Below are 57,671 nucleotides of genomic sequence, written 5' to 3' on the forward strand. Positions count from 1 at the left end.
GCCGATCACCCTCTCAGGTCGGCTACGCATCGTCGCCTTGGTGAGCCGTTACCCCACCAACTAGCTAATGCGCCGCAGGCCCATCCTTCAGTGACAGATTGCTCCGTCTTTCGTTCGTCGTCCATGCGGACAACGAAAGTATCCGGTATTAGCTACCGTTTCCGGTAGTTATCCCAGGCTAAAGGGCAGGTTGCCTACGTGTTACTCACCCGTCCGCCGCTAAGTCTCAAAGAAGCAAGCTTCTTATCGACTCCGCTCGACTTGCATGTATTAGGCACGCCGCCAGCGTTCGTCCTGAGCCAGGATCAAACTCTCCATAAAAGTGTTTGACTTGCTCATCTCTTGCTGGCGAGAACATTGCTGTTCTCTATATTTTTGAAGAACCGAAGTTCTTCACTCACTCGTTGTTCAGTTTTCAAAGATCAAGCTCTTTCGTTGCCGTTCAGTGTCTCTCGCAGCAACTCTTATATCTTATCACCTTCTCAGCTAGCTGTCAACAACTTTTTTTGAAGTTGTTTTTCGTAATGATTTGACTCATTGTGGAAGCGACAGATGCTTTCAAAAGGCTTGTACAAAAGACTATACCATGGATCGACCGAGCAAGTCAACACCTTTATAACCAATTATTTTATTCCCTTTATAATTCAGGTAGATCAGGTAGATCAGGTAGATCAGGTAGATCAGGTAGATCAGGTAGATCAGGTAGATCAGGTAGATCAGGTAGATCAGGTAGATCAGGTAGATCAGGTAGATCAGGTAGATCAGGTAGATCAAATGATTGTGTTGGACTGTATTAAGGGTGTCAAGCTTATTGTCTCCATTCATATAAAAAGGCGCATTCCGTGGTTTACTTATCGGAATGCGCCTTGAGGTGAGAAACGGAATATCTCATTATAGAGCCAACTGTAAAAGAATCATTTTACCGTTGGAGCTATTTTTCATCTCGTCTATTTATATTATGAAGTATATAGAGCTACTTGTTCATTTTGAATTGTAGGAACAGTTCATTGTAGTGAACCAGCATTTTTTTGCCCAAGTTGTCGTAGACCTCTAGGCGGTCGGTTAGTTCGCTTGGTGGATAGAAGCGTTCGTCACCAGCGATGTCTTCTGGCAGCAGCTTCAAGGCAGCATCATTAGGCGTTGAATAGCCTACGTATTCCGCATTCTGGGCTGCGACTTTTGGATCGAGCATGAAGTTGATGAATTTGTGAGCGGCATCGACATTAGCTGCGGTTTTTGGAATCACCATATTGTCGAACCAGAGGTTTGTCCCTTCTTCCGGCACCACATAATCCAGATCTTCATTTTCGCTCATAATCTCGGACGCATCGCCAGAGAATACAAGACCAGCTGCCGCTTCGTTGTTGGCGAGCAACATTTTGATCTCGTCACCAACAATGGCTTTGACGTTTGGCGTTAGCTTTTTCAGTTTTGCCAGTGCTTGTTGCAGATGCTGCTCATTGGTATCGTTCAGCGAGTAGCCTAGACTATTCAGCGACATGCCTATCACTTCGCGTGCGCCATCGGTCAGCAGCACATTGTTACGCAGCGAGGGGTCCCACAAATCGTTCCAGCTATGGAATTTGAGACTGGTCAGCTTTGGATTGTAGACGATCCCAACCGTTCCCCAGAAATATGGCGCAGAATATTTATTGCCCGGATCGAACGATAGATTCAGAAACGATGGATCGATATTTTTCAGATTCGGCAGTTTGCTGTGATCCAATGGAAGGAGCAGCTTTTCTTCACGCATTTTGGAAATGGCATAATCCGACGGAATGGCTACATCAAATGTAGTACCGCCCTGCTCGATTTTGGTCAACATCGCTTCATTGGAATCAAAAGTCTGATAAATGACAGTAATGCCTGTTTCTTTTTGAAATTGGGTCAGCAGGTCAGGATCGATATAATCGCCCCAATTATAAATGGTCAGCGTATTACCGCCAGCATACCCCTGACTAACATTCAGACGTCCTGCTACATACATGAGCAGCAGTGCCACAGCGACAATAATGATAAATGTACGACTAATGGCTTTCATCTTATCTTGGCACCCCCATTTCGGCAGCTGCTTCATGACGACGGCTGCGTCCCTGTGCACGGCGCGTGATCATATAATAACCAACCACCAGTGCAGTGGTGAATAGGAAGATCAGTGTGGACAGCGCATTGATAGACAGCGCAACCCCCTGTCTCGCACGGGAGTAAATTTCGACTGATAGAGTCGAATATCCATTACCGGTCACAAAGAACGTAACAGCAAAGTCATCCAATGAATACGTGAACGCCATGAAAAAGCCAGCAAAGATGCCGGGCTTAATAAATGGCAAAATAACTTTGGTCAGCACATCGCGGCGGCTAGCACCCAAATCGCGCGCCGCATCTACTAAGGTCGGGCTCATTTCCTGCAAACGCGGCAGAATCATAAGCACCGTAATCGGTATGCTGAAAGCGATATGCGAGATCAGCACCGAGGCAAAGCCTAGCTTGATGCCTACAATCGTAAACAAAATCAAAAAGGATGCACCAATGATCACGTCCGGGCTAACAATGAGCACGTTATTGAGCGACAATACGGTATCTTTTAAACGGCGACGACGAATGCGGTCAATCGCTAGCGCACCAATAATACCGATGATCGTTGCAATTGTAGAGGATAGAAGCGCAATGACCAGCGTATTAATCAGAATAATAATGAGACGGGTATCGTGAAAGACTTCGCTATACCATTCCCACGTAAAGCCTTCAAACTTGTGCATATTACCAGCACTATTAAAGGAATAATACATCAGATACAAAATCGGCGCGTATAAAACAGCAAATACGAGTACGAGATATAGATTGCTCCAGCGGTTTTTATTTCCCATGACGCACCTCCTGTCCGAAGCCGCCACTCAGCAGCATCAGCACAGCCATCGCAATAATCAATACTACGGCAACGGTTGAACCCATTCCCCAGTCCTGTGTGACTAAGAAATGCTGCTCAATCGCTGTACCAAGTGTAATCACTTTATTGCCCGCAATCAGGCGTGTGATCATAAACAGCGACAGCGACGGGATGAATACCGCCATACAGCCGGATTTGACACCAGAGACAGTCAACGGGAAAATCACGCGTTGAAATGTAGTCCAGCCGGATGCGCCCAGATCACGCGCTGCCGAGATGAGCGATGGATTCATTTCCTCCAGCGCATTATAGATTGGCAGAATCATAAACGGCACGAAAATATATACCGATACGAATACGAAGCTAAAGGCGTTAAACAGCAATTGCTGCGGTCCGAAACCGATCGCCCCCAATAGGGCATTGATCGGACCGTACGTACCGAAAATACCGATAAACGCGTACGTTTTTAGCAGCAGGTTGATCCATGTCGGCAAAATAATCAGCAAAATCCACAGCTGACGATGCTTGGTTCGGGTCAGCACATAAGCAGCTGGATACGCAATCAGCAGCGAAAATAGTGTCACGAGAAACGCATACCAGAACGAGCTTAGTGTCATTTGCAAATAAACGGGTGTAAAAAAGGTACGATAATTTTGAAAGGTAAAATGACCGTCCACATCAAAAAAGGAATAATACCCAACTAGCACCACAGGTGCTACGACAAACAGAACGATCCATACATAATAAGGCAACATATAGATCGCGCGCGTATTAGCCTGCATGGACACCGCCTTCTCCGTATCCTTCCAGACGGCGGTCATAATCTTCTTCGCTCTCACCGAAGCGCATGACGTGAATTGCTTCCGGTTCAAAATCCAACCCAATCTGACTGCCCGGCTCTGCTTTGCGTGTAGAATGCACCAGCCATTCATGACCGGAATCGTCATAGCAGCTAATCTCATAGTGAACGCCACGGAATAGCTGCGTATCGACGCGGACCTTGAGCTTGCCTTTGTCCTCGGTAGTCAATTCCAAGTCTTCAGGACGGATGACAACCTCAATCGCTTCATCTGGACGAAGCCCAGCATCGACGCATTGGAATTGTCTGCCGTTGAATTCCACTACATAGTCCTCGATCATGCGACCGGGTACGATATTCGATTCGCCAATAAAGTCAGCTACAAAGCGGTTAATCGGCTCATCATAAATATCGTTTGGCGTGCCGCTCTGCTCGATTTTACCCTTGTTCATGACAAAGATATAATCGGACATTGCTAATGCTTCTTCCTGATCATGGGTGACGAAGATAAAGGTAATGCCTAGACGCTGCTGGATTTCGCGTAGCTCATACTGCATCTCTGTACGCAGCTTCAGGTCAAGCGCAGACAACGGCTCGTCGAGCAGCAGTACTTCCGGCTCGTTAACCAACGCACGTGCAATAGCTACACGCTGACGCTGACCACCGGACATTTCTGAAATGGCACGCTGTCCGTACCCTTCCAGATTGACAAATTTCAGCGCTTCATTCACTTTGGTCTGAATGGCATCCTTTTTCATCTTTTTGACGCGCAGACCAAAAGCCACATTCTCAAATACATTCAAATGCGGGAATAAGGCGTAGTCTTGAAATACGGTATTCACCTGACGTTTGTTGGCAGGCACCTTGTTGATGACCTTCCCATTCAAATAAATCGAACCTCCGCTCGGTTCGGTAAATCCGGCGATCATCCGTAAAATGGTTGTTTTGCCGCAACCGGACGGTCCAAGCAAGGTGTAAAACTTACCGCGTTCGATCTCGAAATCGATATGCTCCAGCACCTGTGTGCCATCTTCGTAACGCTTGCTCACTCCGTCAAAGCGGATCATATTGTTATCGCTCATAACAGCCTCCTTTTGGCATCCGTATACTTGCTGTGGATTATAAATTGTTGTATACCGTGCACCGTTTCCCTTGCTGACTTTAGTATTGCATATCATCAAACCGCTGCGGTTAGCGGGCTTACTTGCTATTGATACATTAACCATCTGTCCATGCCGCAAAAGGTACAACTGCTATTATAACGGTTGAATTCTGTGGAAAACACCCCATTTTTCAACGCTTTTCGTAAAACATCCTCAAACACGCTCCATCTATAATGTGCAAAAGGACCATCATGAAATGTAAAGACGGATGCGTAGCAGATATGCTAATTTGAGCATAGAGAACAGATGGGCAGCAGACGGAGCGAATAAACGATACAATATAATAGAAGATGATAAGAATGAAGATACAGTGAAACAACGACCTACACGAATACAAGCAGCAGTCGATATATGAGAACCTTCTTCTAAATAGATACATGTCGTTTATACCTGTAATTGATACATGTCATAGCTATATGAAAAGTTTCTTCTATAGAAGGTTATGTTTGCATCAGAAGATTATGTTTGTATCAGGAGATTGTTTTGCATTACATCCTATCTGCACACCAAGATATAAAGGAGCATCTTTCTATGGAACATCTCATTCATGCACCGATTCACGATATTCAGATCAGCGGCATTCGCAAAATTGCCACCGCTGCAGCGCGTTATCCAGATGCGTTGGCATTGACGCTGGGACAGCCGGATTTCCCAACACCTGCGCATATTATTACTGCTGCGGAAGAAGCGATGCACCAAGGCAAAACAGTGTATACGCCCAATGCGGGTATTCCTGCACTGCGCCGAGCAGCAGCAGAGTTTGTCAAAGTGAAATATGATCAGCATTATGACATGGATACCGAGGTCATCGTAACGGTCGGAGCGAGTCAAGCGCTGGATGTGGCGCTGCGTACTATTGTATCGCCGGGGGATGAAGTGATTTTGCCGGGACCGATCTATCCCGGGTATGAGCCGTTGATCCGCTTAGCGGGCGGTATCCCGATCTATGTGGATACACGCAGTACAGGCTTCAAATTGACTGCGGAGTTACTCGAACCGCATCTATCGCCACGTACCAAAGCCATCGCTTTAGGTTATCCATCCAATCCGACAGGACGCGTATTGGGCGAGCAGGAATTGAACGGTATTGCTGATCTACTGCGGGAGCGGGATATTTTCGTGATTTCCGATGAAATTTATAGCGAGCTGATCTATGATGAGCCACACCGCTCTATCTCACTGCTGCCGGGAATGCGTGAGAAGACCATTGTGATTAATGGCTTGTCCAAATCGCATTCGATGACGGGTTGGCGGATCGGCTTACTATTTGCTCCAGCTTGGTTGTCGGCGCATATGCTGAAGGTGCATCAATATAATGTATCGTGTGCCAGCTCGATCAGTCAGTTTGCTGCGGTTGAAGCATTGACCAATGGCATAGATGATGCGTTGCCGATGCGTGACGCGTACCGTCAGCGCCGAGATTATGTCTATGATCGACTGGTGCAGATGGGATTAGAGCTGGATAAGCCGGAAGGTGCGTTTTATCTGTTCCCTTCTATTGCGCATCTGAATATACCATCGATGGAATTTGCGATGCGATTGCTGGAAGAACAAAAGGTTGCCGTCGTGCCGGGAGATGCCTTTTCGATCTATGGAGAAGGATATATTCGCTTATCGTATGCGTATGCACTACCAGTGCTAGAAAAAGCGCTGGATCGGTTGGAAGCATTCATCCGTACTTTGCATGTGTAAAAAAAATTTTTTGGAAATAAGAAGCATTGTATTTCCTTCTGGTAGCGATAGTTTGATAAGGCTATGTTGAAACATGCTGAATTTTGATTCTTTTTGTGGCACTTTGCTGTTTGTTATCCGCACACCGGATTCGCTTACAGCAAGGTGCAATTTGTGTTGTGCAAAATCGACTTTCTTTTGTAAACGTTTCCTTTAACTTGAAATTGATAATCGTGAAATCTACAGTAATTAAGCGACTGCGCCGATAATAAAAGAGTGAAGGTTGACCGCGTGAGCATCGGCGATACGAGATAAATATGAAATTTTGCAGGTGCAGCCGTGGGGGAGGCTGTCGGTATAGAATCGGGAAAGTCTTGATTTGAAATAGAAAAGGAAGAAACGAAATCATGAACTTTAGCGCTTTGCCGAAGGAACGCAAAACAAGTATGATCTCCATATGCCACTATCGGGTACTCATGCAACCGGAACGATACGACTCGATGGGGTGATATCATGAATAAATGGACATCTTTTTTTACCAAGCAATCACTGGGACGCAAGCTGATGCTATCGTTCGGTCTGGTGCTGATTGCAGCGCTAACCGTATCAAGTCTGGCGTCATATTATGTTGCCCAGCGCTCGCTTAGCAGTGAGTTAATCTCCAGTACTGCCTTGAATACACAGACACTCAGTGCCGTTGTCGATAACGATATGCAGCAAAATATCGATGCGGTTGACTATTTTGCCAGCCAAATCAAACAGGCTAGCTATACCGATAGTGATCGGTTAATAGAAGAATTACGCATTTATGATCAAACGATGACCAAAGTCGAAGGCTTATATGTCGGCACAGCGACAGGCGCCTTTTATACCTCGTCGGATATTCCAACAGCATCGGATTACGATCCACGTAAACGTCCGTGGTATCAAGAAGCAGAAGCTAGTCCGGGCAAAACGATCGTGACGCCGCCTTATCTATCTTCCTCTACTCAAGCAATGACAGTTACGGTTGCCAAACGCACCGATGATGGTAGCGGTGTGGTCGGTCTGGATATTAATCTAGCATCGCTCATCCAGATCGCCTCCAATATCAAAATTGGTGAAAATGGATATGCCTTTATCGTTGCAGCAGACGGTACGTACATCTCGCACCCAACGATCAAAGCGGGTGAAACAGATGCACTTGCCAAGCAGATCGTAGCGGATAATAAGCAGACCGATACATTCAGCTATAACAGCAAGGGTGAGGATGAGCAACTCAGCTATACGACAAGCGCATTGACTGGCTGGAAACTGGTAGGGAATTTCTATCAATCCGAGATTGATGCCAAAGTACGTCCACTCCTGATCCAAACGCTGATCGTTCTGATCGCCGCGCTCGTCATCGGCAGTATCGTCATCTGGCTGATCACACGCTCGATCAGTCGCAGAATGAGCCGCATTGTGACCGTCGCCAACGCAATCAGTCAGGGCGATCTGACCAAATCGGTACAGGATAAAAGTAAGGATGAGCTGGGTCATCTGTCCGCTGCCTTTAATGACATGAATCAGTCGCTCGGTACGCTGGTCGGTTCAATCCAAGATACGGTTAGCGATGTGGTCTCCTCTTCTGAGCAATTGACAGCAAGCTCAGAGCAAACAAGCAAAGCGACCGAGCAGATTACCAGTGTGATTGAGCAATTTTCCAGTGGTAGCGATCGTCAGAACACGCATATCGGACAAAGTGCAGCGCAGCTCAATCAGGTATCTGGTTGGCTGGGTGAAGTACAGCAACATTCACAATCGCTACTGCAATTGTCGGGTACGTCTAATGAAATGGCAGATACCGGTGATCGACTCGTACGCACAACGGTTGGACAGATGCAGCAAATCGATCAATCCGTGAATGATGCATATCGCGTCATTAATGGATTGTCGCATAAATCGACTCAGATTGGCGATATTCTGAAAACGATCAATAATATCGCGCAGCAAACCAATCTCTTATCCCTGAACGCGGCGATTGAAGCAGCTCGTGCAGGCGAAGCAGGCAAAGGCTTCAGCGTCGTTGCCGGTGAAGTGAAAAAGCTGGCAGAGCAATCGCATCAATCATCCGGTCATATCGAAACATTGTTGCAGGATATTATCCGTGAGATTAACGATTCGCTCGCAACCTTTGAACAGATTCATCATTCGGTAGAAGACGGATTGCAAGGCGTACAGCAATCAGCAGATCAGTTCCAACAGCTGAAAGCTAATGCGCATCAGATCGCAACCAGTCTGCAAGATATGAACAACCTCGTACGCGAGGTGAACAGCAATGCAGGTGAGGTTGCTCGTTCAGTTGGCGAGGTTAGCGAGATTTCTGCACAAAATACCGGGAATATGCACGATATTGCCGCTTCCGCAGAAGAACAATTGGCTTCAATGGAAGAGATCAGCTCGTCGGCACAATCACTGGCGAAGCTGGCGGAGGATTTACAGAAGGAAATCGAGCATTTCAAGCTGCATGAGTAAATTGAATTTGGAATAACGGAAAAACCGGTTCTGCATAATAGATGCAGACCGGTTTTTTTGGTATAGACATGCTTATTTATGAAGAACCATCACAGACAGTAGAGAATACAGATATACAGCGATATATGGCTTCCTTTCATTGTAATCAGAGCGTCATTCGGTTTCTGTTCAAAATGATTATGCTTCTTTTTTTGGTAGGCAGCAGCAATACTACGTAGCGGATACATTCGTTTACTAGTAGCTTGTCAGCAGTACTGTATTATGAAAATAGCTTAATATGAACATGCTATAGCTTTATTTACTTTTGACATCAAGCTATATAAACTGCTGTTGCAGCAAGCACAATTAAGGTTATATAGAAAACGAACGATGTTAAATTTTGGTTATGAGAGGAATGAATAATATGGCAAAGGCATTAGCCACTCATGAATTACTGGAAGTGCACGAACTGCTTATTTTCAAAACATCCTGTGTGACCAAAGCGATGGCTATGCGCGAACTGGTTAAGGATGAGGGACTGCGCAAGATTATCGATGAAGACATTCAAGACTCGACCAAAGCGATTGAAGACTTGAGATCCATTCTGCAAAAACAACAATAAGGAGGTTTCACTTATGGCTGCTAACAATATGACGAAGGAAATGCTTGTAAATGCTACGGCTCCATTGGACGATCTGGCAATCGCTACTGATTTGCTGATGTCTGCCAAAGCTGGTGTGCGCAATTATGCTGTAGCGCTGACCGAGACGGCAACACCGGGAGTGCGCCGTACATTGAAATCCCAGTTGCAAAAAGCAATTGATCTACATGAGCAAATCGCAACGTATATGATCGAAAACGAAATGTACCATGCGTACAATATTCAGGAGCAAGTAGAGCATGATCTGGAAAAAGCCGATATTGCACTGGAACTAGTGAAAAATAAAGGCTGATCGAAAGTAAGTTCATCCGCTGTCATCTACCCTATATGCCGAGTAGGCATAAGCAGAGATCGACATCTGCCGATTGGCATTCTGCTACATGGCATATACAAAAGCCGTATCTCCCTCGTAGGGTGATACGGCTTTTGTTGTGAGCTTATTTACACTTTTATTATTTGGACAATTCCAAAAATCCTTCGCCGAACACATCGCGTACATCGTGAATGGTGATAAAGGCATTCGGATCTGCGTTGCGTACGATCTTTTTCAGGACGGATACTTCCTGTTTGCTGATGACGATATATAGTACTTCTTTGGGCGTTTTGGTGTAATAACCATGCCCGGACAATACGGTAACACCGCGATCCATAACGGTGATGACCTTTTCGGCAATCGCGTCCTGATGTGAGGAGATGATGGTAACTGCCTTTTTCGGATTCAATCCCTCGATGATAAAATCCATCACTTTCGTACCGATATACAGGGCGATGATTGTCAGCATGAGACGCTCCGCACCGATGATGAACAGCGACGAGAATGCAACGATGAGATCGAAAAACAGCAATCCATAGCTAATGTTCCAGTCCAAATACTTATGCGTAATCCGCGCCAAAATCGCTGTACCGGCTGTCGTACCGCCTGCACGGATAATCAATCCCAGTCCCACACCAACCAGAATACCGGCAAATACAGCATTGACGACGATCTCGTTAGAATCAATGCGCCACCCTTCGGTCAGATGCAGGAATAGTGAGTTGAGCGCAACCGCAATAATGGTGTAAATGATGCTTGTTTTATCCAGAAACTTATAACCGATCAGAATGAGGAATGAGTTGATCACCAGATTGACTAGACCGGGCGACCATTGAAATAGATAGTACAAAATAATCGTTACCCCGGTTACGCCGCCTTCTCCGAGATTGTTGGGAATAATGAACAGATTGACTGCCAGCGCAAACAGAAAAGCACCAACGGTAATCAGGATCATATCATAAACACGTTTTTTCATGGGCAAAGCTCCTTCTTATGCTGACGTTCCGTTACGGAAGTCATACTTGTACTCGTACTCGTTATATAGAGCTGCATGGACAGCATCGTGAACAGCTAGCTTTGCTATAAAAGTCATCGTGTTCTCCATTCAACTTTTATGCACTCTATGTATAATCGCTGGAATGTCAGAAATGGTGCTTGCAGGCTTGCTATGTCACCGAAATATGCAGCATTTTTATACAAAATGGTCAAAAACGGGCGAAAATGCACGTATGTCCATCCTTACCCGCCAAATGAGTATTTTAAGCCTCGCCCTCAAGCAAGTCAAAGCTTTTTTACCATCCTTTGACTATTCATTTCACTGCTTGATTAACGCAAAAAAGCAGTTGTTACATGAACATGCAGGGAAGCTTATGAATATCGGATCTGGATCATGTAATAGATACTATTTATATGTAACAGAAAAAGACCAGATCGCAACCTACACGATCTGATCCTGAATATGAATATACGTCGTGAAATAACGCGCAAGTACATCATACACGTACTGGGCGATTCCACGATTATGCCGATTTCCAACGCAAATAATCCGTCACTGTACGTACCGCTATTTCTATTGCATCCTCACTCGGCTCCAGCTTGGCGTGATGCAGTCCATATGGTGTATCCACGCCGAGCCAGAACATAAAGCCGGGAATATCTTTTAGAAAATAACCGAAGTCTTCGCCAGTCATCGCTTCGGTGCACTCAAACAGAGTCACATCGTCGCGTCCATCCAGCCACTGCATGAATTCAGCTGTCAGCTTCTCTTCATTGTACACCTGCATATAATTGGCGCCCCAGTCGATCTCGGCACGACATTCAAATCCTGCTTCAATCCCCTTCACCAATGCCTGAATGCGTGACTTCACCAGTGTCATCGTCTCCGCAGACAATGTACGAATCGTTCCTTCCAGACGAGCACGTTCGGCGATAATGTTCTGCTTGGTGCCGCCCTCGATCTTGCCGATCGTAATGACTGCCGAATCGAGTGGATTCACATTGCGAGCGATCACGCTTTGCAATTGACCGACCAGCTGACAGCCTGCTACCACCATATCGTTCGCCCGATGCGGATATGCTGCATGACCACCCGTACCGATCAGATCAATAAACAACTCCGACGTATTGGCAAACAAAATACCCGGACGCGTCGCAATCGTACCAACCGGATATTCAGGGGCAACATGCAAACCGACCATCTGCTCCGGCATCCAATCCGCCAGTTCTTCGCTCGCTAACATCGGCTGTGCACCGCCTGGTCCTTCCTCGGCTGGCTGGAACAATACGACCAGATCGTCCTTCATCCGCTGCTCCACGAATTGTGTCAGCACACCAAGTCCAATCGTCATATGCAGATCATGCCCGCATGCGTGCATATAGTCGGGATGCTCACTTTTAAAATCATAGCCGGTCTCTTCTACAATCGGTAGACCGTCCATATCCGCGCGATAACCAAAACGCCGAGTCGGCGCGGTTCCATGCACATACACGAGGATGCCCGTTTTCCACGTACGTACTTCGATATGTTCTTGTGGCAAGCTTGCAATATAGTCTAGCAGATAGCGCTGCGTTTTGAATTCCTGAAATCCTGCCTCTGGAATCCGGTGTAGATCGCGGCGAATATCGATGAGTTTGTTGTTGCTCATGCGTGTAACTCCTTTTATATAAGATAAGAAGGCTGCCACAGATTCCTATGACAGCCTTCGTGTATATGGAGATGTACAATTCATTTAAAAAGAATTACAGGGTACGCAGATCTTGCAGAATTTCTGTTTTGGACTTCGTTTTGTCGTCCACTTGTTTGATTACGCGTGCCGGTGTACCTGCGACAACGGAGAATGCTGGTACGTCTTGTGTTACGACTGCACCCGCAGCAACAACTGCGCCTTCACCGATGCGTACGCCTTCCAGTACCACAACGTTAGCGCCAATCAGTACATCGTCTTCCACGACAACTGGTTGTGCACTTGGTGGCTCGATAACGCCAGCCAGTACGGAACCTGCGCCGATATGACACATTTTGCCGACTTGTACGCGACCGCCCAGTACGGCACCCATATCGATCATGGTGCCTTCGCCGATGACAACGCCGATATTGATTACTGCGCCCATCATGATGACTGCATTGTCACCAATCGATACCATTTCACGGATAAATGCGCCTGGCTCGATGCGAGCGTTGATGTTCTTCATATCCAGCAGCGGAATCGCGGAGTTGCGACGGTCGCTCTCGATCACATGATCTTCGATCTGTGCGCTGTTTTCAGACAGAACGCCTTGAATATCTGCCCAGTCACCAAAAATCACACCTGTGTTGCCAGTGATAAATGTTTGTACGCCTTCTGGGAAGGAGATGCCGTCCAGTTGACCTTTCAGGTACACTTTAACCGGAGTTTTCTTTTTGCTCGTTTTGATCAGATTAATAATTTCATGCGTGTTCATCTCAGTAGACATATGTAGATGACAGCTCCTTTTTCTCATAATAATATCACCGCTGCCATATCTGGCGCAGTGCGCTCTATTCAACTGTTATGGCACAAGCCATAGCCAAATGTATGAACATATTCAGTCTCCCAGATGGGAACTACATCATTTATAGCACAGATGCAGGATCGCTCGCAATTGATCCATGATATTTACACCAAATGTTTATACAGATAGTACATAATATCTTCTTAAATGAAGAAAAGAAGATTGGAGAACACGACGTTTAGCTATAATTTTTCATTTTTGCGAAACATTATATGTATACATTGCATCTACTATTCATAGAAAGGGGTGATGTTTTGAAACATATACTTTTAGTAGTACTCATTGTCGTAGCAGGGTGTGGGAATCAAAGTATATCTTCTTCTGCCAATCATAACTCTTCTGAACTGGGGCAAAAACATATCAATACAGAGTCAACAGAAACGAATACATCTAAACAAAGTACAAACGTTTATGTAGACGAATCTCCCTATTCTGGAGATGAACTTGAAGTCATTCAACTATTAAATAAATCCATAACGTATCGAAATGAAAAGAATACCACTGAATTTATAAAATTATTGACTGCCGATTCAAATGTGGGTCAACCAAACTCTCGAAAAGCTAATTCTGTTCAAATAGAAAAGATAGATCACTCTAATGATTCGCAAATTGTAGTCCGAGCTAACGTCACTACAAACGAGAATGGTGTTTCTCCTGAAACATATGTATTCAAGAAATGGAACAGCATATGGAAGATTAACGATATTGATTAAATAAGAAGCTGCGCTTTAGAAGCGCAGCTTCTTATTTCAAACGTAATTAAACCCACTTTAAACTTACTCTGAAGTGCTCCCTCTAACCACGCTACACATAGATCTACTCACTCCGCCATCAAGCAGCAGATCTCTGTCTACATCCAACTGCTGTCAAAGCTATACCTCATCGTGTAGCAGCATATACATCTTGCGTGACCCCATTTGTTTCCTTTCCATACACATCACTTGTTACAGAAGCGTTAGGGTCTTTCCCGTGAATAATAACTTCATTCACACTCACATATCTGCCTGTTGTTTTCACATGGATCTCAAATTCATGATAATACCCTGGCTTAATCGGTATCGTTTGCAAATAAACGATGCCATCGCCGCCTGGATCACGAACCGTTGTCTTCAGCTGACCAATTTGAATATCTCCTGTATTCCAATCCCAACCAGACGTGATCGTATATTCATCTTCTCGTACACCGGATCGGTCCAGAGCCACAGGAGAATACTGGGTTACGATTTGAATACTGTCTATATAGGTGGGATTACGGAAGAAATACAGCGAGAGCGAACCATCGTCATTGGGCGGATAATTAGGGTTGGTATAATACCACGATGTATAAATGTCTCCATCAAACGCATCGTTCGGCGTTAGATTCAAATCACTGTAATACGGCCACACACCTCCGCGTGTTCCTTCGGGCAATGTTTTAGCGATTTTGCTCGACTTGGGTACAACCGACAGTTCTTTGGAATAGTAGATCTTCCCTTGGATATTGGCGGCTATTTTGAAATAGTACTTCTGATCGTTCACCAGATTGTACACGCGCGTTCCTAGATAGCCCCGCCAAGGCGCAATAACTTTGTCCGTGTACACGCCGGGCTTGGTGCCGTAATAGATAACTGTTTGGTTGGCAAAGCCGTCATACTGCCACGTCAAAAATGCCCCCCCACTCAATTGAGAGATCGTAGCATTGTCAAATGTAGGTTCTGTTCCTTGGGTCAGATACAGTTCGTTGATTGATACAAATGCTTTGGTACTGGAATCCATTGAGATCAAGACACCACCATATGTTCCTTCCAGAACGGGGATTCGCTCCAAAATCGTAGCTTTGCCGTCTGCGCGATATTCTATCGTACGCGAAGCACGTCCAATTTCTTCCCATTGGTTACCATTCAGCCCGTAGATCAGATAGCTAACTGTACTGGTTGAAGAAGCAGTCGTAGCAATCTCTATCCCATTCATCTTGATGTTCTGGTTAAACACAACACTGATGACACCGCTGTTACGTCCTGCGTTCCATGCCGTATTCAGATTACCGTCAGCAACCATTTGGGGTGTGCTGCCCGATAACGTGTTATGTGCACTGATCAGGCTGTTGCTTGGTACGGTGATTCTTTCGTAATCCCCCTGCTCTGCCTGCACCGTTCCAACAGGTACATACGACCCCAGCAGACAAACGATAAATACAGCCATACACATGACACGCCAATTCATAAATAATCCCTCCTTTATAATATGAAGATTCAATTCATTATATAGCCGTGGTTGCTAAATATAATACATTTATTTGTAAATATTCCATAATTAATATGTATATATTTCGTTAGATTACGAATACTAATTGCCTCTCTCTATTAAGCAAAGACAACTCGCTTAAAAGAAAATAGGTTTTGTCATTGATCTGTTTTGCTTATCTAATGAATGTCTGAATATAGGAGACACATAACATACTAAAAAGAGAGAATGACAGTTGGCTTTGTACCAGAGTATCAATTATTTTCTCTATCTAATTTTGATACTAATAGTATCAAAATCATGCATTATTTAAATTCAATGTATTAATACTAATGATACTCTACATAAAATGAATAGATTAATATATAGATAAACAGCGAATAACAGAGGGTTTTGGCGTATATAATAGCCTTCTCTTCTGTTAATATTGTAAATTTGATACTTCATTCTAGTATTAATACTATGTATCATAATATTGACACTATATTGATACAGTATTAATACTGTGTTAAAATATCTATAACGAATGTTTTGCATCATCCGACTTCTTCCTGGGGGTTTTATTATGAATCAGAAAAATTCCAACGCCGAGGGTATACGTAATCACGTGCTTGGCTATTTACAAAAAGAAGGTAAAACCGGCTTTGCGGTTGTTCGGAAGTATCTGGAACAGTTGCCGGAAAACTATAGTGAAGGCTCTATCGTAGGAGCGCTGCGTACTATTGCTGATCGTGAACCACGCATTGTAAAGATCAAGGAAGGCACAGCTGCCTATTACGATCTTGCTGAGAATCAGGCAAAGCTCCAACAGACAGCTCCCTCACCTGCCGCTTCAAGCACGGGTGATACAACAGCGCCATCCTCATGGTCGATGCAACACGAGCGTCATGCGCTGCTGGTGCAAGATATTGAGCAGTTGATTCTGGATCTAAACAAGAAGACACAGGAACTGAATATTCTGATGATGGAAGGCAAAATCAAAGAGCGGGACGCTTATCATATGGGGCTAGCGATCAAAGCGAATGAGTTACAAACGCTGGTGCTTCAGAATAAAATTAAGCGACGTTCCTTTCCATAATATTCGCTATATACTCTATAGTCAGTTTAGCCGATGTATCTTTGCGAGATGCGTCGTTCCCTTTGCTATAGATCGAATTACTATTGATCGAAAACGAGATACAAACATCGACAATATCCCTACCATTCTTCTTTATGGTCCACACAAATAAAGAGCGGCAGATCCCATGAATGTTCATGAAATCTGCCGCTCTCTTTGCTGTTTATACTCACGATGTTGTCATGGCTTCATGACATATTACTTATTGTTGCTGTACTTCTTTATTTCACTTCAATGCCCCAACCAAATGGATCTTCCTCGATCCCCTTCTGGATGCCAGTCAATGTCTCATACAGCTTGGCAGACAGTTCGCCTGTTTTGCCTTCGTTAATGATCATTTTCTCTCCCTGCCAGTTCAGTTCGCCCATTGGGGAGATAACAGCTGCGGTACCTGTACCGAATGCTTCTTCCAATGTACCGGCTTTGTGAGCCTCTTCCAGCTCGTCGATAGACAGCAGGCGCTCTTCCACTGGAATGTCCCAGTGCTTGAGCAGCTGGATGATCGAATCGCGGGTGATCCCGTTCAGGATACTACCGTTCAGCGCTGGTGTTACGACAGTGCCGTCGATTTTGAAGAAGACGTTCATGCTGCCGACTTCCTCGATATATTTGCGATGTACGCCGTCCAGCCACAGCACCTGAGAATAGCCCAGCTCGGTTGCGCCTTCTTGTGCTTTCAGACCTGCTGCGTAGTTACCAGCGGTTTTCGCCATGCCTACGCCGCCCGGAACAGCACGTACGTACTTGGATTCCACGTAGATTTTAACCGGGTTGATGCCTTCTGCATAGTAAGCAGCAACCGGGGACAAGATGATCATGAATTTGTATTGCAGCGATGGTGCTACGCCCAATGCCGCTTCTGTTGCGATCACGAATGGACGTACATACAGCGATGTACCTTCTCCTTGCGGAATCCAGTCTTTGTCCGTCAGGATCAGCTGACGTAGCGCTTCGAGCGCCAATTCTGGATCAATCTCTGGAATGCTCAGACGCTCATTGGACAGGTTCAGACGCTCGATATTTTTGTTCGGACGGAACATGAGGATGCGACCGTCTGGTGCCAGATATGCTTTCAGACCTTCAAAGATCGTTTGACCGTAATGAAAGACTTTGGCAGCTGGGTCAAGGCTAATGTTCTGATACGGCACGATACGTGCATCATGCCAGCCTTGTCCGTGATCGTAGTCCAGAATGAACATATGATCTGTAAATTTGGTTCCGAATACCAGTCCTTCTGTGGCTGGCTTTTCTTTTGGTGTAGTTGTTTGCTCTATTTTGATCTCGATACTCATGGCTATGTCTCCTTAACAGGAATTCCTTTGGATTTCATTAAATCATATCACTTTTAGGCGCTTCGGGAAAATAGCTAAAATGTGAGAAGTTCCGCTACCGTTTGTGCATAGAGGACGAGACGCTCATTTCGTAAACGCTTCCTCCTCCACTCTGTTCATGAAAAAGATGCAATTTTACTTTTTTTGGTTTTCTTTTTGTCCAAAATGAAAAATCTTACATTCACGGTAAAATGGCAAATGAACGCACTGGAAAGCCAGATGCACGCGCAGCTTTGGGCACAATATTGAAAATGACTGCCCCTGTCGGTGGAACCTGATCCAGATTGGTCAGCAGCTCCACCTGATATGTATCTTGATCCAGTACGTAGTATTCGGCAAGCAGTGAGCCATTGCGGGTAAAATCGACCGCAGCGTCAGTATCGAATGTCTCATGCCCGACTGCCTTGATACCGCGTTCGCGGAACAGCAGTTGCAACGCTTCTACCGACCAGCCCGGTGCGTGATTATTGCCTTGCGGATCTTTGTTCTCAAATTGCTCCTGACTCGGCCAACGCTTACTCCAATCGGTACGCAGCGCGACAAAGCTGCCCTCGGCAATCGTTCCATGCTCTTGTTCAAATGCCAATACATCGTCCGGGGTAAGAATGTAATCGGGATTACTTGCTACTTCAGCCGACTTATCGATAACGACCAATGGTAGCACCAGCTCCTTCAGCTCCAATTGCTCCAAATAGCGGGCATCTCGTACAAAGTGAATTGGCGCATCCAGATGCGTTCCATATTGACCGGCAAAGCTAAAGCTTTGCGCGAAAAAGCCGTCATTGTGGTCAAACAGCGTTTGAAATTCAGCTGGCGGAAAGGCGGCAAAATGCGGCGATTCTGGACCAAAGGCATGTGTCAGATCGACCCATTTCTTTTGCTTGAGCAGTTGCAGTGCTTGTAAGAGTTCATTGGACATCGTGGTCACCTCTCTGTTGGATTGGATGAATAGCGATGGGACGGAACATCGTAGGAATACGATCAAGCTTTCGGTACTGTGATACAGCTTTGCCTTAGTATAGCGGTGACATTTTGCAGAGGTCAATATGCTATACTTTGGACAAATGGGTATACCAAGAATATTCCAACAAACCGAAAGGAATGGCTGCTATGAATATTCCAGAGCATAATCAGATGAACAATATTAACCGCTTTAACGGATTTGAGGATGTGTATGACCAGAATCGTCCGCATGCGCCGGGGCTAGTCGTCGATTTGCTCAGCAATTATGTACAAAAGCGTCCGCAGCTTGTGGTCGATGTTGGCTGTGGCACGGGTCTGTCTACGTTAGTCTGGGAAGGACGTGCGCGGCAGGTGATCGGGGTAGAGCCGAATGCAGACATGCTGGGCAAGGCACGGCAGAAGCTAGCGCAATTGCCAGAAGGGCGTCATATCTCATTTGAGCACGGGTATTCCAATGAACTGCCGGTAGCAAGTGGTAGCGCCGATATTGTGACCTGCTCGCAATCGTTTCATTGGATGGAACCAGTCAGCACGTTAACAGAAATCCATCGTGTACTGGCAGAGGGCGGAGTCTTTGCTGCTTATGATTGCGACTGGCCGCCAGTGCTGAATTGGCAATTGGAGCGTGAATATGAGCATCTGATCGGCTTGGCAGATCGACTGCTGTATGAGCATGAGGACCCGCAGAAGCTACCTGTAAAACGCGACAAATCCACGCATCTGCAAACCTTGCAAAACAGTGGGCATTTCCGATTCGTACGAGAGATTGTATTTCATCATACCGAGCCTTGTAGTGCAGAGCGCTATATTGGTCTTCTGCTCAGTCAGGGCGGTATTCAGGCAACACTCAAGCTAAGTTCGGCAGCACGTTATCTGGAGCCGGAGATCGCGGTATTTGAGGCGATGGCAAACGATGTGTTTCGTGGCGGCATGATCAATATACTGTTCAGCTACCGAATGCGTCTGGGTATCAAATAATCAATCGTTTCCACTGGTATAAATAAAAAGGCAAATCGGATGCAGATACATTACTGCATGACGATTTGCCTTTTATAGTTCCCGTTTACTTTTTCACCAGATTGATATGATCCAGATCGGTACTAGTATTGAAGATGAATTCGAGTTTGTAATCACCACGATTGTAGGTAACTTTGGTTTGCTTTTGCTTGCCGTTGACGATGGTGGAAGTGGCGCTAGGCGCATACCACTGCTGACGCAGCAGCTTCATCGTAATGCCGCCAATATTCGTCTGACGCTCCACATTGGTGCCATAATAGCGAATCTCGCTCAACACGTCGTTGGTATAACGAAATGAATAGCCCGGCGAACCCATCGTAGCCGTATATGTATCGAATCCAGCTGCGCTTGTACGCGGAATCTCTGCTGAGCCAAAGCGCTTCATGACATCCACGCGTTTGGACTTGCCAATCGTAAACTCTCTGACATCCCCCGGAAATTGACCCTTCAGGGCAGGCTTGTAAAAGCTATTCAGAGTCTGGATCGCCAGATTGCGTTGATATCTAGCATCGCTTGCACTAGCTGCCGCCTGCACCGATTGAATGGGCAGTAGCGAGGATACAGCCCCCCATGCACCAGCTGTTGTAACACCTGTAATCGTAGCGATGATTGCCGCCTTGCGCATATATGGCATCAAATTCGTCATCTTCATTATTATTCCTCCTTATTTCTCCTATGATTCCAAGCGTAAGTCATTCCTCTATTCAGCGGATCATTTGCCGTCGTCGTTATCATGCTGATAATTCCACTTCTTCCTCTTGCATCCATCGAAATGTAGACTCCGAAACGAAATGTCGATCGACCCGTTGCTTATCCTGATAGAGCGGTTACCGCGAGTATCATTATATGATGTGAACGGTCACGAAGAAGTTACCCTCACGTCTCAAATCAGTAACAATGTCGTATTCATTGATAGTCATATCCAGTGTATGAAGCTGCGACATGTATAACTTAGGGTGTTGAAAGATGCGGCGTTATATCTGTTTGAGAGCAAGTGTAGATGTATGCAAAATGTGCTTGCTCGCTGTAATGCAATCGTTATAGTTGCAGTATGATAACGGGTTAAAGCATCCGCAAACAGGGTATTGTACAAACAGATGCTTTTCTGTAAAATCGGTTGCTTCTTTACGTTGGCAACTGCGTGTCGTTTGCCTTGGATTGAGGTCCAACATTTCTGCCATTGCACAATTCCACCTATTCTTTCATCCTATACATCATTTTAATAGACGATCTATATTGCAGCAGACTACCTTTTCAGTGATCGCTCTCTTTTCGATATGTATCTACTCCTGTCTGCATACGATTTGCCTGTTTATCCAAATTGCACATCGAGGTGATTCCATTGAACGATAACAGTCATTCTATTTCCCCGACACCACAATCAAATGTAACACCCATTACTGGGCATCAGACCGATACTGGCAAGCGGCGACCGAAGATTGCGCTGACCGGAGCCAGTGGGTACATCGGGCATAATTTGCTGGAAAAGTTGACCGAGCATTTTGATGTCATTGCTTTATCCCGTAACGGCGATGATCGTGAAAATAGTGAGCATGTCGAATGGCGCTCACTGGACCTATTCTCGCTGTCGATGGCAGAGGAAGCGCTAGAAGGTGCCGATTATGCGGTGTATCTAGTGCATTCCATGATGCCGACTGCCAAGCTGACACAGGCGGATTTTGAAGATATGGACTTTATTCTAGCAGACCATTTTGCCCGGGCTGCTCGTAAAAAAAATATCAAGCAGATTGTGTATTTGAGCGGGATTTTGCCAGAAAATGAGCCGCGTGAAAATCTGTCTCGCCATCTGCGCAGCCGTTTAGAGGTTCAGCAAACACTTGGCTCGTATGGTGTGCCTGTCACGACGATTCGCGCTGGTCTGATCGTCGGTCCGCAAGGCTCGTCGTTCCCGATTCTCGTGCGGTTGGTAGAGCGGCTGCCTGTGATGACACTACCATCATGGACACGTACACAAACTCATGCCATTGCGCTGCCGGATGTGCTGAACGCATTGAGCAAAAGTATCGGTAAACCAGCGCTGTACGACCGCTCTATCGACATCGGCGGACCAGATGTGATGACCTACAAGCAAATGATGGAACGGATGGCAGATGTACTGGGCAAGAAACGGCATTTTATCGACTTCCCGTTCCTGACCATTCATCTGTCGCGCCTTTGGGTCACACTGGTCACTCAGATGCCGCGCGAAATGGTCTATCCACTCGTCGAAAGTCTGGCTCACCCGATGGTCGCTCATCCCGACAAAATGGTACCGGGCATTAGCGACGGCAAAATCGGTTTTGAGGAATCCGCTAAGGAAGCGCTAGAAGAAGAACAAAAGCACAAGGAAGAGAAAAAAGAAAAATCTCACTCCAACTCCTCTTCTTCTTCATCCAAAGACAAGAAAGAAAAGCTAGCGGATGTTCGTTCCATCCAGCGTGTGCTGCTGCCGGAAGGTAAAAACGCCGACTGGGCAGGTAAATATTATATGCAATGGCTCGGCAGACTGGCGGGTCCAATCATTCACACCGAATGTCATGAAGGCGTACACCGTGTCTATGTATGGCCCAAAAAGCAGCCGATTCTAGAGCTGACGTATGCGCCAGAGCATAGCAATGACGAGAGCGCCATTTACAATATTACGGGTGGTAGCTTTGCGCGTGTACAGGCAGAGCACCGCCTCGGACAGCATGGGCGACTGGAATTTTCACAAATTCCGGGTACGCAGGAATGTGTTATCGCGATCCATGATTATCTGCCTGCGCTACCGTGGTTTTTGTACAAATATACGCAAGCCAAGCTGCATCTATGGGTCATGACGCTATTCCGTTGGCATCTGAAACGGATGATTACGGGCGGCGAGACGCAGCAGCTACAGCATACACCGGGTATGCCTGAAGCGACTGGCACACCGCGTACCCCGACGACATCATCCTAAGGTAGATAGGTGGATGATGTACGCATTTATTTCCATCCTACCTTCTCCCACTTCATGCAATACGAATGGATTGAGAAGGTATGGAGCATTACGTTTCTTCATCCCATCCTTACGTATATAGGATCTAGTCAACCAGCTTCCGCGCCTGATGGCGTGATGAAGCTGGTTTTTTGGTTCGCCTTCTGCGCCTGCTGGCGTAATGAAGATGGCTGTTCCGTTTGGATGTATCCAGTTAGCATCGTTATCTATGAAGATCTGTACGGAACGTATGCTTTCAATACCGGCGGTTCATGCTAAAATACAATATAGCATTCACTATTCCCGAACATCCGAGAGGAGCATGACCGTTTTGAAAAATGAACTGATTGAACGTTTGAGTTCCTATGTGAAGATTGATACTCAATCCAACGAAGAGAGCGAAACCTGCCCGTCCACACCCGGACAGTGGGATCTACTGCGTCAGCTGGAGCAGGAGCTACATACGCTCGGTTTGGAAGAGATTACGCTGAATGATGAAGGCTATCTGATGGCAACACTGCCGTCCAATAGCGACAAGGATGTGCCAGTGATCGGCTTTATGGCGCATGTGGATACGGCAACTGATTTTACAGGCAAACATGTGAAACCACAGCTGGTAGAATACAACGGCGGTGATATTTTGCTGAACAAGGAGCAAGGTGTCGTGCTGTCGCCCAAAGATTTCCCCGAGCTGGATGGCTATCACGGTCATACGCTGATGACAACCGATGGCACAACGCTGCTCGGCGCAGATAACAAGGCAGGCATCGCCGAGATTATGACGGCGGTTCATTATCTGCTGGATCATCCAGAAGTGAAGCATGGCAAGCTGCGTATTGCCTTTACCCCGGATGAAGAGATTGGTCGCGGTCCGCATCGCTTTGATGTAGACGCCTACGGCGCGAAATATGCTTATACTGTCGATGGTGGTCCACTCGGCGAGTTGGAATACGAAACCTTTAATGCGGCAGCGGCACGCGTCATCTGCAAAGGAACCAATGTACATCCCGGTACAGCCAAAGGCAAAATGATCAACGCTGCCAAGATCGCGATGGAGCTGAACCGTCGTCTGCCGGTGGATGAAGCGCCGGAGTTTACGGAAGGCTACGAAGGCTTCTACCATCTGCAATCCATCAAAGGTGATGTAGAGCATACCGAGTTATCCTACATTATCCGTGACTTTGACCGTGAGAACTTTGAACACAAGAAAAATACACTCACCAGCATTGTGCATGAATTCCGCCAAACGTATGGAGAAGACAGCATTTTGCTGGAAATCCGTGATCAATATTTCAATATGCGTGAGAAAATCGAGCCAGTCATGCACATCGTCGATACCGCTGCTCAGGCGATGCGTAATCGTGGCGTAGAGCCGCATATTATACCAGTGCGCGGCGGTACAGATGGTGCACAGCTGTCGTACATGGGATTACCTACACCGAATATCTTTACCGGCGGTGAGAACTACCACGGCAAGTTTGAATATGTATCGGTAGATAATATGGTAAAAGCGACCGAAGTGATCGTGGAAATTGCTCGTTTGTTTGAAGAACAAGCTTAATGACAACTATAGCTCTCTGACCATTCCGTCGATTCGAATCCCTGTTATCCGAAGCAAAGAAGTAAGAGCCGGAGTCACATGCCGGCTCTGCGTTTACATGACGTGTAATCTCTGGTACGATGCAACATAAAAGATTATTCCTATCCAGAAAGTAGGTTATTGATTATGACATCTTCCCCATCTTCTCTGCAACGCACAACCGCGCCTTTTCGTGCTGATCATGTAGGCAGTCTGCTGCGCACCGAAACAATCAAAAAAGCACGTCTTCAGCATACCGCTGGTGTGATTACTGCGGAACAACTGCGAGAGATTGAGAATGAGGAAATTCGCCGCATTGCTGCCAAGCAGGAGGAACTCGGTCTGCAATCCATCACAGACGGCGAATTCCGCCGTGCATGGTGGCACTTTGACTTCCTCGAAAATCTGGACGGTGTTGAGGCGTTTGAAGCGCAGCAGGGTATCCAGTTCCACGGCGTAACCACTAAGCCGCGCGGGATCAAGGTGGTCGACAAAATCGATTTTACCGGGCATCCACATCTGGAGGATTACAAATTCCTGCATAGCGTCGTCAGCCCAGATCGCACTGCTAAAATGACGATTCCTAGCCCCAATATGCTGCAATTCCGTGGTCAGATTGGGACGGATCTGTACAGTGACAGCGATGTGCTGCTAAACGATCTCGGTCTGGCTTATCAAAAAGCGCTGCGCGCATTTTATGATGAAGGCTGCCGTTATCTGCAACTGGACGATACCTCATGGGCGGCATTCTTCTCCGACGACGCAAAGCAAAAGCTGCGTGCCGAAGGCAAAGACCCTGACAAAATGCTTGCTGATTCTGTGAAGCTGATCAATCTGGCGGTTGCAAATCGTCCAGACGATATGGTGATCACCATGCACATCTGCCGTGGTAACTTCCGTTCGACATGGACTGCTTCCGGCGGCTACGAAGGTGCAGCGGACGCGATTTTGGATCAACTGAACCTAAATGGATTGTTCATGGAATTTGACGACGAGCGTTCCGGGTCACTGGATGTGCTCAAGCATGTCAAACGTAAGGACCTTCAACTGGTACTCGGTCTGATTACCTCCAAGCATGGCGAGCTGGAAAGCAAAGACGATATTAAGCGCCGCATCGATCAGGCAACACGTTATGTGAATCTGGATCAACTATGCTTGAGCCCGCAATGCGGCTTCGCGTCCACAGAGGAAGGCAATCTGCTGACCGAGGAGCAACAATGGGACAAGCTGCGTCATGTGATCGAAATCGCACAGGATGTATGGAACGAATAGAAACGGATGGGCTTTGCACTTGATACGCTCATCTGTCAGACGCCTGCTGCCCTCGACGATACGTCGGTGGTGGCAGGCGTCTTTTTGCATTCAATAGATAGAATAATTTCCAGATTCTTTACTGGGCAGGCTACGCATCCTGTATAATAGAATAGATTAAGCTCGTTATATTCACATTTGGCATTAAAGGAGGACTGACTGATGGAATGTCGTGCCGGATGTGCTGCTTGTTGTATTGTCATCTCTATCTCTTCCCCACTCCCCGGTCTGCCTGAGGGTAAGCCTGCAGGTATGCCATGCCCGCATCTGACAGATGCACGTCGATGTGGTCTATTTGGCAAACCAGAGCGTCCCGCAGTATGTAGTGGTCTAGCGGCTTCGCTGGATATGTGTGGGACAACGGATGACTATGCCTTTGCTTATTTGGAAGAATTGGAGCGCATTACTTCCCCAGCCTGACTAATTTTATAGTTTTTTTTATTTTTTTTGCATCGTTTCAATGGATAATGAGTGGAATCATGAGTGCCTTTCCTTCCTTTTCACACTTATTCTGTATATTTATAGAAATAAATAACGCTTTAACTACATTTTTTGGTGAAATATAAGGTTTACGCCTATTTTTTTACTATAAATGCTCGGCTAAAGATTCGTTCGTTGCTTCCCGATAAAGATACAAAGTACTGCATCCTCTACAAAGGAAGGGATAAAATGAGTGTTGTTGAAGCATTGATACAAGTAATTCCTTTTTTCACGAAAGCGTTGCGTGAGAAGGCTGCGGTTTCGGTTTATGACCATAGTCATATTTTATATTATGAGCAATTGGGCGATTTCAATCTTGGTTATCAAACTGGTAGTGAGTTAGATCCTAGCTTTCATAATTTTCAAGGTGTAGCGGATAAAACCAAAACATCGATTAGCTTCTTCCCAGCAGAACTCTTCGGATACCCGCTGGAAGGCGTTTCTGTGCCTATTTATGAAGGTGGCAAACTGGTCGCAATGTTTAACGTCTTTTACGAGCAGTCCAATCACCAGAGTCTGGAGCATGTCGTATCGGATAGCCGCTCCATTTCGGACAGTCTGGTAGATATGGTACAGCACGTCGCTTCGCATGCCCAGCAATTGCAGGCAACAAGCGAGCAAATTTTGCAAAACAGCAAAATCACGGTCGAGAAATCGTCCAAAATCAATGAAGTTGCGACCCTGATCAAAGAAATCTCCGAACAAACGAATCTGCTCGGTCTGAATGCGGCGATTGAAGCAGCACGTGTCGGCGAACTCGGCGCTGGATTCGGCGTCGTAGCTACGGAAGTGCGTAAGCTTTCCGTTAACGCCAAGCAAGCGACTGGCGATATTGAAAATGCACTGCGTGAAGTGCAGGATTCGATCCGCAATATGGAGCGCGAAATTGAGCAAATCACTTCGTCTTCACAAGAGCAAGCTACACTGGTCGGCTCGTTTACCGATGTGATTGAGCGTCTGCACAGCACTAGCTCTACAATGCAAGAACTGGCAGACAATCTGTATCACTATTCCGTACCGAAAAGCAAAAAATAATACGATGACACCCTGCATGTCATCTTTATAACTAGTTGCTCACAAGCAACACACAGCAAAAGACCAGCCCCATATCATGAGGCTGGTCTTTGTTTGGGTTTGGGCATGATTTGCAGCATTGTATAGCGACTATCCCACACCGCTTTGATTCATTTCCCTTTATAAACAATCATCATTCGACTTATAGCTCTGTATTGCTCGCTGCCAATGCCTTCTGCTGCTGAGTGAACACCTGACCGAGAATCTCAACACCGCGTACAATCTGCTCGTCAGATGGTGTGGAGAAATTCAGGCGCAGCGCGTTGCATGGCTCACTTTCGTTAACGAGAAACGCATTGCCCGGCACGACTGCGACACCGCTCGCGGCGGCTTGCTTGCAGTACGCCAGCATCGGCATATCAGGCGGCAATTCGCACCAAAGGAACAACCCGCCATCCGGCTGTGTATAGGCAACCGCTGGGTCCATATGTTGCTCCAAGGAACGGCGCATCAGATCGCTTTTGCGACGATAGACATCGCGCACCAGCTGAATATGCCCTTCATAATCGTATTCGGTCATGAATTTGTGGGCAATCATTTGTGGTAGGATCGCGGTATGCACATCCTCACCTTGCTTGGCGACTGCCATTTTTTGAATAATCTCATCCGGTGCCAGTACATAACCGACACGTAGACCAGCTGATAGCACTTTGGAGAAGGAACCAACATAAATGACCAGCTGCTCGTCGTCGATTGCTTTTATAGTCGGTACATCTTCGCCCTGGAAGCGTAGCTCGCCATACGGATTATCCTCCAAGATGACGACGTTGTACTGTTTCGCCAATGCGTAGATTGCCTTGCGCTTCTCGGCGGAGGTGGTGATCCCCGTCGGATTCTGGAAGCTAGGGATCAGGTAGATCAGCTTCACATTCGGCTCGGTTTGCAGTGCATGCTCTAGCTGTTCCAGATGAATGCCATCCTGCTCCATCGGCACGCCTGCCAGACGTACGCCTGCGGTGCGGAATGTATTCAGCGAACCGATAAAGCTCGGACTTTCGCAAATGATCGTATCGCCTTCATTGCAAAAGATTTTACATGCCAGCTCAATGCCTTGCTGTGCGCCGGATACGACCATCAGGCTATTGCCCGTAGTGTCGATACCAAAGCGCTGCTGCAAATGACTCAGCAGATGCTCACGCAGCGGCTCGTAGCCCTCGGTTACACCATATTGCAGCGCTGCGACCGGATGGTCTGCCAGAATCTGCGTCGTGAATGAACGAATCGCATCCAGTGGAAAGGTCTCGGAAGCCGGATTGCCCGCGGCAAATGGAATCACCGATTGCCCCGAACTAGATTTTAAAATTTCGCGGATAATGGACGGCTTCATCGCCGTCATCCGTTCAGCAAAGGAATAGTTCATGCGTATCTTCTCTCCTGACCCATAAAATGAAAATGAGGGCAGCATATTCTGCAACAGATGAGCTGCATGCAGAATGCCAGCCCGGTATTTGTTCTAGCTTATCGTATATTGGGGCAATCGGGGAATACCTTGATTCATTTTTGTGTATAAAAATAACCCTCCATCCCGATAGATGATCCGATCGGTGGAAGGTTTGGCTTTATGGTAGCGTGGCTTCCGCTTGCTCATGATTGTACACGGCAACTTGATTTTTGCCAGCGCGCTTGGCATTGTACAGCGCATGGTCGCTCAGCTCGTATAACGTATTCAGTTGAATATGACGCTGTGCTGGTACTGTGACTACGCCAAGACTGATCGTATACGGTACAGGCAGCACATCTGAGTTGCTCTCCGCTACGGCGATACGCAGCTGCTCGGCAATACAGCCTGCCTGTTGCTCATTCGTATCCGGCAGCAAAATAGCAAATTCATCTCCACCGTATCGCCCAAAAATATAACGTTCCCCCGCCAATTCCAGCAGCCGTTCCTTCAGCCGATCGGTCATATCCCGCAGCACCCGATCTCCAGTAAAATGACCATACGTATCGTTAATGATCTTATACGAATCAATATCGAATAAAATAAACGAAACCTGCCCCTCACGCGCTGCCACTCGATGAATAAAATTCCGACTCTCTACCATAAATGTACGCCGATTGAAGACACCGGTCATCTCGTCATAGCTGGCAATACGCAGCAGCTCCGCATCTGCCTGTTCCTTGAATAGCAGCACATAACCGGTATTGCCCAGAATCATAATCAGATATAGCGCGATAAACGAGAAGTTCTGATACAGCCCCACCGTAAATAACCCCACTTGACTGCCCAGCTCCATCGCAGAAGCAGCGCGAAAGAGTAGACTGAGTGACACGACACCATACAAGATACCCATCAGCCGTCGCAGTGTCGAAGCGGTATGATCGGTTGTCATATGGTACACGGGATACACCAGAAACAGTGCCGTCGCAATCGACGCGTATACAATCCGCATTCCCTCGGTTACGTCCAAAGCATAAATCGTTACAAAGCCCGCAATACAGAGTAGCGTGCCGATCATATACAGCTTTTTGATTCGCTTGGAAAATACCTTTTGCATAATGAGCAGCGCACTTGTTTCCAGCCCCGCTCCGATAAACAGGAGCGTATTCGCCAGTACAATCGAGAATAGTTCTGGAATTAAGCCACGAAAAACAAGCATACCCCAGGCAAGCGCTTGGATCAGCTTTGCCATAAAAAATGCGTTGGCTGAACGATCTGGCGCGTTTTGCCTGCGATATGCGCTTATTAAAATGACTGTAAAAATATGACCAAATACCAGCGAGATGAAGATCGTCTTCATGTCCAGGTTAAAGCTCATGGCGTATCTCCCAACCGCAAATGTCATGCGGCAATCCATACTTGCCAGCCTAGATGGATGACTGTGGACTCAGTATACCACCTTTATCAACGGGGGAGCGCATCATTTCTGCGAAACCGCGGTGAAAATTTTAACGGTTATACTCGCGACTCTGAAATTGAGCTAGCGCACTATACTGCTGCTCCAGACTGCGGAAGATAGATACATAGATCGGTAGCAATTGATGATACACATGCGTATGCTCCGGCTTCGGCGTATGAGCATGCGTCGAGCCGATCATATCGTTCACAATATCCAGCGAGTCGATACGTCCTGTTCCATACAATCCCAGCACTACCGCACCAAGGCAGGAGCTTTCGATACTTTCCGGTACCACCACATCCTGATCAAAAATATCCGCCATCATCTGACGCCATAGCGGGGAACGGGCAAACCCACCCGTTGCATGAATCTTCGCCGGATGACCAATCTGCTCCTTCATCGCCAGCATGACCGTATACAGGTTGAAAATAACGCCTTCCAGCACCGAGCGAATCATATGCTCCTTGCGATGCTTCATCGTCAGCCCGATAAAGGAGCCTCGTGCATCTGGATTCCATAGGGGCGCACGCTCACCGGTCAGATAGGGGTGGAACAGCAGCCCTTCGCTGCCTGCTGGCACTTGTTCAGCAATGCGGGTCAATACATCATACGAGTCGATCCCAAGCCGCTTCGCCGTCTCTACCTCAGATGCGGCAAATTCGTCACGTACCCAGCGGAACAGCATACCGCCGTTGTTCACCGGACCACCAATCACCCATTTATCCTCGGTTAGTGCATAACAGAAGATGCGTCCTTTCTGATCGGTCAGCGGCTTGTCTACCACCGTACGAATTGCACCGCTAGTACCAATTGTCACTGCTACAACACCGGGATCAATAGCGCCTACACCCAGATTGGACAGTACTCCATCACTTGCGCCTACGATAAAGGGAGTGGATATCGCTAGATTCATCGCCAATGCTGCTTCGGCATGCAATCCTTCAACAGCGTGCGTGGTTGGGACAAGCGTCGATAGGCGCTCTGGCGTTACACCTGCTAGTTTCAGTGCTTCGGCATCCCAATCCAGCTGCTGCAAATTCAGCAATCCGGTACACGAAGCGATGGAATGATCAATCACATACGTACCGAATAGACGGAAAAATACATATTCCTTGATCGAGATGAATTTGTGCGCGGCATTGAAAATATCCTGCTGCTCCTCCTGCATCCACATCAGCTTGGATAGTGGCGACATCGGATGAATCGGCGTACCCGTACGCAGGTAAATCTCGTGTCCGTTGTATTCTTCTTTTAATCGGCGCGCATAGTCTGCGCTGCGGTTGTCCGCCCATGTGATGCAGTTCGTCAGCGGCATGCCTTGTTCATCCACTGCGATCAGACTGTGCATCGCTGAGCTGAACGAGACGAACAGAATCTGCTCTGGTGACGTACCGCTCTGTGTCATCACGTTCGCAATCGTATCCATAACCGCTCGCAAAATCTGATCCGGGTCCTGCTCTGCTGTCGATGGGGTTGGCGTATGCAGCGGATAGCCGATATTCGCCGATGTGATTACTGTTCCATTTTCCTCAAATAGTACAGACTTGGTGCTTGTCGTGCCGATGTCGACACCAATCATCCGCATACCAGTAGGTTGTTGACTTGATTTCAATGTCTCTGTTGTTTTCATATGATTCAGTCTCCTTCTCTCCACTTCTGGATGTATCTCTCTCTATCATTGCAATATAAAATAAAACAGAACGGAGTCATGTATCCTCCGCCCTGCTATATCCATCTACGCTAGCCTGTCCATAGGGGACATTGCATCGGCGACGAAGTTATATGCACACTTGTTACGTATTCTTCATCGATGCAAGATGCCTTTGCTTTATACAAATACACTCAAAATCATAATAAATGCTAGTCCAACCACTGACAGGATCGTTTCCATCGCTGTCCACGACTTCAGCGTTTGTCCCACGGTCATACCGAAGAACTCCTTGATCATCCAGAAGCCTGCATCGTTAACGTGCGACAGAATCAATGATCCTGCACCTGTTGCGAGTACAACCAGCTCCACATTGACACCCGTGCTCACCGCTAGAACTGGTGCGACGATCCCTGCTGCCGTCGTCATCGCTACCGTTGCCGAACCAGTAGCTACCCGAATCAGCGCAGCGACGAGCCAAGCGAACAGGATCACATTGATATGACTGTTGCTGGCAATATCAGCAATCGCTTTACCTACACCGCTATCAATCAGTACTTGCTTGAATGCGCCGCCACCACCGATGATCAGAATGATACCAGCGGTAGGCGCCAGACACTCACTGGTGAATTTGGAAATATCCTCTTTGCTAAATCCACGAGCAAATCCAAGCGAGAAGAATGCGAATACTGCCGAAATCAGCAGTGCAATAATCTCATGACCGACAAATTCAGCAAAATGCGTAAACCCGTTTACACCCTCAGGGTCAACGATGCTGGCAATGGAGCCCATCAGCATCAGAATAACGGGCAGCAAAATCGTAAACAGCGTAATACCGAAGCCCGGCAGCTTACGCTCACCGCTGGATGCGAATTGCTCTGCAAGCTCCTTCGGTGGCTGAACGTCAATGCGGCTACCGATAAATTTACCAAAGATCGGTCCGGCAATAATCGCTGTTGGCAAGCCGACGATCAGAGAATACAAGATCGTACGTCCCAAATTGGCATTGTACGCTTCAATCGCAATCATAGGCGCCGGATGCGGCGGAACTAGACCGTGCACAGTGGACAAACCTGCCAGAATCGGAATCCCGATCTTCAGCAGGGACAGCCCCGTTTTGCGTGCAACCAGAAAGACAATCGGAATTAACAGAATCAATCCGACTTCAAAAAAGACTGGAATCCCGACGATAAAGCCGACCAGCATCATCGCCCAGTGTACGCGCTTCTGACCAAAGCGGTCGATCAGTGTGGTGGCAATTTGTTCCGCACCACCGGATTCCGCCATCATTTTACCAAGCATGGTACCTAGACCGATAACAATCGCAATCGTTCCGAGCGTTCCGCCCAACCCACCAGTTACCGACTTGATCAATGCCTGCGGCTCCATACCGGCAAGCAAGCCGAGCATCAGTGCGGAGATCATGAGCGTAACGAACGGATTCCATTTGAATTTGGCAATCAATACGATCAGAAAGACAATCGCAATCAGTGTCCAGACAAGCAGTGTTGCATTATGACTGAGTCCAAATAATTGATCCAAGGGAATAGCCTCCTTTAGGGGAATCATAGTTAGCGAACGAATGAATAGCCAATACATCGATAGGATGTATAAGAAATAAAAATGAAAATTTTCAAAGTTATTTTTTGAAAATTTGAAATATTTTCCGTAAAAAAATAGAGCGCTTACAAAATTAGTGTAGCATGTCTTTGATTTCCACATTGTATACTTGTCGACAAGTTGAGTAATACAAACTGCGACTTTGCCAACTTAGATGACATATCGGGAAACTCCGATAATAGAACGAGATGCCCTGTCTGCATCCGACACAACATATCATCTTCATGGATGAGTGTCTTGTTGTGCCGAATAGCGGATTGCCCAGCATGGCATGTGTTTACAGGTCTATTACCTGTAAGCGCACATGCTTACATCCTTTACGGCAAGGTACGGGTCAGGGTACGGGTAGAATCGGCAAAATAGTCATTCACTGCGCGGCGGATCACCTCTGGATCGCGGGAACGCAGCCCGTCGAGGATGTTGTAATGCTTATCCGCTACCCAGTTCATGCGCTCTTCGCCACTTTGAAATCCCTTTTCCGTGGTGATCAGAATCACGGTCATCACAATCTGACGAATGCTGTTCCATAGATGAATCATGCGCTGGTGCCGAGCCTGCATTACCATCGCCTCATGAAACATAAAGTCCTGATAAGCAAAGTCGACATAATCGCCATGCTTGACTGCCAGCTTCATCTTATCAATCGTACGATCCAACTGGGTGATCAGCATATCGTGATCGCCCTCTGCCAGCCGCTGCTGGGCAAAGCTCTCGATCAGATAACGCACATCATACAGTTCTTTGACATCCTCCAGATTCAGTCCGAGCACCACCGCGCCCATACGCTCTAGCCGAATTAAACCCTCGTTGGACAATGCTTTGAGTGCATCGCGTACCGGGGAGCGACTGCTGCCAAAATCGGCGGCAATTCGATTCTCAGAAATGATTTCGCCCGGTTGAATTTGTTCGTTTATAATTTGCAGCCGAAGCTCGCAGGCAATCACTTCCCCACGGGAAGCGCCCTGTAGCCAGGCAGTTGGATATTGCATCGTCAACGTTCCTTTCTGGTATAAAATCGGCGATAAACAGACGCAGTCAAAGCCAGTACAGATCATTCTACGAATCTGATCATACGGCGTATTCGCTGCTTGCGGATAGGAACCGCTGCCTGCTATGTATTACGATTTTAGCACAAACCGGCAAACCGGATATAACGTTTTCGACGAGCGGTATCGCTGGATAATCCGTATCGCCCTCCTTCACAGTTGAATATAAAAGGATATGCGTTACCCGATTGGATCGGATATACCAATCGCCGGATAACGAATCGAAAATGATCTTGTTGTGTACTTGTATACAACTTCAAAACTTTAATTGTTATCTTACTCCTCTGATTCGCCGATGTAAAGTTTTTGTTGTAAGCGTTTTATAAATTGAGACAAAATACCCTGTTTCGTAGGCATAGACTCTTTATGTGGAATCTATGCTTGGCGCAACAGGGTATTCGATGTTCATGTGTACGTTTTATGCAGAAGTTTTATATAGCAGTTTTATACATCAATTTCATCAATACGTTTCATACATAGGGTTCATATCCAGACGTCATATCAGCGGTAAGCATATACAACTAGCTACACTGACACGTCCGTAAATGATTATTCAGATTCGCCGTTTAAATAACGGAAGAACGGCTGGTCTACCCAGAAGTCATAGCCGGAGATGTCCGCATCCGGTGCTATCTTACGGAAGCCGTCACGTAGGGTCTGCGCCTGATCCTTGAGCGAGAAGGATTGCGCATAATAATGACCGAGTGTGATCTTCGTATTAGAAATGACTGGGTAACCGGACAGCTCGGTTGGTGAATAATACAGCGGTTGCCACCATGAGTTGTAGATTAGCGGTGTTGTAGTATCACTATTCTTTTTCGCGTAGGTAGAGATGATCTGGTTGAAGCGTTCCTTGTCAGCAATGTTGTTGAATTCAAACTGAATATCATATTCCTTGGCATAGGCGATATAGTTACCGTTGTCGATCTGGGTCACTTTATAATCTGGCGTTTCTTTTGGTGTTCCCCATTCTTGCAGGTAAATAAATGCTGATGTTTTCGGCTGGAACTGTACATCGGCATCAATCTGTTCGCTGCGTAGTAGTCCGATTAGCTGTACCGCATGCTTGATGTCATCATGCCCATAGGTGAGGGTTAGATTATCAATAAAGTTGGAGTCAAAACGGCTGTCCTTCAAGTTGTAGCCTGTGACCAGATTGCTGCGCAGCGCTTGATCTACGATGGTTCTCAGCTCTGGCGCTTCGATCAGATCAGCCGTGCGATACGCAGCATACAGCTTTTCATAAATATCGCTATCACTGGCACGACCAATTTCATTTTTGTATTTGCCCAGACTGGTGAGCGTTTTGCCGAGTAGAATATTGGCAGTATCGCGGTCGATGGCTCCGCCTTTACGTAAAACAGGATACAGATGGGCAGGCAGTAGCCCCGTGTCGATTGCCGCTGCTACTTCCTGTGCCGCCTGCCCCTGCAATGTGCTGTCAGTAATGCCAGCTTTGGTCAATGCAGCTTTGATTTTGGTTTGTGGATATGTATACGCCAGTTCCTTGAAGCCAGCAGCTTTGACCGCGATAAATACGGCTGCATATGTACTTAGTGCCTGATCAGCATGTACCTCGGTGCTCGATAAAATGCCATCGTTGTACAGACTGACTGCGGCAGGATACGCAGCATCATCCGGCTTCAGATCAGTAAAGGTTGGTGTAGCCGCATAGGTGGATGATGTAGCCGTTGCCGGTACGATTTGCGAAATGGCTTGTAGGAAATCACCACGCTTCACCTGTTGTGGAAGCTGAAGATTATATTTTGCCTGTAAAAATTGAGCGTAATCTGCTGCTGTCTCGTTGTATGCTGAATTGGTTTCAGAAAGAGGTGGTGCTTGAGGTGTCTTGGTAGTAGTGGGGCTTGCTGTAGATGCTGTAGGTGCTGTCGGTGTCTTCACTGCGGCAGGTGTCTTCACCGCTGCTGGTGTTGTAACAGGTGCGGCATATGCCGGCAATCCAATCGCGCCAAGCGCTGTCGGTGCAGCAAGCAGGGCTGCAAGTGTGAAACGGGTCATCTTTTTCAAATGAATGCCTCCTCGAAATATGGAAATCATAAACAATAAAACAGATTCTCCCAATTCATACCATTCCGATGTGAATTAAAATATTGGAATGAATTTAGCACGGATAAACGATACCTGTCAACGAAAAAATAAGCCAGCCGAATCATCGACTGACTTGTAAAAGGTATTCCTTTCCAAACTAGATAATCTAAGGGATATTAGGATGCAGCAAGCGACATCTCTCCGCTAAATTTTACACGACATAGCTGCGATGACCGGCACGATAAATATAAATGCGTGTACGATGAATATCCCGGCATGTGATCATATGCTCCGGCTCCCAGCCCGGCAATGCAAAATATACGCTAATGATATACGCGTCCTGTCGGCACTGCTCCCGCCATAGCACGCTTAGCCGCTGCATCGCTCCCGGAAATAAATAACAGACGATCAGATCGGTATCCCGATAATCATAGTGATACAGATCGCCGCGAATGAGTGCAATCCGGCTGCGTCGTAGCCAAGCCAGACCGCGCGAAGCCAGATACGGCACAGGCGAATTCTCAATTCCGGTCACATGCAAAGCGGGAAAATGGCGTTTCAAGTGCATCGCTAGCGTTCCCCAGCCCGATCCAGCTTCCACTAGCTTGAGCGGAGGGCAATCATCCAGCATAGCTTCCGTTGTTGTATCTGTCCATGCACCCTGTTGACCCTGCTGGATGGAAGACGCTGTACGCTCTACTCTTGTACCCGCCGATGCTGCTGCCATCCCGTTTACAACGTCTACAGTCCTTTGCCCAGCTTGCGGCTCCCCATGAACGATACGAATACGCTGAATCGCCTCTCGTACCTCACGCTCCACTTCTCCCAACAGTAAAGGCGATGCTGGCAGCGGCGGAATACCATTGCGCCAGCTCACATACACAATCGATGTGACCAGCAGCAATGCGATGATTAATCCAACCATTGATAGGAGCATACTCCACCATTCCATACGTAATCCTCCCGGCAGCGATAAAGGGTCCGCCAAGGTCATATTCTCGTCATTTGCAACCTTGGCACATCTCTAATATTCTGTTGTGTACGTAACGATGCAGTCACTTTTAACAGGAAAATTATAACATATATTTCCATAGAAAATCACCTACATAGACTATGTGAAATAATCTGTACACAGTAAAAAGCCCGCTCTCCGTTACCGGAAAGCGGGCTTGTGTAACTGTATGCAAGAGGGGATGCCAACTGCCATGTGATATGCAAATGACTTGTTGAGCATACCGTATTTGTCCATCAGCCTTTGACTGATCCACCCAGCAGACCGCGTACAAAGTACTTTTGCAGAGCGAAGAATACAGCCAGCGGTGTCAGCATGGATACGAATGCTGCCGCCGTGAGCAGCTGCCAGTCATTACCACGCGAACCAACGAGGTTGGCGATACTCATCGACAATACCTGTACCTCTGGCTGAGAGCCGAGGAAGATGAGCGAAACGAGATAATCGTTCCATACCCACAGGAACTGGAAGATGGAGATCGATGCCAGCGCCGGTACCGACAATGGCAGAATCAGCTTCGAGAAAATAGTAAAGTTGGTTGCACCGTCCATAAAGGCGGATTCAAACAAATCCTTCGGCAGCTGACTGATCGAGTTATACATAAAGTACGTGATCAGCGGCAAACCAAACGCCGTATGCGCCATCCATATGCCAAAGTACGTACCGTTCAATCCGAGTGTCGTATAATCACGCAGAATCGGGATCAATGCTACCTGAAGCGGCACGACGAGCAGTGCAATAATGACGATAAAGAATATTTTGCGTCCACGGAATTTTAGCCAAGCAAACGCATAGGCTGCGAATGATGCGATAAAGATTGGAATGACCGTAGATGGAATAACGACGGCAATCGTATTCCAGAAGGAACGTCCCATGCCGCTACCTTGCTCCGTTTTGATCGTTCCGTCGGGCTGAGTAATTTTGTACTGTTTGCCGCCCAGCACGGTTTCATAGTTTTGCAGGGTAAAGTTGGTCGAAGCGCCCCATTTCTTTTCCTGTACATCCAGTGTACGGGCGCGGCGATTTTCCCAGATCAGACGCTGGTCGCCCACTTGCACACCAGCTTTGAGCTGATCGTCGCTAAAGGTCTGACCATTCACCGTAATCGGCTTACGCAGATCGGTATCACGATCCAGCTTGAGCTGACTGACCGTATCCCATTGACGATGCGGGAATACCGTCCACCAACCGGTTTGCAAAATGTCAGCAGCCGGACGAACGGAGGAGATCAGCAATCCGAGCGTCGGGATAAACCAGATAATACAGATGATGCCCAGCACCAGATTGACGATCCAATTCCCTTTGCGCTTTTGTCCTTTGGCAGATTTACGCATTATAGGGTTCCTCCCTTCTGGAGCTGACGCACATTCAGAATGATCACAGGAATAACAGCAATCAACAGCACGATAGCAAGCGTCGAGCCATAGCCTGCATTTTGATACATGAACAGCTGACGATAGAACTCAGTTGCGACAACCTCAGTACCATACTGTCCGCCAGTCATGATCATAACCACGTCGAAGATTTTCAGCGTGAAGACGATAATCGTTGTCGTTACAGCAAGGACGGTACCGGAGATCACAGGCAGCATGATTTTGAAGAAAATACGCACTTCGCCTGCGCCGTCCATCCGCGCCGCTTCCAGCATATCCTCTGGAATCCCTTTGATGGATGCCGAGAAAATAACCATCGCAAACCCAGTCTGCATCCAGACTAGGATGACGATCAGGAACAAGTTATTCCACGGCTGCACCATACTTAGCCAGCCCTGCGGCTGAAAGCCCATATTCACGATAATCGCATTCAACAGACCGATTTGATCGGCACCCGGTTGATAGTAGTAGATAAACTTCCAAATAACACCGGCAGCAACAAACGAGATCGCCATCGGCATAAAGACAACCGCTTTTGCCAGACGTTCAAAGCTACTACGATCTGCCAGTACAGCGATCAGCAAGCCTAGAATGACGCAGGCAAGCGTACCGAATACGACCCACATCAGGTTGTTGCGTAGCGCCGTCAACAGTAGTCGGTCGGTAAAGACAGCGACAAAGTTGGCAAGCCCAACAAACTGGGTCGAATCTGCGTTGAAAAAGCTCAAATATAGCGTCCGCAGCGTTGGCAGGAATAACAACCAGCCCAGCAGCAAGACCGCTGGTCCAACAAATACGTACGGAATAATGCGATCTTTCCATTTATCTGGATATTGCTCCACTACCCAGTTCAAGGAGTAGTAAATGGAATAGATCCCGAATACGCCCCACAGTACAGCGAGAAACGCATTCACGATCGGCGGCAAATCCGAGCTGCGGAAAAACAGGAAGATCAGCGTGTGCAGTCCCAGATTGAGTAACGGAACAATGATGGATAGCAAAATCAGCTTTGGCGTAAATCGCTGCTGGCTACGCACATCCATTTGTTTGCCTACGTCCATTGGCTTTCCCCCTTCAACATTTTGCAAACCAGTACAGCTTGTTGTTTACAGTTCTCAATACCCGTAAATGAAAGCCAAACGGACCGCGATGAGGCCCGGTCCGTTTTGGCGGTTGGTCTTCGTTGGTTGTGTGATGCAATAAACGAAACGACGTACGTTTTATTTTTTCCAGCCTGCTTGAATTTCTTGCATCGCTTGATCCAGATCGGCAGTACCGCTCACGTAGTCGGTCATCCCTTTCCAGAATGTACCTGCACCAACGGCGCTAGGCATCAGGTCGGAACCGTCAAAGCGAATCGTTTTGGCAGTCTGTACAAATTCGGACATGCGGCGTTCTTGGTCATTCGCGAACCAGTCATCCGGTGTACCATTCATTGGAGGCGTTACACCGCCGGATTTGATCCAGCTTTGCAGCGATTCAGCAGTTGTGAAGAATTCCATTGCTGCACGTACTTCTGGACGGTCATTGAACATTGCATAGATATCGCCAGAGATCATAGCAGGTGTACCGTATTTCTCATCAATGGATGGGAACGGGAACCAGTCGTAATCTTCTGGTTTTACGCCCTCAGGAATGAAGGAAGTGATGAAACCAGCTTGACGGTGCAGCCATGCTTTTGGTGGATCGGTAAACAGTGGAGCGATCGCGTCACCGAAGTTGGTAGTAGCAATAGAGCTACGTCCGCCGTATACATAATCTTTGTTGAACCAGATTTCGGACATTTTTTCGACTGCGTTTTTCACGATTGGATCAGTGAATGGCAGCTCGCCTTTGACCCATTTGTCGTAGTTTTCCGGTGTTGTCGTACGCAGCATGATGTCCTCTACCCAGTCGGTAGCAGGCCAGCCTGTTGCCGCGCCACTCTCAATACCGATACTCCAAGCTGGATCGCCATCAGCAGCGATTTGCTCAGTCAGCTTCATCATGTCGTCCCATGTTTTTGGAACGGTGTAGCCTGCTTCGTCAAATGCTTTTTTGTTGTACCAAACCAAGCTTTTCACACTACTGCGCGCCCAAACACCGGCAGTGATGTCTTTGTTGTCTGGACCAGCCATTTGGCCCATATCCAACCAGCTTTGTTTGTATTGTTTTTTCATATAATCAGCGTCGATAAATGTGGATACGTCAACCACTTTGCCTGCTTTGGCGAAGTTTTCCAGCAGACCCGGTTGCGGGAAGTCCGCGATGTCCGGTGCGTTGCCGCCGTTTACACGTACGTTAATCGTCGCTTCAAATTCTTTGGAGCCTTCATATGCGATGTCGATACCGGTTGCATCTTCAAATGCCTTGATGCTGGCATTGAACTTCTGCTCATCCGCATCCACGAATGGACCGTACATCGTTACTTTTGTACCTTTGTATTCTCCTTTAAGCGCTTTCTCCAAATCGGAGCCAGCAGGCACTTGTGCCGTTGTGATCAGGTTGGTTCCGTCAGTCGTTGCTGCCGTTTCGGTTGTACCTCCGCTGCCAGTCTGCGAACTGCCGGTGGTACTTGTGTTGCTTCCTCCCGAACACGCACTCAGAACGACAGAGAACATCAGTACCAGCATTAAACCTAAAGAACCATTTCTTTTCAGTTTGCCCTGTTTCATGGACTCAACCCTCTCTTTTAATATACAAACCCTCTTTTTGCATGTAGCCTTTCGTGCAAACAGCGTGGAATCTGCTTGACGCTCTAAATAGACAAATTTTACTTTTAATCCATTTTCTAATATTCATCGGTAAAAGTAAACAAAAATTTGATAGCGTTTGCAAATTTTTATCAAATTCTTGCGCTACTACAATTTTGCCGATGCTGACCTCTGCATTAAAGATTTACTCATCTATTTGTAAGCGGTTACAGTTGTACGCAAGAACATTCTATGATATTGCAACCCGATAAGCAATCCCTTTTTTGTAAAAGAAAAAAATATTTTTTGTCCTTATCTTTCATTCATATTTTCGTTAATAATAAATACATTTAAAATTGTTAGCGGAAGTGAGCGGAAGTACAGAAATTACAGAACGGATAAGGGTAAAAAAAGCCTTGCAAAAGTGCTTGTTTACAGGGGGTGTTGACCTTCATGAAATACGTATTCCTTTCATCTCAACAGCCCATTTTTAGCGAAAATATACAACCTCAAAGGTAGAGTGGAACCAGTTCCGTTTCGAAAATAAAGGTTTGTGCAATCGTGCGCACAGATAGCGAGATTTGATGCCATTTTTCCATATTCATTTTACAAAAGTTGAAATCGATATACGCAATTACGCTTGTGTCTTTTGCATAGGCTGGATAGAAACTAGATCGGATATAATGACATACAGCTTGCAAATGCGTCTATATCAATAACGCAAACTTTCCTCATTTTCCATATAAAGGACCCAAAATCAAATCTTCTTGCACCTAAATTATTGCTAAGTACCTATATCTTCTACCATAGGAGGATTGCTATATTAGGATGTGAAGCACATAATTTCCAATTAAAAGGAGGAAGATGATGAAAAAGTTTCTTTCGGCAGGCATGGCAACGGTGCTGCTACTGCCACTCGCAACAACCAATGTACATGCAGAAGCACCAGCCACAACTGTCCCCTCGACACCCACATCCAGTCAAACGCAGGTGAACCTGCCTAGCCAGAATGGTGATGCTCCTTCCCGTGTAGCTACCAATGTATATGGAGCATCACAGCAAACGGTAGATACCACTCCTACAACTATTGTACAGCAAGCAGCTTATAGTCTCGATCAGTTGAATATCTCTGCTCCATATGGTATCGCCTACTTCAATAACACAGTCTATGTCGCCAAGGGCAACCAAGGTCTGGATGCTGTCTCCTTATCAACAGGAACAGTCACCAAGGTCGTTTACGGAACAGATCTGAATATTCGTGCCATTACCGTCGACTCGCAAGGATCGCTCTATTACGCCATTCCTGATCCACAAAACCAACAGCAATCGTACATAAAAAAATGGGATGCCAATAAGCTTCAACGTCCAACTTCCGCAGCAGATGTAGCTAACAACAGTACGACTTACGCCCATATTACAGCAACTGATATTAGCCAGTTGGCGATGAGTCCGAGCAATCATCTATATCTTTCTATTAATAAAGGATGGTCATATGATCCGGGTATTCTACGCTGGAATGAATCGGGTCAATCACTGGAAGTCGTCTCTGAAGAAGGAGCGATGATCACTGCACTAGCATTTGATTCTAAAGGAAATCTGTATTTTAAAAGTTCTGTATCGCAGGAATACTACCCATTCGCTGCCCCCGGCATTATCAAAATTAGTGCTGCTCAATTGAGTGGAGTATTGCCAGCAGATAGTAGCACGATGCAATCCTACAAAATGGACAGGTCCCGTACAACAAACATTGCCAATCTGTTATTTCTACCAGATGGCAAATCGTATCAAACAATCAATAATACCATTACGCGTGTTTTCCCTGAATCCAGACCGATCGTTTCGATAGATTTAGATTCGATGGAGAATGTTGTGCAATTTGGTGATACCCCTGTTGTATCGAACCTTTTTATTGAGGATGAGACGTACTCCACCTTCCAAACTCACATTACGTATTCGCGGGATGGTAAGTCGATTCCGGCACCAGACACCACCGTACCGGGCGTTTATATGATCCATTACACAGCGACCAATCCTGCTGGTATTTCTTCGCTTGAGGTGACACAACAGGTGACAGTCCAACCGATTCCCGACAAGCTAACAGGCTGGAACATCAAAGGAATCTCTGCGATGGATGCGGACAGTCAGAATCTGTACATTGGCAACAATGAAATAAAAAATGATCCCAATCATGGTCTGTACAAAATCTCACTAAGCTCGCTACAAAAAACAAAACTTGCGGATATTGATGACATCGAAGCAGTAGCCGTCAATGCAAACGGAGACGTCTTTTTCAGCCGCTCCGACATTGAAGGCATGTTCTTCAAAATCGAAGCGAAATATTTGCAAGGTAGCAAACCGCTCTCTATGAATGAGCTGATGCAGCGTAGTCGTACGTATGCACCGTTTCTTTCGACCGACAAAAACGCGCCTAAGCAATATGTGAAAGGTTTGGATTTTGATGCACAGGGCAGATTGTACGCTTCGGTGCGAGTGAATGAGAAAACACTGCCGGTCTCCAAAATCGTTCGACTAAGCGGGGCTCAATGGAATCAATCTGTATTGATTGCCAAGCTGGATACCATTGCACACGATTTGGAAATTACCAAGTCTGGCAATCTGTATGTGAATGTATTGGACGTTGCTTACAGAAATGATAGCGGAACGTATAAAATCACCGCCAATCAGCTCAAATCGTTACCACTCTCGCAAGACAAGCTGAGTAAGATTGCGGCTCATGAAGGCGATTATGGTATTGCTTTTCTGAATGACGGCACTGGTTATGTCAGTCAGTTTCAGGATATTGTTTCAGATAAGCAAACGATTCTAGAATTGCCATTCAAAGATACGCCATAAGCGAATCTATTCTGCTCTACTGTTTTCTTGAATGCTGCTACATCTACAATGATCCATATAAATGCCCCGTATTTATGATGCGGGGCATTTGCTTTACCCGCCGCGTTTCGCTTACAAACGTTTCAATTCACATTCATATTGGCTAATATGTAACTGTTGCCTTATCACCAATAACCAAGGCGCGCCGATCCTTATATACACGTATACATCTTACTTTTCTATTTCGTTTATATAGCTCATTATCCCGATATTTTCACTCGGTAAATAATTCTGCTACAATAAACCATACACTACATACAAGGAGATGAATGAATATGTCGAACAAAACACGTCTGGGTAAAAGTGATCTGTGGGTGAATCCAATCGGGCTGGGAGCCAATGCGGTTGGTGGGCATAACCTGTATCCCAATCTGGATGAGGAAGCTGGCAAAGAGGTTGTACGTACGGCGGTTGCTAACGGACTGAACTTTATCGATACAGCATTCATCTATGGTCCTAAACGCTCTGAGGAGCTGATCGGCGAAGTACTCAAAGAAATCGGCAAGCGCGAGGAGCTAGTCATCGCTACCAAGGGCGCGCATAAATTCACCGAGCAAGGTGATGTGACGTTTGACAATTCCCCGGCATTTCTGCGTGATAGCGTGGAGAGCAGCCTGAAGCGTCTGCAAACCGATTATATCGACTTGTTTTACATCCATTTCCCAGATGAGTCCACACCAAAGGACGAAGCTGTAGGCGAGCTGAAAAAACTCAAGGATGAAGGCAAAATTCGTGCTATCGGCGTATCTAACTTTTCCATCGACCAGCTGAAGGAAGCCAACAAAGATGGCTATGTCGATGTGCTGCAATCCCACTACAATCTGTTTAAACGCGATGCAGAGCAGGATCTGCTGCCATATACCGCAGAACAGAATATTAGCTTTATCCCGTACTTCCCACTAGCTTCTGGTCTGCTGGCTGGTAAATATAATAGTGAAACCCGCTTCGACGACCTGCGCGCGCAAGACCCATTATTCGCAGGCGAAGCGTTCCAGCACAATCTGGAAAAGGTCGAAAAACTGCGCCCTATCGCTCGTGCCAAAGGCGTCGAAGTCGCTCATATCGTACTTGCTTGGTATTTGACCCGCGATTCGATTGATGCGATTATTCCAGGGGCTAAGCGCTCCGACCAAGTGCTGGATAACCTGAAAACACTGGATGTACAGCTAACTCCGCAAGAGATCGAACAGATTAACCATATTTTCGTCTAAACAGATGAAAAACGAATACTCACATCGTTCTATATGATAAATAAGAACATAGCATAACAAAAAGACCACAGCGCCCCTCTGCGAGGATACGCCGTGGTCTTTCTTTTGTATAACATCGTTCGTTTGATGTTGGAATACTGTTGCATGTTGCAATACTGTTTGCCGTTGGAATCGCACACAGCATCTAATGTCGCATATTGCATAACGCGTCCTTCACCTTAACACTTCATACGATCCGTTTATGCCGGATACCCTCCGCCCGGTGGCGGCCATGATCCTAGTAAGCGACGGATAATCACAATCTCACCGAGGTGGTATGTATTGTGCGACGCGATATTGCGCAGGAATCCAGCAACCGTCTCGGTTGGTACGTGCACGAGCGGTGCTGCCAGCTCCAGAGTCTGTGCCAGCTCACACGCGCTATCGATACCTTGCAGGAAATCGTCTAGCACTTGCTGCCATGCCATCTCATCGGCAGCACGATCCTCCTGCGGCCAGCTTTCGGCTGGAATCGGCGGACGCTGCGGCTGTTCTCCACGCACATGCGCCAGCATGAAATCCTGCCAGTACGTCATATGACTGATCAGCTGATGAATCGTATACGGCAGCCCATCTATACGCTGTCCAGATAGCTCCAAATCAATATCGGATAACGCTTTGGCAATCGGCAAGTGCCCTCTTTCCCCAATCAGGGATTGAACCAATGCTCTAGCAAAAGCCTGTTCTGCAGTTTGACTCATCTTCGTTCACCCTCCGTTTCTAGCTAAATGTATATCATTCAGCAGCAAATTTCAACGCGAGTACATAGTAGTGCAGTTAACAGTGTACAGCAATGAACATGCCTTCTGCCATTCATCGTTTCCGCCCCTACTCACATCGTCCACATATCGCTATGTACGACAAAAAGCCCCTCCGGTGCTCTCTACTGCATCTGCGTCACCAGTGAGGCTTTATTTTCTATCGCCTGTTGCCGCTAGTAGGATCGCCAATCGCTACGACGATCAAGCATTGTGGAAGCGATAAGCCAGCAATTGATCCTGCTCTGGCGTTTCGAGCGGCTCCTCGTCATATTTGTAATTGGTGTAATCGGTCAGCAATTGACGCCAAAAACGTCGAGTGTGCATATTGCGTCCCGTTGCATTCGTATGCAGCGCCCAGCTGCCTTTAAACTGTTCAAACACATGCGTCGCCGCCCGCTGCGCCAGCCCTTTACCACGGAAGGAACGCATGAGGAAAAACTCATGCAAAAAATACTGTGCCTGCTCCCCGTGCGGAATGTACGGCGGTGTGGATACGAGCGCAAAGCCTGCCGGAATGCCATCTACGCGCAGTAGAAACGGAAACAGAACGCCCGGATGCTGCCACCAGATTTTGAAGACGTCACTTTGCTGAGCCAGTGTTGCGCAGCATTCGTCTTCCTCAAATACGCCATATTGGTTCGGTGTGCGATCCCAGATTTCCGACATGTCATACAAATAAAAAGGATACATATTGCAAATAATATGCTTATCTGTCGCAGGGCAAAGCTCTACGTCCAGCTTATGTTCCATCATAGGTTCAAGTTCTGGATTGATATTCATACCAACCTCCTGCTAATTCGGGCATTGCCGCCGATGGGCAGCAAGCACCCTTCATTTTGTTACTTTTTCAATACGCCGGCTGCATGCCGCAGCGCCGCCATCGCCTGTTTCACAAAGGCGCGGTTTTCCGGCTCCCATTCGTTCGGATCGTCCATAAACGAATCCTCGATAAAATCCTCTAGCCCGCTAGCAATCTTCTTACGCTCCGCTGGATTGGCATTGCCCTTGCCACGTAGCGTCTGTACCGCCGTGCGCATATACCGGCACGATTGCTGTACAAAGGTATAGTCGTCCTTGTCCCATGCTTTGGGATTGTCCATATCGTAAAAGGCAATCCATTTCTCAATCTGGGTTGCCGCCTGTTTGTCATCCAATTGAGGCATTGTTCATTCTCCGTTCCGCAGCAGCAGCATGCTGCCCATCATCTTGATCTGGCTAGGCGTAGGCGCCGATTCGCCAACCTTTATTGTAGCCGCTTTGCATGATTCCGTACAGCCTACGTAGATATCGGATTCAGGAAGTCACTCGCTCCGGTGCAGAATCAGAGACAGCGCCCAGCTCATGTAGACGGTCTGAGTGGTACACATGCACCCCGCGCTGTTCCTTGCTGGCTATCCGGTAAAGCGCACGCGCTACGGTTTCCGCAGGAATCGCCTTGTACTTGGCTAACGCGCCGCCCATAAGCGGGGATAATGCTCTAGCAAGCACGGCACCAATACGTTCCCCTGCGCGGAATTCCTGACGCTCGCCAAGCAGCAGCGAAGGGCGTGCCGCAGAGAAAGACGGATAATCCAGCCCAGCCAGCTTTTGCTCCAGTTCTCCTTTGATCCGGTTGTAAAAGATTTTGGATGTATGGTCTGCACCCATCGCGCTGACCAGCAGCAACTGGGTAGCCCCCTGCCGCTTCGCCAGCTGCGCCAATGTCAGCGGATAAGTAACATCGATCCGGTACATGTTATCCTGTGTACCGGCTTTTTTGATCGTAGTGCCCAGACAGCAGTACACATCATCGGCAACCAGCAGATCCAGATGATCTTCTAAGTGTTCGTAATCTACGACAACCTGATTCACCCGCTTCATGCTTTCCCATTCTGGTACATGGTTTCGTACAAGAACGATGATTTGCCGGTATTCCGGCGCCTTTTGCAAAATAGACATCAGCGCGCTGCCTACCAATCCGGTTGCTCCGGCAATGAGTGCTACTTTATCGGTCATACGATCATCTCCAAACTTCATAAGTATGTACCGTCTGCTGCCGATGGAACGGTATGCAGCGGCATGATGGTTAATTCTCTATCCCTATACCTGCTTATGGTGGAGATGAGACTGCTCACACTGTCACAACAAAAAGGCGACACTGCCGCCATTCGTATGGACAATATAATCTGCGCCCAGACCTTTGTAAATCATACGTGAGTTGCTGCTTTCGGTAATGACATAAATCGGATCGCTTGTCCACGAGCGACACATCTGGATATAACGGCAGCACAACGGCAAACTCCGCTCAAACAGATACACTTTCCCGACCGTCATCTGCGGTAGACACCATTCATCCTGACGCTGCGTATCCAGCAGCAGTACATGATGGATGCCCATCCGTTCCATTCTTACTTTCTCACTATAGCTGTTCACGATCGCGGCAAAATCGATTCCTTTGACTTTGAGCAGCTGCATAAACTGCTCTCCTGCCCGCGTCGCCGGAGATACCAGCACATAAGACCTTGGTAACTCCGATTCCTGCTCCAACTCCATCTCTTTTCTCCTCCAATGTGTGAAGGCAAACAAAAAAGAAGCCGCACAAGAGGTACTCTCGCCGCTTCTCAAGCATTCCGAACAGCGCACAGCGGTGCCCTACCGGATGTCATGATCATTGTCGCCTCTCTTAATTCAGCTTACGAGGTTAGCTGACGGATTCGGGAGTAAGAGTCTCCCTACGGACAGGATCTGCGGTTCCCCACATGTCTCCTTGTTCCGATTCACCCCTGAAAAGCACCTATGGCACTTCTCGCTGGTTCCCCCGCTCTCCGCACAATTTGTTCTGCCCAGATGGCAGTACAACATACGGACATTCAGCTGGTAACGACATACGCATACAGCGATATGCCGAAATTTATGAACTTGAGACGAATCATACTCCCGTCCACGATCAAAGTAAAGGCAGACAGAATGTGGTTTTGTGTCAATTTGATGGTTCAGGCAGATGATGCAATGACTTTTCTCTCGTATTCGCTTGCTTACGCCATATTATTTCATTTTCCTGCAATTTTGCGAAAACAATAGCAAAACCGAGCATTATGACGATGCGGCTGCGAATCGCTGTGATGAATCCGATTACATGACTATCTTCCATCCCAAATCGGCAAGGATGAAGATTGGATTTCATTTACGCTGTCATGGAAATGTCCTATGATGGCTCACAACTAAACCTCACATTACAAGGAGTGTATGTATAAATGATCATGACTGCTGTTCCGCTCGTTGAAGAGATTGTCCGTCCGCATGGTGTTGCTGTTGATACGGCGCGTATCCGTCATATGGAGCTGTTTGTATATGACCATCAACGGCTGGCATTGCCGGATCACTGCGAATTTTTGCATTGCGGATTGCTGCGTATGTGTGGCAGTGGTGCAGCGGGCTGGGCAGAATTTGAATTCTCCGACGGTACGACTCATCTGGATCTGGTGAAATGGGCATCTGTGTTTACGAGGCTCAAAGGGCAGACGGGCATGCAGGCGGCACAGTATATGCAGCAGCATGAATCGCAATGGGGCTTTACCCGCACCCATCTGGCAAGCGAGGCACTAGTGGACTGGCAGAAAAGCCTGATCGGTGCCGAAAGCAATCAAGCAAATAGCAGAGCTACCGTATCTTCTTTACCTGCGGAGCGGAATTTTTTGAGTCATTATTGCAGCGCATATTATTCTTTTTAGTCTATGCTGGTTAAGTGTCTGTATGGGCGTGAACAAACGGCTTGTTAGCCGTTTGGGGACACTGGCATCTACCTTATGACAATTGATACTTATACAAAGGGGCGTTACAGGTCATGCACGAAGAAAAGATCATGGTCGGTGTACACTACAATCTGAATGGGGAACGGCTGATTCGGCGCGGCATCCGGCTCGCCCAGCTGCTTCAGGCACCACTGATCGTACTGAGTATACTGGATGAACCCGTGAGCGAACTGGATATGGAAGACCAGAATTACTACAACAGCTGGAAAAAGCTGACCGAAGAAGCAGGCGGTACTTTTATGGTCGTGCAGCGCGAAGGACGCGATCTGGCAGAGGCGATCGCCATGGCAGCACACCGCAGTCAGGTGACACAGCTTATTATCGGGCAATCGGTACGTTCCTTTTGGGAGGAAATGACTGGCGGCTCGCTGATCAATGACCTGCTGGAGCATCTGGGCGCCATCGATCTGCATATTGTGGCGGTACAGCGGATGAAAGCCAATTTGGAAGAAACACATGAGGATGGCGTGGAAGTGGATGTGATTCACACACCAAAAGGCTACCAGATTCGTTACGAAACCGACAAACCCATTGTGGCGGAAGGTGTCTTTTTTAAGAAGATGCATACGGATTTTGAAAATGGGCTGCTAAAGCTGCATATCGATGGAGAATATCAGTATTTGAAGGTATCGAAGGGTACATTGGTCGATGCCGAGCCGCTGGAACGGATGCTAGATATGCAGGATTAAGAGGTTTCTTTTTGCTTTGTGTTTTTCCTTTGCGTTTTGCCTACAAAAAGCGTATGATGTAACGTGCTGGCTGACATCGTCTGACAGCTTTTACGTGCTTTTTGATGGAAAGGAAGGGTAAAACGTTGAATACATTAACACCAATGAAACGGTTGGCGCTGATTGCGTCGCTGGTTTTTTTATGGGGCATTTCATGGTCGATTTATAAGGTGGCGCTTGCCTATACACCGCCGGTGCTGTTTGCCGGGCTTCGTACACTGATCGGCGGATTGCTGCTCATGATCATTATGCTGCCGCGCAGACGGCTTATTCGCTGGAAGCAAAACTGGCGTGCTTATGCGATTTCGGGCTTGCTGAATGTGGCATTATTTTATGGATTGCAGACGGTTGGCTTGATGTATCTGCCATCCGGGCTGTTCTCGGTGCTGGTTTATTTGCAGCCAGTGCTAGTCGGGTTGTTCGCTTGGATGTGGCTGGGTGAGTCCATGTCATGGCGCAAAGTGATCGGATTGCTGCTGGGCTTTGCGGGGGTTATCTCGGTTAGTGCGGGCGGATTCTCCGGTCATGTTGCTGTCGTTGGCGTGGTGCTAGCTCTGGTAACAGCACTAAGCTGGGCGCTCGGAACTGTATTTATCAAAAAAGCGAATCAGACCACTGATGCACTGTGGATGGTCGCCTTCCAATGTACCTTAGGTGGCGCACTGCTGACTGCCGCAGGCTCCGCTACTGAACAATGGTCGGATATTACGTGGAATGCACCGTACTTGTTCGGGCTGATCTTCGGTATTATTTTCGGAATTGCGCTGTCGTGGATGATCTACTTCACGCTGGTTGGTGCTGGCGATGCGAGCAAAGTCGCTTCGTATACATTCCTTGTGCCGCTGTTATCGGTATTCATCGGTACCCTTTTACTGCATGAGCCATTTACATGGTTCCTGCTGCTGGGTCTGGTACTGATCGGAATTAGCATCTATCTGGTCAATCGCAAACCGCGTCGTGCGCCTGTGATGGTTGGTACTGACGGGTAGAGATGATCGATTCGTAGGCTGGATAGGATCTACGCTAGATCATTGCATACAAGGCTGCACGATTGTATAAAAAAAGCTTATTCGTCTGAGGATGAATAAGCTTTTTTGTATGTCGTTATCGCTCTTTGTATATCATATCTCTCTATGTCGTGTCTTTGTATGTCATCTTTTCGTTTGGCTTGGCGATTCTATTGTTTACGTATCTTGTTTCTTTCATGCTATATGGTTGCTTTTATCCTATATCGTTCCTTATACCTTATATCATTGTTTCTATCTTGTATCATTGCTTCTATGTTACTTCTGTGTTGCTACTATCTTGTACCGTTTCTTCTATATAGAAGAAATATAGTAGACAGACAATAGAAGGAATATGTCAGACGAGCCACACTGCACTTCGCAGACTCCATTCTACTGTAAGCCTCTACTTCTGTATGATGATCCTGCTATCCATTCTCAAATCACTTCGTACCAATCTGCCTGCCAAGCGCCATTGGTTCTTCCCGGTAAATGCCCGCCGGATTCCAGTACGGTGATCACTGCTAGCTCACATCCATGCCAAAGTAAAAAGCTAGCGCCCGGCTCCCACGACTCTAGCGCAGGGTTTTGCAGCAAACGCATCTCTCCATACGTATTCCATGACTGCTCTACTTTTCCCGTAATGTGCAGCTGTATATCCCAAGCATGCATAGTACTATTCTCTTCCCCGCTATCGGTACCATCATTCACTGTCTGAACACAGTCGGTCACCATTTCACCTTCTACTGCATAAAACCATTGCCTATACGGCAATTGCGACGGGTCAATGTTCCATTCGATCCATACTGGAATAGGGTTCATGTATATTTCCTCCTTTGATATGCAAGACGATATGTCGTATCCATTTATAACGGACGATCCAATCGCAATTGTCGAATCGCACGGTAAGTATCCCAATTAAACTCCTGCCAAGCAGCATCGCCAGTCAGCAAATATTCGTTATCGGTATGCAGTCGCTTCCGCAGCTCTGGCAATTGATGTTCATAGCTAAAGCGCAGTAACATTGGAATCGCTGCTGGGGATAAGGTAAGTAAATACTCCTGATCCAGCTCGCCCGTCTGTTCATACCGCTGCATATTGCGCTCGGTAATGATATGATCCATGCCGATATAATTGACCAGCACATAGGCAACTAGACCGAACACGATATAGCAGTGAATAAGCGGCAAGCGCGGGATATAGATGCGTAGCCCTGCCAGCACAAGCAATACGCCCAGAAACAGCATAAAGGCATGCACCAGAAAACGAATCACCGTATACCCATACGCCTGTTCATATAGCAGCAGCCGCATAAATGCCGAACACAGCATAACCGCCGAGCAGATCACCAGAATTAGCAGTAAAAATCGGGTCAGCATACGCAAGCCTGCACCTGCTTCCCCACTGCCATACAATGCCGATAACAAGATCACAAAGTTCAAGCCAGTCACCAGTACCAGTTCACCAAAACCACTGCGAGCATATTCAGCATACGTGCTTCCATCCGGCAAATACCCTTGCCCCGCACCGAACAGATAGGAGAATTGCAAACTAACGAACAGCAGATACACCAAATTGATCGCTATCAACACGGTTGCCAGTATAACCGGGTCCAATCGCGGCATAACAAAAGGCGGTGCCTGCGGTACAGGATTGGACATAGGAGCTACGGATGGCTGTATTTCGGTAGTTACGACAGTTTCGTCAGCAGGAGATGCTGCTGGTTCTGTCACAGGCGCATGTTTCACCGGCTCATGACGATACGGTTTAATAAATCCCCATATATACGCGAATAGCATAAAGCCTATGATCACGATCCATAACAAGCGCAGTGTTCCCTCGGTAAAGGAAAGATGCGGCAGCCAATTCGGCACGTGAATGAGCATTTGCTGAAACATCCCATCTGCCGAAGACAGCAGACCGATGATGATCAACAACAGCGGAACCGCACACAGCAAGCCCAGCAAAATTTTGCCTAATAGCCGCTTATGCTGTTGCTGCATACGACGTGCCGCCCGCTGATACAGCATGCGCAGCGGTGTAGGCAGATGAGCTGGCAATTGCAGCAGCAGATGATCCATTGCTGCATAGATGATCGACATTCGTGCCCAATTCGGACGGCGATCACTGAGCATATACGCCATATGACCAAAAATCAGCCCCGGCACAACAAGCATATTCAATACATAGAAAAATCCATCGGCAAACAATCCATACGTCAATGACAGCAATAAGATCGCCGTAGTCAACAAACGGCTAAACCAAGAGCCACGCCGTAATCGATCGCCAGCATAGGTATACATATACAAGTAAAATAAAATCACAAATATCGGATACGATATGCCATACAAATGATCGTAAAACAAATACTGATGAATCGCCGCCAGCGCAAACGCCGTACCTAACACGATGCCCGCTCGTCGCGGCGTCACAATCAGCTTTTCATACATCGGTGGTGCCCTCCTCAGAAGAACGCACGTAGGCATTCGTTGATCCGGCAAGAGGATGGAAAGCTGCCATGCAAGCACGCGCTTCTGTCGTCCGCCGGTACAAGTTACATTGTAGATGTTAAAATAAGAAGATAAATAGAAGAAATTGTATCCAAAATTTCGTATTTTAATCTATAGCATCTCTCGTATGACTTGGATAACCTGAATGACTCAGATCACTTAGAGGATTTGGAAGACTTACAGAATTTAGATAATGTAGAACGCAAGATGGCTGTGAGGACAGCATAGGTATAGAGGAAAAGGAGTGAGCCAGATGAAGCTGCATCGGCAGTTTTTGCTGCTGCATTCACGGTACGGAGAGCAGCAGATCAATCCGGTAACGCTGGATGAAGTGGCGGAGGTGCTGGAGTGTACGCACCGCAATGCACTGACTATTATCGGGCGTATGCGACAGCAGGGCTGGATCGATTGGCAATCGCAGCGCGGTCGTGGTAAGCGGTCGCTGCTGATCTTTGCGGTACTGCCAGAACAGATTGCGCTGGAATCGATGATGCACACGATTCGGCGTGGGGATATTCGTACCAGTATTGACCAGATTCGGCAGCAGGCACGTTCGCCAGAGCTGGACGGGCAATTGCAGGAGTGGCTGCTGTCATACTTCGGTGCGCATTCAGAGATGCAGCAGGATCGGCAGATTGATCGACTGCGTTTGCCGATTCGGCAGCAGATTCACACCGTCGATCCGCTGTATATGAATTTGCTGGCAGAGTCGTTTGTGTGCAGTCATATTTTTGACGGATTGGTGCGCAAGGACAGTTCAACTGGCATGATCATGCCGCATCTCGCTCATGCGTGGGAAGTGGATGAGGCGCGCACAGGTTGGACGTTTTATTTGCGTAAGGATGTACTATTTCATCATGGGCAGACGCTGACAGCGGACGATGTGGTGTATACCTTTCAGCGGCTCATGAATAGCTCGCAGCCGTCGCTGTATCGATTTATTTTCCGGCAATTGGAGCATGTGCAGGCGCTGCATGATACGGCTGTCCATATTCAGCTGCGTCAGCCGAATGAATTGTTTGTATCGTTTCTGTGTACCAGTCGGGCAGTCATCGTGCCGCAGGGCTTGAATCGACGACCGGAACTGGAATTTGGGCTGCGCCCAAGTGGAACCGGACCGTTTCGACTAGTGGAGCGTGAGGAGAATGTGGTCATGCTGGAAGCATTCAAGCCTTATTTTCAAGGGAGACCGCATCTGGATCGAGTAGAGATTGTACATATTCCGTGGCGGTCGCGCCGATTGGAGGACGATGCAGAGGGAATAAGCGATCCGGTATCGCCGTTTCAGGTCATTCCTAATCCGGCAGCGACCTCGCAGCCCAATACATGGAGTCAGCTGCCTTCGCCAGTATCCGTGCGTAAGTTTGTTACGTTCAATACGGAAAAGAATGGACCGCTGCAACAGCCAGATGTACGGCGGCATATTTGTGAGTGTTTGCAGGGTTGGGATGGAGAGGATATGGAAGTGAACGCTACTGAGAGGGATAGCACGGCGCCCATCATCGCAGAACAGACTTTCTGTCTTCGCATGTTGACCATTCCACAATATCGGCGCGACGCGAATCGGATTGCCGACAGACTGCGTGGGGCGGGATACGATTGCGAAGTGCGTTCGGTGCCAGTCGAGCATTTCAAAGGCGATGTACGGCTGGAATCTGATCTCATCCTCTTCTCCCTTATCCGTGATCAGGATGAGCAGCTGCGATTGTACGATCTGTATGAAACCTTATCCGGTCACGTCGAGCGACATACACAGATTGATATTGAACATCGGTTGCACGACATTCAGCGCCAGCCCGATCCGCAGCGACGCATGGAAGGATTTGAGGATATTCAGCAGCGACTTATTAGCAGTCACCAGCTACATGTGCTGTATGAAAAGTCCGTACAAACCGCGTATTTACCTACCGTGCGCGGCATCACATTTAACAGCCAAGGCTGGGTCGATTTGCGGCATATCTGGTTTCCACCACAGCTGTAAATGGCAGCAACGGTACAATCCATTGGATATCGCTGAGGCTTTGTCCCTGCGGCAAGTCACCAGAAGGAGCAGAGGAAGCTGAGGGGTATGCCTACGTTTGCATGTTAGCTATTCTATCCAAAGGAGCATGCAGTCAGATAGCATCATTCGGGTCTTAGCTCCCTACTTTGTCTGCTTGTTGAATGACTGGAATTCCTACCAATTCGGATAAAGCCGAGCAAGGTAATGGTCGCATGGGTAGTACTTTTTTACTGCACTCGATTCGTCTGATTTTTGGCTGTTTACTGGAAATCCCCTCGGGTAATAACATAACGTGGCGCTGACACAGCACACCGAATATCAAGAAAAATTCTGACAAGGAGTGAATAGAAAATGGCAAACAACAACAGCAATAACAACAACGGCAAAATGAGCAGAGAAGAAGCAGGTCGCCTTGGTGGAGAAGCCACTTCTAAAAATCACGACAAAGAATTTTATCAAGAGATCGGTCAAAAAGGTGGACAAGCAACATCCGATTCCTACGGTAAGGAATTTTATCAGGAAATCGGTGAAAAAGGCGGAGAAGCAACAGCCAAGTCTCATGACAAAGAGTTCTATCAAGAGATCGGTAGCGAGGGCGGGAAAGCCCGTAGTGATTCTGATGGAATGAGTCGCGAGGAAGCAGGACGCAAAGGCGGACAAGCACGCTCCAAAAACAATAACAACGATTAAACGAACGTCAAAGCAAGCCATCCGTAAAAAGAAAACCCATACCCCGGGAATGTAATAAGGATGATCGTATGACCGATACAGAAGTCCAACGGAGGGCATCTGTAACGGGCAAGATGAGATCGATACAACGCACGGGCTAACAAGAGAACTCTGTGATGCAGAGTTCTCTTTTGTTGTGTACTGCATTTGGCAGCATGTGAAGTGGTAGAACAGTGGCTTCATTGTATTGGAATAA

At 47.2% G+C, this 57,671-nt stretch carries 48 protein-coding genes, 1 rRNA gene and 1 riboswitch; of the genes, 20 read left to right on the plus strand and 29 right to left on the minus strand.

Translation table 11 applies throughout. The features are described from left to right. A 16S ribosomal RNA gene (locus ABXR35_RS20110) occupies positions 1 to 321 on the minus strand; the annotation flags it as partial. A 231-nt stretch (positions 322 to 552) separates the two neighbouring features. Between ABXR35_RS20110 and ABXR35_RS20115 the strand changes: the two genes are divergently transcribed. Further along, on the plus strand, positions 553 to 870 hold the full coding sequence (locus ABXR35_RS20115) for a hypothetical protein (RefSeq protein ID WP_367063839.1): 318 nt from the start codon (positions 553 to 555) through the stop codon (positions 868 to 870). 103 nt (positions 871 to 973) lie between these two features. Here ABXR35_RS20115 and ABXR35_RS20120 read toward each other — a convergent pair whose 3' ends face one another. From ABXR35_RS20120 to ABXR35_RS20135, 4 genes are read right to left on the minus strand one after another with little or no spacing between them, the layout of a single operon-like run. Further along, positions 974 to 2,041, minus strand: coding sequence for an ABC transporter substrate-binding protein (locus ABXR35_RS20120; protein WP_367063840.1), 1,068 nt, complete (start codon positions 2,039 to 2,041; stop codon positions 974 to 976). 1 nt (position 2,042) lies between these two features. After that, entirely contained in the window at positions 2,043 to 2,867 is an 825-nt protein-coding gene (locus tag ABXR35_RS20125) for an ABC transporter permease (protein ID WP_367063841.1), read from the minus strand. Beyond that, the gene (locus ABXR35_RS20130; RefSeq protein WP_367063842.1) at positions 2,857 to 3,669 is read right to left on the minus strand and encodes an ABC transporter permease; all 813 of its coding nucleotides are present in this window, start codon (positions 3,667 to 3,669) and stop codon (positions 2,857 to 2,859) included. The genes ABXR35_RS20125 and ABXR35_RS20130 overlap by 11 nt, the downstream gene beginning before the upstream one ends. Further along, the gene (locus ABXR35_RS20135; protein ID WP_367063843.1) at positions 3,659 to 4,768 is read right to left on the minus strand and encodes an ABC transporter ATP-binding protein; all 1,110 of its coding nucleotides are present in this window, start codon (positions 4,766 to 4,768) and stop codon (positions 3,659 to 3,661) included. Before ABXR35_RS20135 ends, ABXR35_RS20130 begins: the two co-directional genes overlap by 11 nt. Before the next feature lie 612 nt (positions 4,769 to 5,380). Between ABXR35_RS20135 and ABXR35_RS20140 the strand changes: the two genes are divergently transcribed. The 4 genes from ABXR35_RS20140 (at position 5,381) to ABXR35_RS20155 (ending at position 9,948) form a co-directional block, all read left to right on the plus strand. Further along, positions 5,381 to 6,541 carry an aminotransferase A gene (locus tag ABXR35_RS20140; protein WP_367063844.1) on the plus strand — a complete coding sequence of 387 codons (1,161 nt, stop codon included), beginning with the start codon at positions 5,381 to 5,383 and terminating at the stop codon, positions 6,539 to 6,541. Positions 6,542 to 7,033: 492 nt separating this feature from the next. Then, complete coding sequence (locus ABXR35_RS20145; protein WP_367063845.1) at positions 7,034 to 9,016, plus strand: methyl-accepting chemotaxis protein; 1,983 nt, start codon at positions 7,034 to 7,036, stop codon at positions 9,014 to 9,016. Positions 9,017 to 9,419: 403 nt separating this feature from the next. Continuing rightward, positions 9,420 to 9,617 (plus strand): spore coat protein, encoded by a 198-nt coding sequence (locus ABXR35_RS20150; protein WP_367063846.1) that lies wholly within the window; start codon positions 9,420 to 9,422, stop codon positions 9,615 to 9,617. A gap of 13 nt (positions 9,618 to 9,630) precedes the next feature. Continuing rightward, positions 9,631 to 9,948: a spore coat protein gene (locus tag ABXR35_RS20155; RefSeq protein ID WP_367063847.1), complete on the plus strand. Its 318-nt coding sequence runs from the start codon at positions 9,631 to 9,633 to the stop codon at positions 9,946 to 9,948. Positions 9,949 to 10,108: 160 nt separating this feature from the next. Here ABXR35_RS20155 and ABXR35_RS20160 read toward each other — a convergent pair whose 3' ends face one another. The 3 genes from ABXR35_RS20160 to dapD form a co-directional block, all read right to left on the minus strand. Beyond that, a complete protein-coding gene (locus ABXR35_RS20160; RefSeq protein ID WP_367063848.1) occupies positions 10,109 to 10,945 on the minus strand; it encodes a YitT family protein in 837 nt (278 codons plus the stop codon). Between the two features lie 544 nt (positions 10,946 to 11,489). Continuing rightward, positions 11,490 to 12,614, minus strand: coding sequence for an N-acetyldiaminopimelate deacetylase (locus tag ABXR35_RS20165; protein ID WP_367063849.1), 1,125 nt, complete (start codon positions 12,612 to 12,614; stop codon positions 11,490 to 11,492). 94 nt (positions 12,615 to 12,708) lie between these two features. Further along, entirely contained in the window at positions 12,709 to 13,422 is a 714-nt protein-coding gene (gene dapD, locus ABXR35_RS20170; protein WP_367063850.1) for a 2,3,4,5-tetrahydropyridine-2,6-dicarboxylate N-acetyltransferase, read from the minus strand. A gap of 332 nt (positions 13,423 to 13,754) precedes the next feature. Here dapD and ABXR35_RS20175 point away from each other — a divergent pair, with 332 nt between their 5' ends. Next, entirely contained in the window at positions 13,755 to 14,213 is a 459-nt protein-coding gene (locus ABXR35_RS20175) for a hypothetical protein (protein WP_367063851.1), read from the plus strand. Between the two features lie 166 nt (positions 14,214 to 14,379). Here the strand turns inward: ABXR35_RS20175 and ABXR35_RS20180 are convergent, their stop codons facing one another. Continuing rightward, the gene (locus tag ABXR35_RS20180; RefSeq protein ID WP_367063852.1) at positions 14,380 to 15,702 is read right to left on the minus strand and encodes a hypothetical protein; all 1,323 of its coding nucleotides are present in this window, start codon (positions 15,700 to 15,702) and stop codon (positions 14,380 to 14,382) included. Between the two features lie 586 nt (positions 15,703 to 16,288). Between ABXR35_RS20180 and ABXR35_RS20185 the strand changes: the two genes are divergently transcribed. Further along, positions 16,289 to 16,801 carry a hypothetical protein gene (locus ABXR35_RS20185; protein WP_367063853.1) on the plus strand — a complete coding sequence of 171 codons (513 nt, stop codon included), beginning with the start codon at positions 16,289 to 16,291 and terminating at the stop codon, positions 16,799 to 16,801. Positions 16,802 to 17,061: 260 nt separating this feature from the next. Here ABXR35_RS20185 and ABXR35_RS20190 read toward each other — a convergent pair whose 3' ends face one another. Further along, entirely contained in the window at positions 17,062 to 18,132 is a 1,071-nt protein-coding gene (locus ABXR35_RS20190; protein WP_367063854.1) for a branched-chain amino acid aminotransferase, read from the minus strand. 220 nt (positions 18,133 to 18,352) lie between these two features. Then, a complete protein-coding gene (locus tag ABXR35_RS20195; RefSeq protein WP_367063855.1) occupies positions 18,353 to 19,090 on the minus strand; it encodes a cyclase family protein in 738 nt (245 codons plus the stop codon). Between the two features lie 191 nt (positions 19,091 to 19,281). On the opposite strand from ABXR35_RS20195, the gene ABXR35_RS20200 reads away from it, so the two are divergent. Next, the gene (locus tag ABXR35_RS20200; RefSeq protein WP_367063856.1) at positions 19,282 to 20,112 is read left to right on the plus strand and encodes a class I SAM-dependent methyltransferase; all 831 of its coding nucleotides are present in this window, start codon (positions 19,282 to 19,284) and stop codon (positions 20,110 to 20,112) included. 85 nt (positions 20,113 to 20,197) lie between these two features. On the opposite strand, the gene ABXR35_RS20205 is transcribed toward ABXR35_RS20200, so the two are convergent. Continuing rightward, positions 20,198 to 20,803: a YjgB family protein gene (locus ABXR35_RS20205; RefSeq protein WP_367063857.1), complete on the minus strand. Its 606-nt coding sequence runs from the start codon at positions 20,801 to 20,803 to the stop codon at positions 20,198 to 20,200. A gap of 690 nt (positions 20,804 to 21,493) precedes the next feature. Here ABXR35_RS20205 and ABXR35_RS20210 point away from each other — a divergent pair. The 5 genes from ABXR35_RS20210 to ABXR35_RS20230 all read left to right on the plus strand — a co-directional run bounded on the left by ABXR35_RS20210 (position 21,494) and on the right by ABXR35_RS20230 (position 27,512). Then, positions 21,494 to 23,089 (plus strand): NAD(P)H-binding protein, encoded by a 1,596-nt coding sequence (locus ABXR35_RS20210; protein WP_367063858.1) that lies wholly within the window; start codon positions 21,494 to 21,496, stop codon positions 23,087 to 23,089. Positions 23,090 to 23,438: 349 nt separating this feature from the next. Next, positions 23,439 to 24,668 (plus strand): peptidase T, encoded by a 1,230-nt coding sequence (pepT, locus tag ABXR35_RS20215; protein ID WP_367063859.1) that lies wholly within the window; start codon positions 23,439 to 23,441, stop codon positions 24,666 to 24,668. Between the two features lie 165 nt (positions 24,669 to 24,833). Beyond that, a complete protein-coding gene (locus ABXR35_RS20220) occupies positions 24,834 to 25,958 on the plus strand; it encodes a 5-methyltetrahydropteroyltriglutamate--homocysteine S-methyltransferase (protein ID WP_367063860.1) in 1,125 nt (374 codons plus the stop codon). A gap of 201 nt (positions 25,959 to 26,159) precedes the next feature. After that, complete coding sequence (locus tag ABXR35_RS20225; protein WP_367063861.1) at positions 26,160 to 26,417, plus strand: YkgJ family cysteine cluster protein; 258 nt, start codon at positions 26,160 to 26,162, stop codon at positions 26,415 to 26,417. Between the two features lie 249 nt (positions 26,418 to 26,666). Beyond that, positions 26,667 to 27,512, plus strand: a complete 846-nt coding sequence (locus ABXR35_RS20230; RefSeq protein WP_367063862.1) for a methyl-accepting chemotaxis protein — start codon at positions 26,667 to 26,669, stop codon at positions 27,510 to 27,512. A gap of 181 nt (positions 27,513 to 27,693) precedes the next feature. On the opposite strand, the gene ABXR35_RS20235 is transcribed toward ABXR35_RS20230, so the two are convergent. From ABXR35_RS20235 to ABXR35_RS20280, 10 genes are all read right to left on the minus strand, one after another. Beyond that, positions 27,694 to 28,911: an aminotransferase-like domain-containing protein gene (locus tag ABXR35_RS20235; protein WP_367063863.1), complete on the minus strand. Its 1,218-nt coding sequence runs from the start codon at positions 28,909 to 28,911 to the stop codon at positions 27,694 to 27,696. A 199-nt stretch (positions 28,912 to 29,110) separates the two neighbouring features. After that, positions 29,111 to 30,307 (minus strand): GGDEF domain-containing protein, encoded by a 1,197-nt coding sequence (locus tag ABXR35_RS20240; protein ID WP_367063864.1) that lies wholly within the window; start codon positions 30,305 to 30,307, stop codon positions 29,111 to 29,113. Positions 30,308 to 30,437: 130 nt separating this feature from the next. After that, positions 30,438 to 32,018: a gluconokinase gene (gene gntK, locus ABXR35_RS20245; protein ID WP_367063865.1), complete on the minus strand. Its 1,581-nt coding sequence runs from the start codon at positions 32,016 to 32,018 to the stop codon at positions 30,438 to 30,440. 198 nt (positions 32,019 to 32,216) lie between these two features. Beyond that, positions 32,217 to 33,578, minus strand: coding sequence for a GntP family permease (locus tag ABXR35_RS20250; RefSeq protein ID WP_367063866.1), 1,362 nt, complete (start codon positions 33,576 to 33,578; stop codon positions 32,217 to 32,219). Positions 33,579 to 33,973: 395 nt separating this feature from the next. Then, entirely contained in the window at positions 33,974 to 34,645 is a 672-nt protein-coding gene (locus tag ABXR35_RS20255) for a GntR family transcriptional regulator (protein WP_367063867.1), read from the minus strand. A 606-nt stretch (positions 34,646 to 35,251) separates the two neighbouring features. Next, the gene (locus tag ABXR35_RS20260) at positions 35,252 to 36,721 is read right to left on the minus strand and encodes a hypothetical protein (RefSeq protein ID WP_367064119.1); all 1,470 of its coding nucleotides are present in this window, start codon (positions 36,719 to 36,721) and stop codon (positions 35,252 to 35,254) included. Between the two features lie 241 nt (positions 36,722 to 36,962). After that, a complete protein-coding gene (locus ABXR35_RS20265; RefSeq protein WP_367063868.1) occupies positions 36,963 to 37,703 on the minus strand; it encodes a class I SAM-dependent methyltransferase in 741 nt (246 codons plus the stop codon). A 296-nt stretch (positions 37,704 to 37,999) separates the two neighbouring features. Continuing rightward, complete coding sequence (locus tag ABXR35_RS20270) at positions 38,000 to 39,097, minus strand: carbohydrate ABC transporter permease (RefSeq protein WP_367063869.1); 1,098 nt, start codon at positions 39,095 to 39,097, stop codon at positions 38,000 to 38,002. Next, positions 39,097 to 40,179: a carbohydrate ABC transporter permease gene (locus ABXR35_RS20275; RefSeq protein WP_436669400.1), complete on the minus strand. Its 1,083-nt coding sequence runs from the start codon at positions 40,177 to 40,179 to the stop codon at positions 39,097 to 39,099. Before ABXR35_RS20275 ends, ABXR35_RS20270 begins: the two co-directional genes overlap by 1 nt. Before the next feature lie 177 nt (positions 40,180 to 40,356). Continuing rightward, positions 40,357 to 41,790, minus strand: coding sequence for an ABC transporter substrate-binding protein (locus ABXR35_RS20280; RefSeq protein ID WP_367063871.1), 1,434 nt, complete (start codon positions 41,788 to 41,790; stop codon positions 40,357 to 40,359). A gap of 885 nt (positions 41,791 to 42,675) precedes the next feature. On the opposite strand from ABXR35_RS20280, the gene ABXR35_RS20285 reads away from it, so the two are divergent. Then, the gene (locus tag ABXR35_RS20285) at positions 42,676 to 44,661 is read left to right on the plus strand and encodes a hypothetical protein (RefSeq protein WP_367063872.1); all 1,986 of its coding nucleotides are present in this window, start codon (positions 42,676 to 42,678) and stop codon (positions 44,659 to 44,661) included. A gap of 314 nt (positions 44,662 to 44,975) precedes the next feature. Then, positions 44,976 to 45,911 carry an aldo/keto reductase gene (locus ABXR35_RS20290; RefSeq protein ID WP_367063873.1) on the plus strand — a complete coding sequence of 312 codons (936 nt, stop codon included), beginning with the start codon at positions 44,976 to 44,978 and terminating at the stop codon, positions 45,909 to 45,911. Positions 45,912 to 46,150: 239 nt separating this feature from the next. Here ABXR35_RS20290 and ABXR35_RS20295 read toward each other — a convergent pair whose 3' ends face one another. The 5 genes from ABXR35_RS20295 to ABXR35_RS20315 form a co-directional block, all read right to left on the minus strand. Next, on the minus strand, positions 46,151 to 46,651 hold the full coding sequence (locus ABXR35_RS20295; RefSeq protein WP_367063874.1) for a DinB family protein: 501 nt from the start codon (positions 46,649 to 46,651) through the stop codon (positions 46,151 to 46,153). A gap of 261 nt (positions 46,652 to 46,912) precedes the next feature. Continuing rightward, positions 46,913 to 47,491: a GNAT family N-acetyltransferase gene (locus tag ABXR35_RS20300; RefSeq protein ID WP_367063875.1), complete on the minus strand. Its 579-nt coding sequence runs from the start codon at positions 47,489 to 47,491 to the stop codon at positions 46,913 to 46,915. Between the two features lie 59 nt (positions 47,492 to 47,550). Further along, positions 47,551 to 47,874, minus strand: a complete 324-nt coding sequence (locus ABXR35_RS20305) for a hypothetical protein (protein WP_367063876.1) — start codon at positions 47,872 to 47,874, stop codon at positions 47,551 to 47,553. 130 nt (positions 47,875 to 48,004) lie between these two features. Next, positions 48,005 to 48,706: an oxidoreductase gene (locus ABXR35_RS20310; protein WP_367063877.1), complete on the minus strand. Its 702-nt coding sequence runs from the start codon at positions 48,704 to 48,706 to the stop codon at positions 48,005 to 48,007. Between the two features lie 123 nt (positions 48,707 to 48,829). Next, positions 48,830 to 49,243: a hypothetical protein gene (locus tag ABXR35_RS20315; RefSeq protein ID WP_367063878.1), complete on the minus strand. Its 414-nt coding sequence runs from the start codon at positions 49,241 to 49,243 to the stop codon at positions 48,830 to 48,832. 122 nt (positions 49,244 to 49,365) lie between these two features. Next, positions 49,366 to 49,544: riboswitch (cyclic di-AMP (ydaO/yuaA leader) on the minus strand. 400 nt (positions 49,545 to 49,944) lie between these two features. Between ABXR35_RS20315 and ABXR35_RS20320 the strand changes: the two genes are divergently transcribed. The 3 genes from ABXR35_RS20320 to ABXR35_RS20330 all read left to right on the plus strand — a co-directional run bounded on the left by ABXR35_RS20320 (position 49,945) and on the right by ABXR35_RS20330 (position 52,219). Further along, the gene (locus ABXR35_RS20320; protein ID WP_367063879.1) at positions 49,945 to 50,421 is read left to right on the plus strand and encodes a hypothetical protein; all 477 of its coding nucleotides are present in this window, start codon (positions 49,945 to 49,947) and stop codon (positions 50,419 to 50,421) included. A gap of 113 nt (positions 50,422 to 50,534) precedes the next feature. Beyond that, positions 50,535 to 51,191, plus strand: coding sequence for a universal stress protein (locus ABXR35_RS20325; protein ID WP_367063880.1), 657 nt, complete (start codon positions 50,535 to 50,537; stop codon positions 51,189 to 51,191). Between the two features lie 125 nt (positions 51,192 to 51,316). After that, entirely contained in the window at positions 51,317 to 52,219 is a 903-nt protein-coding gene (locus ABXR35_RS20330) for a DMT family transporter (RefSeq protein ID WP_436669397.1), read from the plus strand. A 453-nt stretch (positions 52,220 to 52,672) separates the two neighbouring features. Here the strand turns inward: ABXR35_RS20330 and ABXR35_RS20335 are convergent, their stop codons facing one another. Continuing rightward, on the minus strand, positions 52,673 to 53,056 hold the full coding sequence (locus tag ABXR35_RS20335) for a hypothetical protein (RefSeq protein WP_367063881.1): 384 nt from the start codon (positions 53,054 to 53,056) through the stop codon (positions 52,673 to 52,675). Between the two features lie 44 nt (positions 53,057 to 53,100). After that, on the minus strand, positions 53,101 to 54,684 hold the full coding sequence (locus ABXR35_RS20340; RefSeq protein WP_367063882.1) for a DUF4153 domain-containing protein: 1,584 nt from the start codon (positions 54,682 to 54,684) through the stop codon (positions 53,101 to 53,103). A 313-nt stretch (positions 54,685 to 54,997) separates the two neighbouring features. Here ABXR35_RS20340 and ABXR35_RS20345 point away from each other — a divergent pair, with 313 nt between their 5' ends. Both ABXR35_RS20345 and ABXR35_RS20350 read left to right on the plus strand, forming a co-directional pair. Continuing rightward, the gene (locus tag ABXR35_RS20345) at positions 54,998 to 56,725 is read left to right on the plus strand and encodes an ABC transporter substrate-binding protein (protein WP_367063883.1); all 1,728 of its coding nucleotides are present in this window, start codon (positions 54,998 to 55,000) and stop codon (positions 56,723 to 56,725) included. Between the two features lie 372 nt (positions 56,726 to 57,097). Further along, a complete protein-coding gene (locus tag ABXR35_RS20350; RefSeq protein WP_367063884.1) occupies positions 57,098 to 57,436 on the plus strand; it encodes a KGG domain-containing protein in 339 nt (112 codons plus the stop codon). Positions 57,437 to 57,671 lie beyond the last annotated feature (235 nt).

The sequence above is a fragment of the Paenibacillus sp. JQZ6Y-1 genome, assembly GCF_040719145.1.
GTDB lineage: Bacteria > Bacillota > Bacilli > Paenibacillales > Paenibacillaceae > Saccharibacillus > Saccharibacillus kandeliae.

What these genes read in the sequence shown, in the direction of transcription:
- ABXR35_RS20115 (WP_367063839.1), top strand. Translation starts at nt 553, where the DNA reads ATGCTTTCAAAAGGCTTGTACAAAAGACTATACCATGGATCGACCGAG.
- ABXR35_RS20120 (WP_367063840.1), bottom strand. Translation starts at nt 2,041, where the DNA reads ATGAAAGCCATTAGTCGTACATTTATCATTATTGTCGCTGTGGCACTG.
- ABXR35_RS20125 (WP_367063841.1), bottom strand. Translation starts at nt 2,867, where the DNA reads ATGGGAAATAAAAACCGCTGGAGCAATCTATATCTCGTACTCGTATTT.
- ABXR35_RS20130 (WP_367063842.1), bottom strand. Translation starts at nt 3,669, where the DNA reads ATGCAGGCTAATACGCGCGCGATCTATATGTTGCCTTATTATGTATGG.
- ABXR35_RS20135 (WP_367063843.1), bottom strand. Translation starts at nt 4,768, where the DNA reads ATGAGCGATAACAATATGATCCGCTTTGACGGAGTGAGCAAGCGTTAC.
- ABXR35_RS20140 (WP_367063844.1), top strand. Translation starts at nt 5,381, where the DNA reads ATGGAACATCTCATTCATGCACCGATTCACGATATTCAGATCAGCGGC.
- ABXR35_RS20145 (WP_367063845.1), top strand. Translation starts at nt 7,034, where the DNA reads ATGAATAAATGGACATCTTTTTTTACCAAGCAATCACTGGGACGCAAG.
- ABXR35_RS20150 (WP_367063846.1), top strand. Translation starts at nt 9,420, where the DNA reads ATGGCAAAGGCATTAGCCACTCATGAATTACTGGAAGTGCACGAACTG.
- ABXR35_RS20155 (WP_367063847.1), top strand. Translation starts at nt 9,631, where the DNA reads ATGGCTGCTAACAATATGACGAAGGAAATGCTTGTAAATGCTACGGCT.
- ABXR35_RS20160 (WP_367063848.1), bottom strand. Translation starts at nt 10,945, where the DNA reads ATGAAAAAACGTGTTTATGATATGATCCTGATTACCGTTGGTGCTTTT.
- ABXR35_RS20165 (WP_367063849.1), bottom strand. Translation starts at nt 12,614, where the DNA reads ATGAGCAACAACAAACTCATCGATATTCGCCGCGATCTACACCGGATT.
- dapD (WP_367063850.1), bottom strand. Translation starts at nt 13,422, where the DNA reads ATGTCTACTGAGATGAACACGCATGAAATTATTAATCTGATCAAAACG.
- ABXR35_RS20180 (WP_367063852.1), bottom strand. Translation starts at nt 15,702, where the DNA reads ATGAATTGGCGTGTCATGTGTATGGCTGTATTTATCGTTTGTCTGCTG.
- ABXR35_RS20185 (WP_367063853.1), top strand. Translation starts at nt 16,289, where the DNA reads ATGAATCAGAAAAATTCCAACGCCGAGGGTATACGTAATCACGTGCTT.
- ABXR35_RS20190 (WP_367063854.1), bottom strand. Translation starts at nt 18,132, where the DNA reads ATGAGTATCGAGATCAAAATAGAGCAAACAACTACACCAAAAGAAAAG.
- ABXR35_RS20195 (WP_367063855.1), bottom strand. Translation starts at nt 19,090, where the DNA reads ATGTCCAATGAACTCTTACAAGCACTGCAACTGCTCAAGCAAAAGAAA.
- ABXR35_RS20200 (WP_367063856.1), top strand. Translation starts at nt 19,282, where the DNA reads ATGAATATTCCAGAGCATAATCAGATGAACAATATTAACCGCTTTAAC.
- ABXR35_RS20205 (WP_367063857.1), bottom strand. Translation starts at nt 20,803, where the DNA reads ATGAAGATGACGAATTTGATGCCATATATGCGCAAGGCGGCAATCATC.
- ABXR35_RS20220 (WP_367063860.1), top strand. Translation starts at nt 24,834, where the DNA reads ATGACATCTTCCCCATCTTCTCTGCAACGCACAACCGCGCCTTTTCGT.
- ABXR35_RS20225 (WP_367063861.1), top strand. Translation starts at nt 26,160, where the DNA reads ATGGAATGTCGTGCCGGATGTGCTGCTTGTTGTATTGTCATCTCTATC.
- ABXR35_RS20230 (WP_367063862.1), top strand. Translation starts at nt 26,667, where the DNA reads ATGAGTGTTGTTGAAGCATTGATACAAGTAATTCCTTTTTTCACGAAA.
- ABXR35_RS20235 (WP_367063863.1), bottom strand. Translation starts at nt 28,911, where the DNA reads ATGAACTATTCCTTTGCTGAACGGATGACGGCGATGAAGCCGTCCATT.
- ABXR35_RS20240 (WP_367063864.1), bottom strand. Translation starts at nt 30,307, where the DNA reads ATGAGCTTTAACCTGGACATGAAGACGATCTTCATCTCGCTGGTATTT.
- gntK (WP_367063865.1), bottom strand. Translation starts at nt 32,018, where the DNA reads ATGAAAACAACAGAGACATTGAAATCAAGTCAACAACCTACTGGTATG.
- ABXR35_RS20255 (WP_367063867.1), bottom strand. Translation starts at nt 34,645, where the DNA reads ATGCAATATCCAACTGCCTGGCTACAGGGCGCTTCCCGTGGGGAAGTG.
- ABXR35_RS20260 (WP_367064119.1), bottom strand. Translation starts at nt 36,721, where the DNA reads ATGACCCGTTTCACACTTGCAGCCCTGCTTGCTGCACCGACAGCGCTT.
- ABXR35_RS20265 (WP_367063868.1), bottom strand. Translation starts at nt 37,703, where the DNA reads ATGGAATGGTGGAGTATGCTCCTATCAATGGTTGGATTAATCATCGCA.
- ABXR35_RS20270 (WP_367063869.1), bottom strand. Translation starts at nt 39,097, where the DNA reads ATGCGTAAATCTGCCAAAGGACAAAAGCGCAAAGGGAATTGGATCGTC.
- ABXR35_RS20275 (WP_436669400.1), bottom strand. Translation starts at nt 40,179, where the DNA reads ATGGATGTGCGTAGCCAGCAGCGATTTACGCCAAAGCTGATTTTGCTA.
- ABXR35_RS20280 (WP_367063871.1), bottom strand. Translation starts at nt 41,790, where the DNA reads ATGAAACAGGGCAAACTGAAAAGAAATGGTTCTTTAGGTTTAATGCTG.
- ABXR35_RS20285 (WP_367063872.1), top strand. Translation starts at nt 42,676, where the DNA reads ATGAAAAAGTTTCTTTCGGCAGGCATGGCAACGGTGCTGCTACTGCCA.
- ABXR35_RS20290 (WP_367063873.1), top strand. Translation starts at nt 44,976, where the DNA reads ATGTCGAACAAAACACGTCTGGGTAAAAGTGATCTGTGGGTGAATCCA.
- ABXR35_RS20295 (WP_367063874.1), bottom strand. Translation starts at nt 46,651, where the DNA reads ATGAGTCAAACTGCAGAACAGGCTTTTGCTAGAGCATTGGTTCAATCC.
- ABXR35_RS20300 (WP_367063875.1), bottom strand. Translation starts at nt 47,491, where the DNA reads ATGAATATCAATCCAGAACTTGAACCTATGATGGAACATAAGCTGGAC.
- ABXR35_RS20305 (WP_367063876.1), bottom strand. Translation starts at nt 47,874, where the DNA reads ATGCCTCAATTGGATGACAAACAGGCGGCAACCCAGATTGAGAAATGG.
- ABXR35_RS20310 (WP_367063877.1), bottom strand. Translation starts at nt 48,706, where the DNA reads ATGACCGATAAAGTAGCACTCATTGCCGGAGCAACCGGATTGGTAGGC.
- ABXR35_RS20315 (WP_367063878.1), bottom strand. Translation starts at nt 49,243, where the DNA reads ATGGAGTTGGAGCAGGAATCGGAGTTACCAAGGTCTTATGTGCTGGTA.
- ABXR35_RS20320 (WP_367063879.1), top strand. Translation starts at nt 49,945, where the DNA reads ATGATCATGACTGCTGTTCCGCTCGTTGAAGAGATTGTCCGTCCGCAT.
- ABXR35_RS20325 (WP_367063880.1), top strand. Translation starts at nt 50,535, where the DNA reads ATGCACGAAGAAAAGATCATGGTCGGTGTACACTACAATCTGAATGGG.
- ABXR35_RS20335 (WP_367063881.1), bottom strand. Translation starts at nt 53,056, where the DNA reads ATGAACCCTATTCCAGTATGGATCGAATGGAACATTGACCCGTCGCAA.
- ABXR35_RS20340 (WP_367063882.1), bottom strand. Translation starts at nt 54,684, where the DNA reads ATGTATGAAAAGCTGATTGTGACGCCGCGACGAGCGGGCATCGTGTTA.
- ABXR35_RS20345 (WP_367063883.1), top strand. Translation starts at nt 54,998, where the DNA reads ATGAAGCTGCATCGGCAGTTTTTGCTGCTGCATTCACGGTACGGAGAG.
- ABXR35_RS20350 (WP_367063884.1), top strand. Translation starts at nt 57,098, where the DNA reads ATGGCAAACAACAACAGCAATAACAACAACGGCAAAATGAGCAGAGAA.